Source organism: Litoreibacter sp. GN1-5 (genome assembly GCF_055693805.1).
The window spans coordinates 226842-281666 of record NZ_JBVFUP010000001.1 but is presented as its reverse complement, the minus strand read 5'-3'; the positions used below and the strand labels follow the sequence as shown (position 1 = coordinate 281666).

At 52.6% G+C, this 54825-nt stretch carries 64 protein-coding genes, 1 tRNA gene and 3 pseudogenes (2 of these 68 running past the window's edge); 35 read left to right on the top strand and 33 right to left on the bottom strand.

Annotated elements, in window-relative coordinates; translation table 11 throughout:
- From gor to ACZ1HF_RS01445, 3 genes are all read right to left on the bottom strand, one after another.
- Positions 1 to 340, bottom strand: partial view of a glutathione-disulfide reductase gene (gene gor / locus ACZ1HF_RS01455; RefSeq protein WP_472655836.1) — the 5' portion only. 1016 nt of this gene lie to the left of the window's left edge; 340 of the gene's 1356 nt are visible here — the first part of the coding sequence; its start codon is at positions 338 to 340; its stop codon lies beyond the left edge, outside the window.
- A 21-nt stretch (positions 341 to 361) separates the two neighbouring features.
- Positions 362 to 1150 carry a ribose-5-phosphate isomerase RpiA gene (gene rpiA / locus ACZ1HF_RS01450; protein ID WP_472655835.1) on the bottom strand — a complete coding sequence of 263 codons (789 nt, stop codon included), beginning with the start codon at positions 1148 to 1150 and terminating at the stop codon, positions 362 to 364.
- Positions 1151 to 1228: 78 nt separating this feature from the next.
- Positions 1229 to 1882 (bottom strand): thiamine diphosphokinase, encoded by a 654-nt coding sequence (locus tag ACZ1HF_RS01445; protein ID WP_472655834.1) that lies wholly within the window; start codon positions 1880 to 1882, stop codon positions 1229 to 1231.
- 197 nt (positions 1883 to 2079) lie between these two features.
- On the opposite strand from ACZ1HF_RS01445, the gene ACZ1HF_RS01440 reads away from it, so the two are divergent.
- Together ACZ1HF_RS01440 and ACZ1HF_RS01435 are read left to right on the top strand one after the other, a co-directional pair.
- Positions 2080 to 2316 (top strand): hypothetical protein, encoded by a 237-nt coding sequence (locus tag ACZ1HF_RS01440; protein ID WP_472655833.1) that lies wholly within the window; start codon positions 2080 to 2082, stop codon positions 2314 to 2316.
- Positions 2317 to 2459: 143 nt separating this feature from the next.
- Positions 2460 to 4937 (top strand): hypothetical protein, encoded by a 2478-nt coding sequence (locus tag ACZ1HF_RS01435; RefSeq protein ID WP_472655832.1) that lies wholly within the window; start codon positions 2460 to 2462, stop codon positions 4935 to 4937.
- A 23-nt stretch (positions 4938 to 4960) separates the two neighbouring features.
- Here ACZ1HF_RS01435 and ACZ1HF_RS01430 read toward each other — a convergent pair whose 3' ends face one another.
- Both ACZ1HF_RS01430 and ACZ1HF_RS01425 read right to left on the bottom strand, forming a co-directional pair.
- Positions 4961 to 5188: a DUF2842 domain-containing protein gene (locus tag ACZ1HF_RS01430; protein ID WP_472655831.1), complete on the bottom strand. Its 228-nt coding sequence runs from the start codon at positions 5186 to 5188 to the stop codon at positions 4961 to 4963.
- Positions 5189 to 5199: 11 nt separating this feature from the next.
- On the bottom strand, positions 5200 to 6492 hold the full coding sequence (locus tag ACZ1HF_RS01425) for an adenylosuccinate synthase (protein WP_472655830.1): 1293 nt from the start codon (positions 6490 to 6492) through the stop codon (positions 5200 to 5202).
- A 147-nt stretch (positions 6493 to 6639) separates the two neighbouring features.
- On the opposite strand from ACZ1HF_RS01425, the gene secG reads away from it, so the two are divergent.
- The 13 genes and pseudogenes from secG (at position 6640) to ACZ1HF_RS01360 (ending at position 19248) form a co-directional block, all read left to right on the top strand.
- Complete coding sequence (gene secG / locus ACZ1HF_RS01420; protein WP_472658953.1) at positions 6640 to 7002, top strand: preprotein translocase subunit SecG; 363 nt, start codon at positions 6640 to 6642, stop codon at positions 7000 to 7002.
- Positions 7003 to 7172: 170 nt separating this feature from the next.
- Positions 7173 to 8819 (top strand): CTP synthase, encoded by a 1647-nt coding sequence (locus ACZ1HF_RS01415; RefSeq protein WP_472658952.1) that lies wholly within the window; start codon positions 7173 to 7175, stop codon positions 8817 to 8819.
- Between the two features lie 114 nt (positions 8820 to 8933).
- Positions 8934 to 9605 (top strand): hypothetical protein, encoded by a 672-nt coding sequence (locus ACZ1HF_RS01410; RefSeq protein WP_472655829.1) that lies wholly within the window; start codon positions 8934 to 8936, stop codon positions 9603 to 9605.
- 22 nt (positions 9606 to 9627) lie between these two features.
- The gene (locus ACZ1HF_RS01405) at positions 9628 to 10071 is read left to right on the top strand and encodes a tellurite resistance TerB family protein (protein WP_472655828.1); all 444 of its coding nucleotides are present in this window, start codon (positions 9628 to 9630) and stop codon (positions 10069 to 10071) included.
- A 103-nt stretch (positions 10072 to 10174) separates the two neighbouring features.
- Positions 10175 to 10953: pseudogene (locus ACZ1HF_RS01400) on the top strand (ABC transporter ATP-binding protein).
- Between the two features lie 33 nt (positions 10954 to 10986).
- Positions 10987 to 11718, top strand: a complete 732-nt coding sequence (locus tag ACZ1HF_RS01395; RefSeq protein WP_472655827.1) for a transporter substrate-binding domain-containing protein — start codon at positions 10987 to 10989, stop codon at positions 11716 to 11718.
- 54 nt (positions 11719 to 11772) lie between these two features.
- On the top strand, positions 11773 to 12975 hold the full coding sequence (locus tag ACZ1HF_RS01390) for a leucine-rich repeat domain-containing protein (protein WP_472655826.1): 1203 nt from the start codon (positions 11773 to 11775) through the stop codon (positions 12973 to 12975).
- Positions 12976 to 13842 (top strand): ABC transporter permease, encoded by an 867-nt coding sequence (locus tag ACZ1HF_RS01385; RefSeq protein WP_472655825.1) that lies wholly within the window; start codon positions 12976 to 12978, stop codon positions 13840 to 13842.
- On the top strand, positions 13839 to 14645 hold the full coding sequence (locus ACZ1HF_RS01380; protein WP_472655824.1) for an ABC transporter permease: 807 nt from the start codon (positions 13839 to 13841) through the stop codon (positions 14643 to 14645). The genes ACZ1HF_RS01385 and ACZ1HF_RS01380 overlap by 4 nt, the downstream gene beginning before the upstream one ends.
- Positions 14646 to 14664: 19 nt before the next feature.
- Positions 14665 to 15354 carry a type 1 glutamine amidotransferase gene (locus ACZ1HF_RS01375; protein WP_472655823.1) on the top strand — a complete coding sequence of 230 codons (690 nt, stop codon included), beginning with the start codon at positions 14665 to 14667 and terminating at the stop codon, positions 15352 to 15354.
- Between the two features lies 1 nt (position 15355).
- Positions 15356 to 16714: a glutamine synthetase family protein gene (locus ACZ1HF_RS01370; RefSeq protein ID WP_472655822.1), complete on the top strand. Its 1359-nt coding sequence runs from the start codon at positions 15356 to 15358 to the stop codon at positions 16712 to 16714.
- Entirely contained in the window at positions 16711 to 18006 is a 1296-nt protein-coding gene (locus tag ACZ1HF_RS01365) for an NAD(P)/FAD-dependent oxidoreductase (RefSeq protein ID WP_472655821.1), read from the top strand. The genes ACZ1HF_RS01370 and ACZ1HF_RS01365 overlap by 4 nt, the downstream gene beginning before the upstream one ends.
- A 60-nt stretch (positions 18007 to 18066) precedes the next feature.
- Positions 18067 to 19248, top strand: a complete 1182-nt coding sequence (locus ACZ1HF_RS01360) for a DegT/DnrJ/EryC1/StrS family aminotransferase (RefSeq protein ID WP_472655820.1) — start codon at positions 18067 to 18069, stop codon at positions 19246 to 19248.
- A 7-nt stretch (positions 19249 to 19255) separates the two neighbouring features.
- Here ACZ1HF_RS01360 and ACZ1HF_RS01355 read toward each other — a convergent pair whose 3' ends face one another.
- The 7 genes from ACZ1HF_RS01355 to ACZ1HF_RS01325 all read right to left on the bottom strand — a co-directional run bounded on the left by ACZ1HF_RS01355 (position 19256) and on the right by ACZ1HF_RS01325 (position 24803).
- Entirely contained in the window at positions 19256 to 20224 is a 969-nt protein-coding gene (locus ACZ1HF_RS01355; RefSeq protein ID WP_472655819.1) for a LysR family transcriptional regulator, read from the bottom strand.
- 119 nt (positions 20225 to 20343) lie between these two features.
- Entirely contained in the window at positions 20344 to 21075 is a 732-nt protein-coding gene (locus ACZ1HF_RS01350) for an alpha/beta fold hydrolase (RefSeq protein ID WP_472655818.1), read from the bottom strand.
- An 81-nt stretch (positions 21076 to 21156) separates the two neighbouring features.
- Complete coding sequence (locus ACZ1HF_RS01345; protein ID WP_472655817.1) at positions 21157 to 21915, bottom strand: SDR family NAD(P)-dependent oxidoreductase; 759 nt, start codon at positions 21913 to 21915, stop codon at positions 21157 to 21159.
- On the bottom strand, positions 21912 to 22559 hold the full coding sequence (locus ACZ1HF_RS01340) for a hypothetical protein (protein WP_472658951.1): 648 nt from the start codon (positions 22557 to 22559) through the stop codon (positions 21912 to 21914). Before ACZ1HF_RS01340 ends, ACZ1HF_RS01345 begins: the two co-directional genes overlap by 4 nt.
- 77 nt (positions 22560 to 22636) lie before the next feature.
- Complete coding sequence (locus ACZ1HF_RS01335; RefSeq protein ID WP_472655816.1) at positions 22637 to 23068, bottom strand: VOC family protein; 432 nt, start codon at positions 23066 to 23068, stop codon at positions 22637 to 22639.
- A 2-nt stretch (positions 23069 to 23070) separates the two neighbouring features.
- Positions 23071 to 24054 (bottom strand): alpha/beta hydrolase, encoded by a 984-nt coding sequence (locus ACZ1HF_RS01330; protein ID WP_472655815.1) that lies wholly within the window; start codon positions 24052 to 24054, stop codon positions 23071 to 23073.
- Positions 24051 to 24803 carry an alpha/beta hydrolase gene (locus tag ACZ1HF_RS01325; protein WP_472655814.1) on the bottom strand — a complete coding sequence of 251 codons (753 nt, stop codon included), beginning with the start codon at positions 24801 to 24803 and terminating at the stop codon, positions 24051 to 24053. The genes ACZ1HF_RS01330 and ACZ1HF_RS01325 overlap by 4 nt, the downstream gene beginning before the upstream one ends.
- Positions 24804 to 24911: 108 nt before the next feature.
- On the opposite strand from ACZ1HF_RS01325, the gene ACZ1HF_RS01320 reads away from it, so the two are divergent.
- Complete coding sequence (locus ACZ1HF_RS01320; protein WP_472655813.1) at positions 24912 to 25658, top strand: ArsR/SmtB family transcription factor; 747 nt, start codon at positions 24912 to 24914, stop codon at positions 25656 to 25658.
- 3 nt (positions 25659 to 25661) lie between these two features.
- On the opposite strand, the gene ACZ1HF_RS01315 is transcribed toward ACZ1HF_RS01320, so the two are convergent.
- The 3 genes from ACZ1HF_RS01315 to ACZ1HF_RS01305 form a co-directional block, all read right to left on the bottom strand.
- A complete protein-coding gene (locus ACZ1HF_RS01315; RefSeq protein ID WP_472655812.1) occupies positions 25662 to 25916 on the bottom strand; it encodes a hypothetical protein in 255 nt (84 codons plus the stop codon).
- A 138-nt stretch (positions 25917 to 26054) separates the two neighbouring features.
- The gene (locus tag ACZ1HF_RS01310; RefSeq protein WP_472655811.1) at positions 26055 to 26498 is read right to left on the bottom strand and encodes a DUF4139 domain-containing protein; all 444 of its coding nucleotides are present in this window, start codon (positions 26496 to 26498) and stop codon (positions 26055 to 26057) included.
- Positions 26499 to 26518: 20 nt separating this feature from the next.
- Positions 26519 to 26896, bottom strand: coding sequence for a DUF4140 domain-containing protein (locus ACZ1HF_RS01305; RefSeq protein ID WP_472655810.1), 378 nt, complete (start codon positions 26894 to 26896; stop codon positions 26519 to 26521).
- Between the two features lie 202 nt (positions 26897 to 27098).
- On the opposite strand from ACZ1HF_RS01305, the gene thrS reads away from it, so the two are divergent.
- The gene (thrS, locus tag ACZ1HF_RS01300; RefSeq protein ID WP_472655809.1) at positions 27099 to 29045 is read left to right on the top strand and encodes a threonine--tRNA ligase; all 1947 of its coding nucleotides are present in this window, start codon (positions 27099 to 27101) and stop codon (positions 29043 to 29045) included.
- Here the strand turns inward: thrS and ACZ1HF_RS01295 are convergent.
- Entirely contained in the window at positions 29037 to 29357 is a 321-nt protein-coding gene (locus ACZ1HF_RS01295) for an arsenate reductase family protein (RefSeq protein WP_472655808.1), read from the bottom strand. The genes thrS and ACZ1HF_RS01295 overlap by 9 nt on opposite strands.
- A gap of 260 nt (positions 29358 to 29617) precedes the next feature.
- Here ACZ1HF_RS01295 and ACZ1HF_RS01290 point away from each other — a divergent pair, with 260 nt between their 5' ends.
- The gene (locus ACZ1HF_RS01290; protein WP_021099906.1) at positions 29618 to 29827 is read left to right on the top strand and encodes a cold-shock protein; all 210 of its coding nucleotides are present in this window, start codon (positions 29618 to 29620) and stop codon (positions 29825 to 29827) included.
- Between the two features lie 99 nt (positions 29828 to 29926).
- Here ACZ1HF_RS01290 and ACZ1HF_RS01285 read toward each other — a convergent pair whose 3' ends face one another.
- Complete coding sequence (locus tag ACZ1HF_RS01285) at positions 29927 to 30331, bottom strand: c-type cytochrome (protein ID WP_472655807.1); 405 nt, start codon at positions 30329 to 30331, stop codon at positions 29927 to 29929.
- Between the two features lie 9 nt (positions 30332 to 30340).
- Positions 30341 to 30736 carry a cytochrome c4 gene (locus ACZ1HF_RS01280; protein WP_472655806.1) on the bottom strand — a complete coding sequence of 132 codons (396 nt, stop codon included), beginning with the start codon at positions 30734 to 30736 and terminating at the stop codon, positions 30341 to 30343.
- A gap of 335 nt (positions 30737 to 31071) precedes the next feature.
- On the opposite strand from ACZ1HF_RS01280, the gene ACZ1HF_RS01275 reads away from it, so the two are divergent.
- From ACZ1HF_RS01275 to ACZ1HF_RS01265, 3 genes are all read left to right on the top strand, one after another.
- Positions 31072 to 31632 (top strand): hypothetical protein, encoded by a 561-nt coding sequence (locus ACZ1HF_RS01275; protein ID WP_472655805.1) that lies wholly within the window; start codon positions 31072 to 31074, stop codon positions 31630 to 31632.
- A 70-nt stretch (positions 31633 to 31702) separates the two neighbouring features.
- Complete coding sequence (locus ACZ1HF_RS01270) at positions 31703 to 32449, top strand: SDR family NAD(P)-dependent oxidoreductase (RefSeq protein ID WP_472658950.1); 747 nt, start codon at positions 31703 to 31705, stop codon at positions 32447 to 32449.
- Positions 32450 to 32462: 13 nt separating this feature from the next.
- Positions 32463 to 32909 (top strand): DMT family transporter, encoded by a 447-nt coding sequence (locus ACZ1HF_RS01265; RefSeq protein ID WP_472655804.1) that lies wholly within the window; start codon positions 32463 to 32465, stop codon positions 32907 to 32909.
- On the opposite strand, the gene ACZ1HF_RS01260 is transcribed toward ACZ1HF_RS01265, so the two are convergent.
- The 9 genes and pseudogenes from ACZ1HF_RS01260 to ACZ1HF_RS01220 form a co-directional block, all read right to left on the bottom strand.
- Positions 32903 to 34009, bottom strand: a complete 1107-nt coding sequence (locus ACZ1HF_RS01260) for a M56 family metallopeptidase (protein WP_472655803.1) — start codon at positions 34007 to 34009, stop codon at positions 32903 to 32905. The genes ACZ1HF_RS01265 and ACZ1HF_RS01260 overlap by 7 nt on opposite strands.
- On the bottom strand, positions 33993 to 34391 hold the full coding sequence (locus tag ACZ1HF_RS01255; protein WP_472658949.1) for a BlaI/MecI/CopY family transcriptional regulator: 399 nt from the start codon (positions 34389 to 34391) through the stop codon (positions 33993 to 33995). Before ACZ1HF_RS01255 ends, ACZ1HF_RS01260 begins: the two co-directional genes overlap by 17 nt.
- Before the next feature lie 19 nt (positions 34392 to 34410).
- Positions 34411 to 34677, bottom strand: coding sequence for a DUF2160 domain-containing protein (locus ACZ1HF_RS01250; RefSeq protein ID WP_472658948.1), 267 nt, complete (start codon positions 34675 to 34677; stop codon positions 34411 to 34413).
- Between the two features lie 137 nt (positions 34678 to 34814).
- Entirely contained in the window at positions 34815 to 35612 is a 798-nt protein-coding gene (locus ACZ1HF_RS01245) for a carbohydrate ABC transporter permease (protein ID WP_472655802.1), read from the bottom strand.
- Positions 35609 to 36472: a carbohydrate ABC transporter permease gene (locus ACZ1HF_RS01240; RefSeq protein WP_472655801.1), complete on the bottom strand. Its 864-nt coding sequence runs from the start codon at positions 36470 to 36472 to the stop codon at positions 35609 to 35611. Before ACZ1HF_RS01240 ends, ACZ1HF_RS01245 begins: the two co-directional genes overlap by 4 nt.
- Positions 36469 to 37542: an ABC transporter ATP-binding protein gene (locus tag ACZ1HF_RS01235; RefSeq protein WP_472655800.1), complete on the bottom strand. Its 1074-nt coding sequence runs from the start codon at positions 37540 to 37542 to the stop codon at positions 36469 to 36471. The genes ACZ1HF_RS01240 and ACZ1HF_RS01235 overlap by 4 nt, the downstream gene beginning before the upstream one ends.
- Positions 37543 to 38603: pseudogene (locus tag ACZ1HF_RS01230) on the bottom strand (ABC transporter ATP-binding protein). It lies immediately after the preceding gene.
- 108 nt (positions 38604 to 38711) lie between these two features.
- Positions 38712 to 40448, bottom strand: a complete 1737-nt coding sequence (locus ACZ1HF_RS01225) for an ABC transporter substrate-binding protein (protein WP_472655799.1) — start codon at positions 40446 to 40448, stop codon at positions 38712 to 38714.
- A gap of 279 nt (positions 40449 to 40727) precedes the next feature.
- Positions 40728 to 41159: an Lrp/AsnC family transcriptional regulator gene (locus ACZ1HF_RS01220; protein ID WP_472655798.1), complete on the bottom strand. Its 432-nt coding sequence runs from the start codon at positions 41157 to 41159 to the stop codon at positions 40728 to 40730.
- Positions 41160 to 41294: 135 nt separating this feature from the next.
- Between ACZ1HF_RS01220 and rocF the strand changes: the two genes are divergently transcribed.
- The 6 genes from rocF (at position 41295) to choV (ending at position 47232) form a co-directional block, all read left to right on the top strand.
- The gene (gene rocF / locus ACZ1HF_RS01215) at positions 41295 to 42227 is read left to right on the top strand and encodes an arginase (RefSeq protein WP_472655797.1); all 933 of its coding nucleotides are present in this window, start codon (positions 41295 to 41297) and stop codon (positions 42225 to 42227) included.
- On the top strand, positions 42227 to 43165 hold the full coding sequence (ctlX, locus tag ACZ1HF_RS01210; RefSeq protein ID WP_472655796.1) for a citrulline utilization hydrolase CtlX: 939 nt from the start codon (positions 42227 to 42229) through the stop codon (positions 43163 to 43165). The genes rocF and ctlX overlap by 1 nt, the downstream gene beginning before the upstream one ends.
- On the top strand, positions 43162 to 44214 hold the full coding sequence (locus tag ACZ1HF_RS01205; RefSeq protein ID WP_472655795.1) for an ornithine cyclodeaminase: 1053 nt from the start codon (positions 43162 to 43164) through the stop codon (positions 44212 to 44214). Before ctlX ends, ACZ1HF_RS01205 begins: the two co-directional genes overlap by 4 nt.
- Positions 44215 to 44326: 112 nt before the next feature.
- Positions 44327 to 45244, top strand: coding sequence for a choline ABC transporter substrate-binding protein (gene choX / locus ACZ1HF_RS01200; RefSeq protein ID WP_472655794.1), 918 nt, complete (start codon positions 44327 to 44329; stop codon positions 45242 to 45244).
- Between the two features lie 105 nt (positions 45245 to 45349).
- Entirely contained in the window at positions 45350 to 46183 is an 834-nt protein-coding gene (choW, locus tag ACZ1HF_RS01195; protein WP_472655793.1) for a choline ABC transporter permease subunit, read from the top strand.
- Positions 46180 to 47232, top strand: coding sequence for a choline ABC transporter ATP-binding protein (gene choV / locus ACZ1HF_RS01190; protein ID WP_472655792.1), 1053 nt, complete (start codon positions 46180 to 46182; stop codon positions 47230 to 47232). Before choW ends, choV begins: the two co-directional genes overlap by 4 nt.
- Positions 47233 to 47251: 19 nt before the next feature.
- Here the strand turns inward: choV and ACZ1HF_RS01185 are convergent, their stop codons facing one another.
- From ACZ1HF_RS01185 to ACZ1HF_RS01170, 4 genes are all read right to left on the bottom strand, one after another.
- Positions 47252 to 47896, bottom strand: a complete 645-nt coding sequence (locus tag ACZ1HF_RS01185; RefSeq protein WP_472655791.1) for a hypothetical protein — start codon at positions 47894 to 47896, stop codon at positions 47252 to 47254.
- 2 nt (positions 47897 to 47898) lie between these two features.
- The gene (locus tag ACZ1HF_RS01180) at positions 47899 to 48429 is read right to left on the bottom strand and encodes a TadE/TadG family type IV pilus assembly protein (RefSeq protein ID WP_472655790.1); all 531 of its coding nucleotides are present in this window, start codon (positions 48427 to 48429) and stop codon (positions 47899 to 47901) included.
- Between the two features lie 15 nt (positions 48430 to 48444).
- Entirely contained in the window at positions 48445 to 50136 is a 1692-nt protein-coding gene (locus tag ACZ1HF_RS01175; RefSeq protein ID WP_472655789.1) for a pilus assembly protein TadG-related protein, read from the bottom strand.
- Positions 50137 to 50465: 329 nt separating this feature from the next.
- A tRNA-Thr gene (locus ACZ1HF_RS01170) sits at positions 50466 to 50541 on the bottom strand.
- Positions 50542 to 50729: 188 nt separating this feature from the next.
- Between ACZ1HF_RS01170 and ACZ1HF_RS01165 the strand changes: the two genes are divergently transcribed.
- From ACZ1HF_RS01165 to ACZ1HF_RS01155, 3 genes are read left to right on the top strand one after another with little or no spacing between them, the layout of a single operon-like run.
- A complete protein-coding gene (locus ACZ1HF_RS01165; protein ID WP_472655788.1) occupies positions 50730 to 51458 on the top strand; it encodes a hypothetical protein in 729 nt (242 codons plus the stop codon).
- Positions 51446 to 51604: a hypothetical protein gene (locus ACZ1HF_RS01160; RefSeq protein WP_472655787.1), complete on the top strand. Its 159-nt coding sequence runs from the start codon at positions 51446 to 51448 to the stop codon at positions 51602 to 51604. Before ACZ1HF_RS01165 ends, ACZ1HF_RS01160 begins: the two co-directional genes overlap by 13 nt.
- Before the next feature lie 11 nt (positions 51605 to 51615).
- A complete protein-coding gene (locus ACZ1HF_RS01155; protein ID WP_472655786.1) occupies positions 51616 to 52089 on the top strand; it encodes a transglycosylase SLT domain-containing protein in 474 nt (157 codons plus the stop codon).
- A 6-nt stretch (positions 52090 to 52095) separates the two neighbouring features.
- On the opposite strand, the gene ACZ1HF_RS01150 is transcribed toward ACZ1HF_RS01155, so the two are convergent.
- Positions 52096 to 52353, bottom strand: coding sequence for a DUF2312 domain-containing protein (locus tag ACZ1HF_RS01150; RefSeq protein WP_472655785.1), 258 nt, complete (start codon positions 52351 to 52353; stop codon positions 52096 to 52098).
- A 131-nt stretch (positions 52354 to 52484) separates the two neighbouring features.
- Between ACZ1HF_RS01150 and ACZ1HF_RS01145 the strand changes: the two genes are divergently transcribed.
- Complete coding sequence (locus ACZ1HF_RS01145; protein WP_472655784.1) at positions 52485 to 52700, top strand: hypothetical protein; 216 nt, start codon at positions 52485 to 52487, stop codon at positions 52698 to 52700.
- Positions 52701 to 52708: 8 nt separating this feature from the next.
- Here ACZ1HF_RS01145 and ACZ1HF_RS01140 read toward each other — a convergent pair whose 3' ends face one another.
- Complete coding sequence (locus ACZ1HF_RS01140) at positions 52709 to 52906, bottom strand: hypothetical protein (RefSeq protein ID WP_472655783.1); 198 nt, start codon at positions 52904 to 52906, stop codon at positions 52709 to 52711.
- Positions 52907 to 53142: 236 nt separating this feature from the next.
- Here ACZ1HF_RS01140 and ACZ1HF_RS01135 point away from each other — a divergent pair, with 236 nt between their 5' ends.
- The 4 genes and pseudogenes from ACZ1HF_RS01135 to ACZ1HF_RS01120 form a co-directional block, all read left to right on the top strand.
- Positions 53143 to 53448: a ScnB-like protein gene (locus ACZ1HF_RS01135; RefSeq protein ID WP_472658947.1), complete on the top strand. Its 306-nt coding sequence runs from the start codon at positions 53143 to 53145 to the stop codon at positions 53446 to 53448.
- Positions 53441 to 53714, top strand: a pseudogene (locus ACZ1HF_RS01130) (SH3-like domain-containing protein). The gene ACZ1HF_RS01135 and the pseudogene ACZ1HF_RS01130 overlap by 8 nt, the downstream one beginning before the upstream one ends.
- Before the next feature lies 1 nt (position 53715).
- On the top strand, positions 53716 to 54363 hold the full coding sequence (gene nthA, locus ACZ1HF_RS01125) for a nitrile hydratase subunit alpha (RefSeq protein ID WP_472655782.1): 648 nt from the start codon (positions 53716 to 53718) through the stop codon (positions 54361 to 54363).
- Positions 54360 to 54825 carry the 5' portion of a DMT family transporter gene (locus ACZ1HF_RS01120; protein WP_472655781.1) on the top strand. The gene runs 398 nt beyond the window's last position, so the window shows 466 of its 864 coding nt (coding positions 1-466); it begins with the start codon at positions 54360 to 54362; its stop codon lies off the right edge, out of view. Before nthA ends, ACZ1HF_RS01120 begins: the two co-directional genes overlap by 4 nt.

The window sequence follows — 54825 nt, the reverse complement described above, 5'->3', positions numbered from 1 at the left end:
CCCGAGCATCATGGATGGTGACGTCAGAATTGCTCAGAAGACTGCGGTAGATACCTTCCAGCCGATCCAATTCACCGTGAAGGCGATTGCGGAATTTGTGCCAGTCAAAGCCCCCTGCTGAAACCTCCCAGCCATAATCAGATGCATCGTGAAAAATCTCACGGTAGCTGGACGCGTAGACCATCAGCTTCTTTGGCACGCAGCCGCGGATTACACAGGTGCCGCCCATCCGAAACTCTTCCGCCAGAGCAACCTTTGCCCCGGTTGCGGCCGCAACTCGAGCTGCGCGGACACCACCGGACCCGCCACCAATGACGAATAGGTCAACATCAAAGCTCATGGGGAAATCCTTATCTGCCAGTCAATCGGCAATATCGACAAACAGGTTGTCAGTTTCGTTCAGATCAACACGTTCATGATTAACCGTGCCATTATTGATATCCCGTACTTCAACAGAACCGTCCGCATTACCAATCACAACCACGTCACAGATGTCCAGAAACAGACCGTTTTCTACGACACCCGGGATTTGGTTCAAAACAAAACTCAACTGCCTTGGCTGGCCAATCTGACGGAGATGCAAGTCAAGGATCAGATTGCCTTCATCCGTGCGGAAAGGTTCATCATCGGCCATCCGTAAAGATGTTTTGCGCCCCAGCACATCCATATTGATCAGGCTTTCCTCGACCAACGCCCGTGTCGTCTGCCAGCCAAAGGGGATCACTTCTATGGGCAGTGGAAACGCGCCCAGCTTTTCTACCTTCTTGGACTGATCGGCAATTACTACCATCTGATCCGAGGCAGTCGCCACGATCTTTTCCTGTAAAAGCGCCCCGCCACCCCCTTTGATCAGGTTCAGGTCGCCATCATATTCGTCGGTCCCGTCGATTGTTAGATCCAGCCAGCGCGCTTCGTCCAAGGTTACGATGGGTACGCCCACTTCCTGGGCCAGCTGCGCCGTGCGGGTCGAGGTCGCAACACCTGTAATCTTCAAGCCACCATCGCGCACCATTTCGCCAAGGCATTTGACCATCCAGGCCGCGGTTGAGCCAGTGCCAAGACCAACGCGCATCCCATCCTCAACATATTCAACCGCGCGTTTCGCGGCGACATATTTGGCCTTGTCAATCGGGGAAAGGTTGTCAGTCATACGGCACACTCCTCAAGAACACCAAATCTATATAAGCGGTTTCATGCACAGGAGCGAGAGACAAAAAACACAAGATTTTCAAGGTTTCACCAACGCATCCAGCGCGACCTCAAGATATATGCGTGGCAACAGGATCAGAGTCGTGCGCCCCGGCAGATATAGCTCTATCGGCCCTGTCACTGCATTTGATGTACCAACACGGGTGATTGGCGATAAGTCCAGCCCGTCAATCGGATAAAGAAGCCCGGTGCTTTGACCTTTCACCGGGGCCATCGGATATAGCGAAAACCGCGTCCCAACCGGAAGGGTAATGGAAAACCTTTCCGGCGCGAGAAAGCAGATGTCCTGGTCCCCAATCAATAGGCATGTCTGCTCGGGGTGGCGGATCAAAGCGGTGCAGGCAGCCAGTTCATGATCCAGTCGCCCGCCCGTAAAGCCCACAGCCAGAATAGCCGGAGCTTCGATGTTCCGCAGGCATTTTTCGAAATCGGTGCTATCTTGCTCACTGATCTCATGAAATTGTGATGGGGGAACTTTCTGCCGAGTGCTAGCGGAAATGGAGTCCATGTCGCCAATAACCGCTGACGGCATATGGCCTGCTTGCAAAGCAATATTAGCCCCGCTATCGGCTGCGACAAGAATCGGCGCAAGCTCAAGCGCTTGTTCTAGATGGCAAAAATGTGACGCCCCGCCACCCAAAAGTGTCAAAAATGTGCCCGACTGTACAATCATGCGCTATTTTGATGAATTACTGCATCACCTAGAAACAAAGCGGACCTCTCCTATATGCAAATAGAACTCATATATCGATTTTTGTTTGGGATTTGAGATTTTTTGAGGTTTCCTTTGGGTCTATGGTACGGACATGCTAAATTCTACCTTTGAGTTCGATAGAAAGCGAGTACGCCGTGTTTGGTGAGAGTAAAGTATTGACAGTCTCTTTTGGGACGTTTTCATGTAGCCTTGAGGGGTTTGAAGACCCGTTCGAGACGATGAAAGTAATAACCGAGTATTTTCGCGAACTTTCGGCACAACAAGACGACACGCCCGACATCGCGCGGCTTACAGAAATTGCACAATCTACAGCAGATGCAAATGTCACCGCAGAGAAGCTTGATGATGGCGTGATTTTGCGACAGGAAGCTCCCCGCTCGCGCCAGAAATAGATCAAACTGATGATGATAATGCTGTTTCAGATACGGATAATGAAAAATCCATTGCCGAGAAGCTTGAAAGCATCCGTGCCGTTGCCGCGAAAGCGACAATCCCAATCGAAGATGACTACAACGAAGACCAGCATGCAGAGAATTTGGATGAATCCGATGCTGCCATGGTGATCGACTTCGACCAAAATGCTGCAGAGGAAGCGCCCGCAACACCTGAAGTGACTGACGATATCGTCTTCACGCAGGAATACATTGCGCTTGAGCCAACTGAAACCACCGCAGAAAAAGATAATCAAACGCCCATTGAAACGCGACAGCAGGTATCTACGACATCCGAAACCTCTGGCCGCACGGAAAGTGCCGAAGATCTTTCGGATAATGACGACCCCATAGCTGAGCTTTCCGAACCCGAAGAAGCGCCCCAATCCGAGCCTGAAATCGTTGACCAGGTCGATGAAGAAGAGGCAGCTGATCAGACTTCTGAGGACGAGACCGGTGATCAGGCAACTGAGGAAGGCCCTGCTGATCAGGCTGCTGAGCAAGATAGTGTCGAGGAAGTCAGTGAAGCATCTGGTCTAACCAAGGCAGCCGAAACAGATGAAGCGGACGACGACGTTCTTCCAGACGAGGCACTTATTGCGGACGAAGCCGAAGATGTGATTGCCGACGAAGTATCCGAACCTGAAGCCGACACGCCAGATGACGAGGTCATGGCAGACGATACAGACGAAACCATTGCTGCCGAAACGCAAGAAGGTACCTCCGAGGTGCTCGAAGACGACGCAGAAGATATCGATCTTGACGAGATAGCTCATGTGGATGGGCCCGAAGAATATATCGACGAATATTTCGCGAAGAATGATGACGCTGAAAGTTCAGATATCGAAGAGATTGAAGATGAAAAGGTTGAAGATATAGGCGACTCATCTGCGTCCGAAGATGAGGATATGTGGGACGATGATGACGATGATTCAGAGGAAGAGCCCTCTGAAGATAGTTTATCAGAAGGGGCCACTGAAGACTTTGAAGCTGCCAGTGAGGGTGACGTTGACGAAGTTTCCGACTTAGATGAGGAGGAAATCCTTGAGGAACAGGCCCCTGAAACTGTTGATGTCGAGCCTGCCGATGTAGCGGATGGCGCATCAAATGAGGATGATGCAGCGCCGTTTGAGCCTGTTGCTGCGGAACTTATCGAAGAACCCGAAACGGTAACATCCGTCACGACAGATCAGGAAAAGAAGGCTTTTGTCGCGCGTATAGCAAAACGCTCACCACTGCGTTCCGAGGATGATGAAGATAGTATCAAGCCCAAGGTCAATGACCCAGCAATCAACTCATCCATCGCACAGTTGCGTGCTGCCCTGAAAGGCGGGCAGTCCACTGCCGAACAGCCTGCTCCGGCTCCGGCTCCGGCTCCGGCTCCGGCTCCGGCTCCGGCTCCGGCTCCGGCTCCGGAGATATTGCAACAACCCTCTGAGCCTGCACAACCCGAAACACCTCCGGTAAGGAGTGAAACTGTGGAGACAGAGGCAGCGCAAGAACCATCAGTTGCCTCACCAGCACCAGATGCTCCGCTGAAGCTGACAACACCTGTAGAAACGCCGTCATCCGACAAGGTGCCAGCGCAGGATATCACACCAGAGCAGCCCGAGAGCGCAGACAAACCAGAACCGCTGATCCTGACACGAGATATGGAAGACGGAGGGTATGATGACATCTTCGCCGAAGATGGCATCAAAGACGCGCCAGAGGATTTTGATACTGGTGAAGAGCCTCCCCATCAGGAAGAAGAGCTTATTGATGACGAAAAGCAGCCTGACTCGCAAGACGACCATAAGGATGAGAATGAGGCCGACCGCGTTGCGCGCAAACGTGCCCGCAGGGAAGCATTGACCGAAGACCAAGATGCGCTTGATCGGTTGATGAGCGCCACAAGCTATCTGCTGAAAGAAGACCAAAGTGCTGTAAGGCGCGCCTCAATTGCGCATATGAAAGCTGCGGTCGCTGCAACAAAAGCGGACTCCTCGATAACTGATAACGCGATTGCCGAAGAAGAACGCGAATTGGATCAATATCGCCAGGATCTGGCACGCGTGGTGGATTCTGGCCCCACCGCGCCAACAGATGGCGAAGGTTCTCCTTTGGTTCTGTCCGGCGCACAGCCCTCTGATGATGATCCGGATGATGTGGTGATCAGTCACGTCAGCGAAGCTTTGAAAAAAGAGACGGGGCTTGGCGCAGAGGTCCGAGCCTATATTGAACACCCGGATTTGGAAGGTGAAGAAGAAGATAAAGACAACAGTGCTAATATCTTTGCCGACGCAGAACGCATTAGTTTCACGCAATATGCGACCGACGCCGATGCTTTGGAAATGCCCGACGTTATCGAGGCCGCCGCAGCCTACATGACCTATATTGAGGGTATCGCACATTTCACGCGTCCCACCCTTCTGCGCAAAGCAGCCTCGCTATCTACCGCCAAAGAAGGCTTTTCACGCGAAGCAGGATTGCGCAGCTTTGGTTCGCTCTTGCGCGAAGGTAAATTGCACAAGCACAAGGACGGCAAATACATGATTGCCAAAGGATCAAAATACGAGCCGGCGGCACGATACGCTGGATAAAGCGAGGCCAGCGCACCGATAATTTATGACTGATCCGGCCTTTCCGGATTTGCTTGGCCGATGCCTTTGAAAACAAATTTGAACGGCAAAGCCCAGAGCACGCCAAGGCCAACATAGATCAGAAGTTCTATCAGGATGCTTGGTCGCTCAAGCAGACCAACCAATGTGACGGCGGCTACGATATATACCGGCAGTCCAACCAGTAAGATCAGCAGTGACCAGCGTCTTCTTGCCTTATAGCTCAGTGCCATTTTTCAAGCTCTCAATCTGCAAACGGGTCCGTCACCAAAATAGTATCTTCGCGTTCCGGTGATGTAGATAATAGTGCGACCGGACACTCGATCAATTCCTCGACCCGGCGGACATATTTGATGGCTTCCGCTGGCAGATCAGCCCAGCTGCGGGCACCTTCTGTGCTGTCGGACCAGCCCGGCATGGTTTCGTAGATCGGGGTGCAGCGGGCCTGATGATTAGCTGCGGTCGGCAGGTAATCGATCCGCTCTCCGTCCAGCATGTAACCCACACATATCTTCAGTTCTTCAAACCCATCCAGCACGTCCAGTTTGGTAAGCGCGATCCCTGACACACCTGATGTTGCGCAGGTTTGGCGCACCAGAACCGCATCAAACCAGCCGCAGCGCCGTTTTCTACCTGTGACCGTGCCGAATTCATGGCCCCGTTCGCCCAGACGTTGACCATCGGCATCGTCCAGTTCGGCCGGGAACGGGCCTTCCCCCACGCGAGTTGTGTAAGCCTTGACGATGCCCAGCACAAAATCGATAGCACCCGGCCCCAGCCCTGTGCCGGTGGCCGCTTGCCCCGCAATCACATTGGATGAGGTCACAAAGGGGTAGGTTCCAAAATCGATATCCAGCAGCGCACCCTGCGCGCCTTCAAAAAGGATGCGTTTTCCGGCCTTGCGTTTCTCTGACAGCACTTTCCAGACCGGTGCGGCATATTTTAAAACGCTCGGCGCAATCTCTGCTAATTGCGCAATCAGCGTAGTGCGATCCACCTCGGCCAGCCCCATGCCCCGACGTAGCGTGTTGTGGTGTTGCAGCATCCGGTCAACGCGTGTCTCTAACGTCTCGGCATCTGCCAGATCAGCTACCCGAATGGCGCGCCGCCCCACCTTGTCTTCATAAGCAGGCCCAATGCCGCGCCCTGTTGTGCCGATTTTTGCTACGGAATTCTGGTTTTCACGCGCGCGGTCCAGCTCTCCGTGTACCGGCAAAATCAGCGGGGTATTCTCGGCGATCATCAGGTTGTCAGGCGTGATCTCCACACCCTGCCCCTGTAGCTTGGCGATTTCTTCACGCAAATGCCAAGGGTCCAGCACAACGCCATTGCCAATGACCGACAACTTACCGCCCCGCACGATCCCCGAGGGCAAAAGCGACAGTTTGTAAACCTTGCCATCAATAACCAGCGTATGCCCTGCGTTATGACCACCCTGGAATCGGGCAATGACATCGGACCGCTCAGACAGCCAATCCACGATTTTGCCTTTTCCTTCGTCCCCCCATTGGGCACCGACGACGACGACATTGGCCATACTGTTTTTCCTTCGCTGGAGTGAAACCCGCGCCGGTATAACGACCGACTGCCTTGGGGAAAGCCTCAATCCTGCCAAAACGCCTTGCGCGAGACGCAACTGGGCCTTACATACCCCCAAACATGCAAATAAATGGCATCAGATCTTATGGAAAACATCATTCTCATTATCCACCTTATCCTGTCGTTGGGATTAATCGGCGTTGTGCTGATTCAACGCTCTGAAGGCGGTGGTTTGGGAATCGGTGGTGGCGGCGGTGGATCCATGTCCGGCAGACCGGGGATCAGTCCGCTGGGCAAAGTGACATGGCTGCTTGGGATTGCCTTCGTGATCACCTCGATCTCACTCACGGTGATTTCTGCGCAAAATTCAAGTGGTGGGTCCGTACTGGATTCAGACAACCTACTGCCGCCCGCAGCTGAAGAAAGTCCGACACCGCCCCCTGCGGACGACCTGCTACCGCCAAGCTCTGGCGATGCGCCTTTGACACCGCCCAACGCAGACCAATAATTTTATACCTACTATGTGTTGCCTTCAGAAAGATTGAGGCACACATAATATTGCGTGACCGGTTGCGGGATCACTTCGAATCCTTTATGTCTTAAATCCCGTGAACTAGGCGCTCTGAAGGGCCTTTTGCACCACAAAGACGGCTCAAAAAATCACGGGACACCAGCAACATATGGCACGATCTCGTATTCATCACTGGTGGGGTTGTATCCTCGCTCGGCAAGGGACTGGCCTCGGCCGCATTGGGGGCTTTGTTGCAGGCACGCGGCTATTCAGTGCGGTTGCGCAAGCTTGACCCTTACCTGAATGTTGATCCCGGTACGATGAGCCCTTTTGAGCATGGCGAGGTCTTTGTCACTGATGACGGGGCCGAGACCGATCTTGATCTCGGTCATTACGAGCGTTTCACAGGGGTCGCTGCGCGAAACACAGATTCTGTCAGCTCTGGCCGCATCTATTCCACAGTGTTGGAAAAAGAGCGGCGCGGCGATTATTTAGGAAAAACAATTCAGGTGATCCCCCATGTCACCAACGAAATCAAAGATTTCATTTCAATTGGCGAGGATGAGGTCGATTTCATGCTATGCGAAATTGGCGGTACTGTCGGCGATATCGAAGGATTGCCATTTTTCGAGGCGATCCGACAATTTTCGCAGGACAAGCCCCGCGGGCAATGCATTTTCATGCATCTGACCTTGTTGCCCTATATTGCGGCGTCCGGTGAATTGAAGACAAAACCAACCCAGCACAGCGTCAAGGAACTCCGCTCGATCGGGTTGGCCCCCGATGTTCTGGTTTGCCGGTCCGAGGGTCCGATCCCCGAGAAAGAACGCGAGAAACTGGCGCTCTTCTGCAATGTGCGCCCTGACAGTGTTATTGCGGCGCAAGATCTGAAATCGATCTACGAAGCGCCACTTACCTATCATAGCGAGGGTCTGGATCAGGCCGTCCTTGATGCGTTCGGCATTGCCCCGGCCCCACGCCCCAATCTGGAACGGTGGGAGGATGTTTATGATCGGATCGAGCATCCCGAAGGTGAAGTAAATGTCGCCATTGTTGGTAAATATACTCAGTTGGAGGACGCCTATAAGTCTATTGCCGAAGCGCTGACGCATGGCGGCATGGCCAATCGGGTGAAAGTCAAGATCGAATGGGTCGATGCAGAGCTCTTTGACCGCGAAGATGCCGCACCCCATCTTGAAGGCTTTCACGCGATTGTCGTCCCCGGCGGGTTTGGCGAACGAGGCACCGAAGGCAAAATCAAAGCAGCGCAATTCGCGCGCGAACACAATATCCCTTATCTGGGGATTTGCCTTGGAATGCAGATGGCCGTCATCGAAGCCGCGCGCAATCTGGCTGGTTTGAAAGACGCCGGGTCAGAAGAATTTGATCACGAGGCCGGCAAGAAACGCTTCACACCTATTGTATACCATCTCAAGGAATGGGTGCAGGGTAACAACACGATCAAACGAACAAGCGATGATGACAAAGGTGGAACAATGCGTCTGGGGGCCTATACGGCGGCCCTGACCGAAGGGTCCAAGGTGGCAGGCATCTATGGCACGCCTACAATCGAAGAGCGTCACCGCCACCGTTATGAAGTCGACATCAAATACCGTGAGAAGCTTGAAGACTGCGGGTTGCTCTTCTCGGGCATGTCGCCCGATGGCCGCTTACCTGAGATCGTCGAGATCAAGGACCACCCATGGTTCATTGGGGTGCAATTCCATCCCGAACTAAAATCCAAACCCTTCGCCCCACACCCGCTATTTGCTGATTTCGTGCGTGCCGCAAAAGAGAATTCACGTCTGGTTTAACGTAAAAGTTGCGAAAATCCTAGATATGTGGCCTCATATCCGTATCGAATCCGGATTTACGACCATATGTTCAAGGTCTTGCAAATTGTTTTTCTTTTTTGTGTTACGGCTCCCATGGCCGCAGCGCAAAATGTGCAGCAAGTGCCCTACCCGTCCCTTCAGGATAAACTGACTGGCATCATCGATTTTGAAAGCCTGCCCAGAACACAGTCGCCCGGTATGAACCTTGAGGGCATTCAGACCTTCGACGGTGCCTCTTTTGCCGAAAGTTTCCATGGCCAATCGTTGGACGTTGAAGATGGGTTTGATCGGCTGTCCGGTCTGCCGACAGCACCGCTTAGCTTGCGTGCAGGCGCGCCGGGGCACAACCTTGCGGTTGCTTTCTTCTACTTTCTGACCAATCAGATGATCGGCCACGCACCCCCTGGTTTTCCAGCACGCGAAGCCAATGGGGAAGGTGCAATTTCGATTCTGTTTGATATTGACCAAGCCGCTTTGGGCTTTCAAGTCGCCGCCGATCCTGAGACCGAGACGCTGCCGCGTGGCAAAATGCGCGTGACATTTTTCGACCGCGGTGGTGCGCAGATCGATCAGTTGGAACTTACACTCGATTGGGGACGCGCTGGATATGGCTTTAAACGCACTGACGGTATCGCTGATATTGCCGGGCTAACCATCACAAACAGCGATCCCGAAGGCATTGCCATTGACGATGTGATTTTTGATCAGTCGCAGACTATCGGAACCCTTCACAACAGCTTGACCGGCGCACCTTGGCCTATCTGAAACTGCGGTCTATATACATCGCATGTTTGGCGAATTTCTAAAACGTCTGGTTGCAGACAAACCGGCAAAGCTACCCGACGCAGATGCGCGGCTGGCCTTGGCTGCCCTTCTTGTGCGTATTGCAAAATCCGATGGTGATTATGCTGTGGTGGAAAAGGATCAGATCGAAAACATCCTGTCGCGCCGCTATAACCTGCTGAATGTGGAAGCCGAGGACCTGCGCGTTGCTGCTGAGCAGCTTGAAAAAGAAGCCCCTGACACGGTTCGCTTCACGCGCGCCATCAAGGAAGCTGTCGATCTGGAAGATCGCACCGCCATTATCGAAAGCCTGTGGGAGCTGGCCTTGGCCGATGGTGAGCGGGATAAGGAAGAAGACGGGCTTCTCAGGCTCGTAGCGCCTCTTTTGGGTATAAACGATGTTGACAGCGCATTGGCGCGTCAAAGAGTTGAAGCGCGGCTCAGCTAACAGTTTTCTGCGTCTGATCCTACGTCAACACCGCAATACCCATTGCAAACCTCATGCTTTTCAGGGCAACTACGTCACCGGGGATAATAATAAGCTGCCATACGTGACCAAACCTGAACCACCTGTCATTGAAATTCGCAACCTTCACAAAGCCTATGGCCAGCTGGAGGTCCTCAAAGGCATCGATATAAACGCCAAGGCGGGTAATGTGGTGTCGCTGATCGGCTCATCCGGGTCTGGCAAATCGACCCTGCTGCGTTGCGCCAATCTGCTGGAAGACAGCCAGCAAGGCGAAATCCTGTTTTGCGGCGAAGCTGTGCATTGGAAAGGCAGCGGCATGTCACGCAGGCCCGCTGATCCCAAACAAGTCACGCGCATTCGTACAAACCTGTCGATGGTGTTTCAGCAATTCAACCTTTGGGCGCATATGTCCATCCTTCAAAATGTCATGGAGGCCCCGGTGACTGTTCTGGGACAAGACCGGGCCGAGGTCGAAACCCGCGCACGCGCCATACTGGACAAGGTCGGCATTGGCGATAAATGCGATGTGTATCCGGCGCAATTGTCTGGCGGCCAACAACAGCGCGCTGCCATCGCCCGGGCGCTGGCCATGCAACCCAAAGCGCTGCTGTTTGATGAGCCTACCTCTGCTCTTGATCCGGAACTTGAGCAGGAAGTCGTCAAGGTGATCAGGGATCTGGCAAATGAAGGCCGCACCATGATCATCGTGACCCATGACATGCGACTGGCTGCTGATGTCAGCGATCATGTCGTATTTCTTCACCAGGGCCTGATCGAAGAAGAAGGCCCCCTGATACGGTCTTTGGCTCGCCCAAAACCGAACGGCTACAACAGTTTCTACGCGCGACTGTGCCAGCCTGATAAAAAACTGCGCACCAACTTGGAGAGACCAACATGAAAAAACTTATCCTGACCACCACCGCCCTTGCCCTATCTGTGGGCATTGCACTGGCTGACGGCCATGGCGATACGATCCGCATGGGAACCGAGGGCGCCTACCCTCCCTATAACTTTATCAATGATGCTGGCGAAGTTGACGGGTTTGAACGGGAATTGGGTGATGAGCTGTGCAAACGCGCCGAATTGACCTGCGAATGGGTCACAAACGAATGGGACAGCATTATCCCGAACCTTGTGTCTGGCAACTACGACACGATTATGGCTGGCATGTCGATCACAGATGAGCGGGACGAGGTCATCGATTTCACCGATCCGTATACACAGCCCGATCCTTCCGTCTTTGTCGCAGCGTCAGCTGATGTAGACCTTTCTTCTGCAATCATTGCCGCACAAACGGGCACTATTCAGGCCAGCCATGCCGCCTCCATGGAAGGGGCGACTGTGGTGGAATTCGCAACACCGGAAGAAACCGTTGCTGCCGTGAAAGGTGGGGAAGCGGACGCTGTGTTGGCCGACAAAGCCTTCCTGCAACCCATTGCTGACGAAGATGGTGATCTTGAAATCGTCGGTGAAGATGTTCTGATTGGCGGCGGTATCGGCCTTGGCGTGCGCGAAAGCGATGGAGAGCTGAAAGAGAAATTCAATGCAGCCATCCAGTCCATGAAAGCGGACGGCACTTTGAACGAGCTGATCAAGAAGCATCTGCCCGACTCGGCCATTTTCTAAACCCCAAATGGTCGCGGCGGGGCGTTTTGCCCCGGCGCTACTTTGAGTGACCTCATGATCCGCAAATTGATTGCCCCATTGCTTGTCGCCTTATGCTGTAGCGCGCCGCTGCTTGCCAGCGACTGCATAGAAATCGGGCGCAAATGCATTGAGGCAGACACGACCAAGCTAAGCTTGCAGCTCAGCGATGATGTCCCCGACCTCTCGATCCTTGAGAAGTTCCCGAACTTGACAGACCTACGGCTAAGCCCGGGGCTGCGCTTCAAAGGCGAAGTGGCACTGGATGCTTTGCGCAGCTTCCCTGCGCTGGAGCAATTGACGCTTGACCGGCTCATAGTTCAAGATTTGACCCCTCTAGCGGAGCTTTCCCAACTGAAGCAATTGCGCGTAACGGGCCTGAAAAACCCCGTAGACATGGCACCCATTTCGCAACTAACCGGGCTTACGAGCCTGTCACTGCGTGGCAATCGCTGGCTTAAGGACTTGCGCTTTGTCGCCCCGCTGGTGCAGCTAGAATTCATCGACCTGCACACGGTCGGGGCCACGGACCTGTCGCCCTTATCCGCCATGACCAAGCTGCGTCGGGTTGACCTGTATAATACCGATGTGGCAGACCTGTCGCCCCTTAGCAACGCGCAGGGCATGGAATTTATTGAGATCTCCTACACCAAGGTCGCTTCGCTCGCACCTTTGGCGCGAATGCCCGCATTGAAGACGATTTACATGCAGGACGTTTGGACAGTCTCGCTCACCGGATTGGAGAACGCCCAAGAGCTTGAGGCGCTATTTGCCGAAGGGGCGCGTCTAACGGACATCTCCGCGCTGGCAAGCAAGACTGCACTCAAAGAGCTTGAAATTCAGAACACTTCCGTCAGCGATTTGCAGCCTTTGGCGGATGCCTCGGGCCTGCGCAAGCTGACCTTCAACAATACCCGCGTCACGGATGTATCGCCACTGGCAGGGCTGCGAACCTTGCGCACCCTGCGCTTCAAGCAGACAGAGGTCACAGACATCTCGCCCTTGGCCGAACTGTCTAACCTGAATGACCTGACCCTGCCGCAGCAGCCTCTGGACCTGTCCATCTTGATCAATTTCAAGGACCTGGCTTCCCTGCGCGCGCCCGACCTGCCCGAGGTTGATATGCGCCCGATCCTGGAGCTCGATAAGCTGTTTATGCTGATCCCGGGTAACGCCAAGGCCCCTCTGCGCAAGGACGATATCAGCGACTTTATTGCGGCCCGAAGGGACGGAGGCTAAGTGTTCACCTATTGCGCCGACCCATCTGCCCTTGCAGGCCTGAAATGGCTGAGCTGCTACCTGACTACCGGGAAGCATATGGCGTTCTACTGGTCATTTGGCACCGTTCTGACCTTGCTGGCGATCACAGCACCGACGGCACTGCTGTTTGGCTTTGGCGGGGCGACGGCCGCGCGGTCCCGCATCCTGCCGCTGCGTTGGTTCGGGAAAAGCTACATTGCTATTGTGCGCGCTGTGCCGGATATCGTTTTCTTCCTGTTCTTCGTCATCGCACTGGATCAGACGTTTGAATACTTACGTCACCGTGCCTTTTGCCCTGATTGGGTACTTCCTGTCCGTCAGGGCAATGACTTCGTTGTCTGCGCCGCAGCCAAACTGCCCCAAAACAACGCCCCGCAATGGGTGCATGAGATGTATGGCTTCTTCACAGCCGTTCTGACATTCGCCATCGTCTTCGGCGCGTTCGCCGCTAATGTTCTGTTTGGGGCCATGCGATCTGTGCCAAAGGCACAGCTTGAAACAGCGCAGGCTTACGGCATGACCCCTCGCCAGAGCTTCTGGCGCATTCTGGTGCCACAGATGTGGGTCTATGCGTTGCCTGGCCTTAGCAACCTTTGGATGGTTCTTATCAAGGCCACGCCGCTGCTGTTCCTGCTGGGGGTCGAAGATATCGTGTACTGGGCGCGCGAACTTGGCGGCACCAAGAACCCACGCTTCACAGATTACCCGCATGGCGACTGGAGGATTTGGTATTTTCTGGTCCTTCTGGTCTTTTATCTCGCCTTTACAAAAGTCTCGGAATTCGTGCTGGAACGTATCATGAAGCGCCTTACCCATGGGCAGGCAACTTTGGGCGGGACGTCATGAGCTGCGTTCAGACAATTCAGGATTATGGGCTGCGTGCCATCGGCATTGGGGAACGCCTGCTGCCTCGTGAAAACTTTACTTTATGCGAGCAATTCACCCTGATCGGCTCTGGTATGTTATGGAATATCTATTTCGGCGTTTTAGCAATGATCGCGGGCTTTTTTCTTGCAAACGCAATCGCCGTTTGTAAGGCGGCCCAAAACCCATGGGTCAGAATACCCGCCGAATGGTTCATTCTGATCTTCCGAGGCTCACCACTGTTTATCCAGTTCTTCTTCGCCTATTTCCTGTTTCTCAGCCTCAAAAGTTCAACGCCTGCTTTGGGATGGTTGACCTCTGCCTGGGCCGGTGCGCTGATCGTGCTGTTTCTCAACACCGCAGCTTACGCTGCCGAAATTTTCTACGGCGCGCTTCGTTCGGTCCCTAAAGGCGAAGTCGAGGCCGCCGATGCATACGGCATGACAGGTTGGAAACGCTTCCGCCGCATCATTTGGCCCACTTCCCTGCGTCTTGCCTGGCCTGCCTACACCAATGAAGCGATCTTCACATTCCACGCCACCACACTGGTTTTCTTCTCGGGCTTTCCTGCATGGCAACAACGCGGGGACGCGCTCTATTATGCCAGCTATTTCGCAGACAAAACATTCAACCCATTCATTCCCTATCCGATCGTCGCTTTCTACTTCGTACTGCTGACCCTTGTGGTCATCACGCTGTTCGGCATGGTAAATACCTATCTAAACCGGCACCTCCCACAAGAGCAGCGGCCAAAACTGAAATTACGACCGCAAATTATCCGATGAAAACAATCACGAGCCTCTTATGAAAATCGGCATCCTTGCTTGCGGCCACACCGCGCCGGAACTTCAGCCTACGCATGGTGACTTTTCCGATATGTTCCAAATGCTTCTGGACAGGAATGGCTTCATCTTCGCAACCTATGATGTTGAGAACATGCAGTTCCCCGATATGGTCTCGGACTGCGATGGATGGCTTCTGACAGGGTCCAAACACGGGGCCTATGAAGATCACGCATTTATCCCACCGCTGGAAGATTTTATCCGTGATGTCTACGCCGCCCATATCCCAATGGTTGGCATTTGCTTTGGCCATCAGATTATCGCGCAGGCCCTTGGCGGGCAGGTAGAAAAATTTGAAGGCGGTTGGGCGATTGGTCTGAATGACTACCAGTTTGACCAGCTTGGGGACGTTAAGCTGAACGCCTGGCATCAGGATCAAGTGATCCACAAACCCGAAGGTGCAGAACCTATTGCCTCCAACAGTTTTTGCGAGAATGCAGCGCTGATCTATGACACCCGTGCCCTTACGATCCAAGCGCACCCGGAATTTGACGGTGCGCTGATCGCGGACTATGTCAAAATGCGCAAGGGGGACGCGGACTACCCCGACGACATTATGGATCGGGCAGCTACGCTAACTGGCGCGCAAACCAGCAATGACATACTTGCCCGGAAGATTGCTGATTTCTTCACTCAACCACGCGGGGCCTAGAATGGTTAACTGGCTTGATGAACTGCCCGAGGCCGCAAAGATCTACCTACAGGATCGCCGTCTGGATGAGGTCGAATGCATCGTTCCCGACCTGCCCGGCATTGCCCGTGGCAAGGCGGTGCCTGCTTCGAAATTTGCGCGTCAGGCGCATTTTCACCTGCCAAACTCTATCTATTTCCAGACCATTACAGGCGATTGGGGCGAGGCGGCAGGTGATAGCGGATTTACAGAACCCGATATGATCCTGAAGCCTGACATGAGCACCGCCACCGCTGCCCCATGGACCGGCGACTGGACGCTTCAGGTGATCCACGACGCGTTTGACCAACAGGGGGAGCCTATCCCCATGGCGCCCCGGAATGTCCTGAAACGCGTGGTAGAGCTTTATCGCAAGGAAGGCTGGGATCCGATCGTTGCCCCTGAGATGGAATTCTATCTTGTCGCCCGCAATCTGAACCCAGCGGAAGAAATTAAACCCATGATGGGTCGGTCCGGTCGCCCCGCCGCAGCCCGTCAGTCTTATTCCATGTCTGCGGTGGATGAATTCGGCCCGGTGATCGACGACATCTATGATTTCGCCGAAGCGCAGGGGTTTGAGATTGACGGCATCACTCAGGAAGGCGGTGCAGGTCAGCTTGAAATCAATCTTCGCCATGGCAACCCGGTGAAACTGGCTGACGAAATTTTCTATTTCAAACGTCTGATCCGTGAAGCCGCCCTGCGCTACGACTGTTTCGCCACCTTCATGGCAAAGCCGATTGAAGGTGAGCCGGGTTCTGCCATGCATATCCATCATTCTGTGACCGATATGAAAACCGGCAAAAATATCTTCTCGGGACCGCGTGGTGCCGAAACAGACTATTTCAAGCACTTCATCGGCGGGCTGCAACGCCATCTACCATCGGTCATCGCATTGTTGGCCCCTTACGTGAACAGCTACCGGCGCTATGTAAAAGATCACGCAGCGCCGATTAATCTGGAATGGGGCCACGACAACCGCACGACCGGTATTCGTGTTCCAATCTCGGACGCAAGCTCTCGCCGTGTTGAAAACAGATTGGCCGGTATGGATTGCAATCCCTATCTTGGCATTGCAGCATCGCTCGCCTGCGGCTATCTGGGCCTGAAAGAAGGCCAAAGCCCCACCAAAATGTACACGGGCGAAGCCTATGATGCCGAAGAAGATATTCCACGCGACCTTTTCTCGGCTCTAGGATTACTGAACGAATCCAAAACTATAGGAAATATTCTTCATCCTGAATTCGCGCGTGTCTATTCTATCGTTAAATCGGCGGAATATGAGGAATTCCTGCATGTCATCAGCCCGTGGGAGCGTGAGCACCTATTGTTGAATGTATGAACCTACTTTTCGCCAATGACAAACGTGGCGCCTACCCAGACAGCTGGTATGCAGCCACTGCCACGCCCCTTGACGCTTTCCCAAATCTGAAAGTGCAGCTCAGCACTGATCTTTGCATTATTGGCGGTGGGTATACCGGGCTGTCCGCTGCTTTACATGCAGCACAAGCAGGGCTTGATGTTGTTCTACTCGATGCGCACCGCGTTGGTTTTGGTGCTTCCGGGCGCAATGGCGGACAATTGGGAACGGGTTTCAACAAGAGCCAGCAAGAGCTTGAAAAGCTTGTAGGAAAACCTGATGCCCATAAATTATGGGACATGGCCGAGGCCGCCAAATCCTTAACCCGGCAACTTTGCAATGATCACGCCCCTGACGCTGCCTATCGCCCCGGCGTAGCCCATGCCGACTGGCACGCAGACGACGTTGCACGCACCCATGCCGATGCGAATTATCTGGCAGAGCATTACGGCTATGAGAAAATCGAGCATTTGGATCGCGATTCCATCCGCGCCCATATCGGCGCGGATACCTATCAGGGCGGCGTGCTGGATCATGATGCAGGCCATCTGCACCCGCTGCGCTATGCCTTCGGGCTGGCCCGTGCGGCAAGCACCGCTGGTGTCCGCATCTTTGAACGCAGCCATGTTCATAACATCATTCAAGGCTCTGCCCCGGTGGTACAAACAGATCAAGGCCGCGTTAAAGCCAAAGGCGTTATCATTGCCACGAACGGTTATAGCACAGGTCTGACACGCGCGACTGCGGCAAAAGTAATGCCCATCAACAACTTCATGATTGCGACCGCCCCTGTTGATGACACCATACTGCCCACAAACATCGCCGTGGCCGACAGTAAATTCGTGATCAACTACTTTCGCCTTTCCGAGGATAGACGCCTGATCTTCGGCGGAGGGGAGAGTTACGGCTACCGCTTCCCCAAAGATATTGCAGCGCTGGTACGTAAACCTATGGCGCAGGTTTTTCCACAGCTCAAAGACATACAGATAGATTATGCTTGGGGTGGCACGCTTGCTATCACCATGTCCCGCCTGCCCCATATAGCACGCCCCGCGCCCAATATTCTGTCGGCTGCGGGTTATTCCGGCCATGGCCTCGCACTGGCGGGGTTCACGGGCAAACTGATGGCCGACGCCATCGCCGGAGAACTAGGCGGCCTGAACCTGCTGGAAAAGCTGCCAACCCCCAGTTTTCCTGGTGGCGGGGCGTTCCGTTCACCTCTGCTGGCATTGGCGATGACATGGTATGCCACACGCGACCGTCTGGGGCTCTAGCTTTTTCATCAAAAATGTATTACAGATTTTCTATAACAAACATTCAGGAAAGCTGAAAAGATGCGCGACTTCCCCACGCAGGCCCCCAATGTTTATGACGCCGAGCCGATACCAGATGCTGCACGCGCTGCCATTGAAGATCTGATCAGTTCAGGTGATTTGTTTCGTTACACAGCCGCGCAGGACGCGCCTGTCGCACTGCTGGAACAGGAGTTTGCAAAGCTTCTGGGCGCGAAATACGCATTGGCCCTGTCGTCCTGCTCTGCCGCATTGTTCCTGTCACTCAAGGCACTGGATCTGCCCCGCGACGCCCGCGTGCTGATCCCTGCCTTCACCTTCGCCGCAGTCCCATCGGCCGTTGTGCATGCGGATTGTCAGCCTGTGCTGGTAGAGGTCGGGGATAATTACCGCATCGACATGGACGACTTTGCTGCCAAAATCGAAGATGCCGATGCTGTCCTGATCAGCCATATGCGCGGCCATACCTCTGATATGGATGCAATCATGACATTGGCAGCACAGCACAACCTGCCAGTGATCGAAGACGCGGCCCATTCCCTTGGCACTCGGTGGAACGGGCAAAATATTGGCACGCTGGGCAAGATTGGCTGCTTTTCTTTCCAATCCTACAAGATGATCAATGCAGGCGAAGGCGGCATCATGATTACGGATGACCCTGACCTGATTGCCCGCGCCGTGATCATGTCCGGTGCGTATGAGCATAACTGGAACAAACACGCCATCATCAGCGACTACGCCGCAAAATGGCAAAATAAGCTGCCGCTGTATAATTTGCGCATGCAAAATCTCAGCGCTGCTGTAATCCGCCCACAATTGCCCGAGCTTGCCCGGCGTGTGAGAGATGGCCGTAGCAACCATGACTATGTGGCCGAACAGTTGAATGTCAGCGGGTATTTCGACGTCCCTGCACCGCTTAGCCCTGAACTGCGTGCGCCAGATTCAATACAGTTCAATCTGAAAGATTTTTCAGAGCCTCAGACACGCACCTTCATGGCGGCCAGTAAGGCGCAGGGTGTAAGTGTTCAGGTGTTCGGCCTGAGCACCGACAATGCCCGCGCCTTCTGGAACTGGCAGTTCATAGGCCAGACACCAGACCTGCCGCAAACCCGTGCTATGCTGTCCAAGGCCTGCGATACCCGCCTGCCGGCCCGGTTGAAGCAACCCGATCTGGACTATATAGCCCATACGCTAATCGCTGCGGCCAGAGCTGCAAAAGCCTAAGCGCCAATTAGCCCAGCACCTGCATCTGCCCTTCCAAAAACGGCATCCGGTGCTGGCAGAACTCTACCAACTCGCTCTTGATCAATGCGCGGAGCGTCGTCGCCATCTGCGCAGGCATATCCTGCGCCATATCACGTCTGGCAATAAGCGAAATCCGCCGAGACAGCGGCGCAAAGGGCAGAGCAAAGGTCTCAACCCGATCAATAAACCGCTTGGCACGCATCGCCCCCAGAGGCGTCAGGATCGTCCACCCCTCACCTTTGGCAACCATCGCCATGATGGCGTGATAGTTGTCCAACTCAAACCGATGTGACACCACCACGTTAGAACGCGCCAGATGCGACGCGATCTGGCGTCCCATCACGTGGCGCGAGGTATACTGTATCAACGGCGCTTGCCGCAAAACTTGCAACATATCGTCCTTGTCACGCACCATGCGTTTGGGCGTCACCACGATGAACGGATCGACCAGCAGCGGATGTACCTCGTAGTCTGGTTGCAAATCCTCCGGCTCTGCCGCAATCGCCACGTCCAACGCTCGCGCCTCAAGCTGATCCAGCATTCGATGACTTGCCCCGGTTTCCAATAGAAACTGCGCTTTGGGCATCGTTTCGGCCAGTTGCATCAGCAAAGCTGGTGTAACATCCGCGTCGAAATCTTCCACCACGCCCAACCGCAGGCGCACTCTGGCGGCCATATCATTTACCGTCAGCTCAGCAGTCGCCTGCGCCGCTTCGTTCAGGATCGTCTGCGCCCGACGCAAGAATAACTCACCCGCAGGGGTCAGGGGCATGGGCCGTTCGGCCCGGTTCAACAGCGGTGTGCCTAACGCCGTCTCCAGATTACTGAGCTGTTGGCTGACCGCGGACGGGCTGGCCCCCAACCGCCGTGCCGCAGCTGTAATCGATGGCTCTTCCGCCGCTGCAACGAAAACCTCGATCTGCCAAAGCGTGATCTTGCCAGGTGTCTCGACCATGTGTCCCCCAGAACGCAACATTTATTGCCGCGTTTCAAACCTGAATACAGTGTAAGCGTAACCGTAAACAGAGGCTAGATAGAGTTAGAAGAGTAAACCTACAAAAGCAACATCCGCCCCTACCGCTCCAACCAGGCCTGCATAGCGGTTGTTGTAGCTTCGGGCTGTTCCAGTGTCGGCAGGTGGCCCGCGTTCTCAATCACCACAAGCTCGGCATTATCACCAATGATATCTGTCATAAATTCATGGCGTTTCAGTGGGCAAAGCGCATCGTGCTCTCCGCACAAAACGAGTACAGGCACTTTGATTTGACGCAATGTCGCCTGCTGATCCGGCCTGCGCTGTAATGCGCGGGATTGGCGTAGGAAAACACCTTCCCCCTGATCAAGCGCCATCTCCATTACCAGATCAAGGATTACCTCGTTCCCGTCAGCCGGGGCCAGATAATTCGGTTTCATCTCTTCACGCATGACCTCGGGTAGCAACCCGGCCATAACCCGCGCAATCTGCGGCTCCCGGCTTGCTGCAACCTTTGGGGTCTCTTTCTGAGCATTCGTATCCATCAGCGCCAAACGCGTGACACGGTCCGGTGCCTGACGCATCACTTCCATGGCGATGATACCGCCCATGGACAGGCCCGCCAGCGCAAAGCGTTCCGGAGCTGTCGCCAACACTTCCCGCGCAAGGGCCTCGACATTATCGTGCGCATTGATCGGCGCAAGATGCACCGCACGCGTCCGTCCGAATACTTTGATTTGCGGCCCAAAAAGCCGTGCGTCACACATCATGCCAGGCAACAGAACCAAGGGCTCTTTCGCCTTGGACAACAGGAAAAGCGGCTCCGTTGTCATAGATTTGCCTTTGCCATAGCTGTCTACCTGTCCTGACTTGTCTCGTTCAGTTTGATCACGAAAGCAAAGGCAGGAAAAGACTTAACCCGCCGTCCACCCCCCATCGATCATGATCGAGCTCCCTGTCACCATCGCACTGGCATCAGAGGCAAGATAGACTGCGGCACCCATGATATCTTCAACCAAACCAACGCGAGGCAGCTTGATCTTGCTGTCAATCCAAGCGCGTTTTTCCGGGTCATTGAACGTCGCCTCAGTCAAAGGTGTTCGTATAAATGTCGGGCAGATCGAGTTAACCCGTATGTTGTCCGGGCCGAACTCAATCGCCATTGCCTTGTTCATTCCCTCAATCGCATGTTTCGTCGCACAGTAAACAGCGCGATCCTGCCCGCCAACATACCCCATTTGAGAACTGATCTGAATGATCGATCCGCCACGCCCCTGCATCGAAATGGCCGCCTGCTGCGCCAGAAAATACGCAGCCTTCACGTTGATTTCCATAACCGCGTCAAAATCTTCCGGGGCAGTCTCCACGGCCTTGGAATGGCGCGCGAGCCCCGCAGAATTGCACAAAACATCAAGCGAACCACAGCTTGCGATCGCAGCCTTGACACTGTCCAGATCGGTCACATCCAGCGGCAATGCCTCGGCACTCAATTCTGCGCTTGTCATCTCATCCACAGCTGCGTGCAGCGCATCCACCCCACGCGCGGCCACCACCACATGCGCCCCCGCTTCGGCCAACGCAACAGCACATCCAAGCCCAATCCCGCGCGACCCGCCAGTGACCAGGGCGCGTTTGCCGTCCAGACGAAACGAAGGGGTTTGGGGCAATGTCATTCTGTTTCTCCTGTCCACAGGTCTGGAATAGCCGGATATGCGATGCCGCGAAAAGGTGGAAAATCAGCATAGCGCTTTTGCCTCTCTGCCAGACCCTCACCCGGTTCTGCCCCGGCAGCCAGTAATTTACCCCGCGGTGCTATGTAACTTGAGATTGTGCGCAAAGGTATGGGCCGCCAGCTCAGATTAAAGGCTGCAAGCTTTGGGAAGTACCATTGCTCGGAATAGGGCAAATGATCGTGAACCCACCATGCCAGATCACGCCAGTCACGCCCCCGTTCGTATTGATCGGCAAACCATGGAATGACAATCGACGCGCCAGAAATTCTAGCGTCACCCCTGCCCCTGTCCCATATGTGGCACTCGCCCGGATAGTCATTCCGCGCGCAATTCAGACGGTTTTCGTTTCCGAACCGGTTCAAATCAGGGGACCGATACCCGGACCGCACGGCGATCCGCCCGAAGGTTTCCTCCAGCGGATCGAGTAAGTGTACACAAAATGCCCGCCCAACCTCGATGACCAGATCAGGATCTTCCGGCAGGTTTTGTTGCTGATGAAAATTACCTATCTCGGAATAAAGAAAATCACGCATGTAGAAATGCTTCGACAATCGCACGCGGCCCAATGTCTCAAGGCTCCACATCGAAGCCGGTTTACGCATAGGTTTTCCAAATGGCTAAAATACCTCCGCCGGAGGCGTAGAATTTTCGTAGAAAATTCTCATCCATAGCCATTCCAGCGAAACGCACCATCTTCGCGTAAAGGCGAAAACGGGTTGAACGCCACTTCCCATACATGCCCGTCCGGATCAGCGAAATAGCCATGATACCCGCCCCAGAACACATCCTGCGCTGGTTTCACAACGCGGCCACCCGCGGCTTCGACCTGTGCCAGAAAAGGCACCACATCCTCTTTGCTGCGCACGTTATAACCAAGTGTCAGGCCCGAAAATCCGCCAATTTGACTTTCCTCCATACCTAGCTCTTCAGCTAATGCGGCTCTGGGGTATAAACCAAGCGTCTGGCCAATAAGATCAAATGCAATCACACCATCTTGGCTTTCGACTTGCTGCCAGCCAAGCGCTTTGTAAAAGCTGGCTGAAACTTCCATATCGGCCACCCCCAGCGTGATAAGGCTTACCCTCTGATCCATCTCTATAATCCTTTTATCCAGTCCAGCAGTAGTTCCACTGTCGGTTGCGTTTGACTTGGGCTGAGGATATCGCCTGCGATCACATGGTGATAGGGGTCATCACCCGGCCCTATTTCGGGATTGACCACACGCACTTCCCACCCCCAACGCTCGGCCACGTCTTGTGTGGCTTCCGCCGCGACCACTTGATCTTTTTGTGAAAAGACAAACAACGCCGGGACATTTACCGTCTCGTAATCCAGCCCATACGCATATTTGACCAAGGCATCCACGGGCACAGCTGCCACTGTTGGATACCGCGTCGTCCAGTATTTGCCATGCGCGCTGTTAACCGGCTCAAAACTTCGATCCGGCCCTATTGCGAAGGGCGCCCAATACCGCACCAATGGCCAGCCTAGAAGCCGAGCCGCCGGATTTGCCACACGAAAATTCGGTGAAACAAAAGCAATCCCTTTCACACCCTTGATCATGTCTGGGTCCGTTGCTGCAATGGCGGCCAAAGTTCCCCCGGTCGAGGTTGCGAGTATGATCACCTCCCGCCCCAGCCGACGCCCTATTGCAAGCGCCTCTGCTGTGTCTTCTAGCCAGTCTCCCGCAGACGGCTCGGCCATGGCCTCAGCACCGCGCCCGTGACCTTGCAGCCTTGTGTAGAAAAGATTTGCCCCCAGCGCCTCTGACACAAGGTCTGGCACCGGGCGAATTTCTTCGGATGTGGCAGAGTATCCATGCAGATAAACCAGCGCCAAATCGGTTTGTTGTCCTGGCTCGTCAGCCCAGATAATACGCTTTTCAACTCCGGGCGTTATATCATCAAATCGTGCTTCAGCCTCAGCAAGGTATACATCAATATTATCCCCCAATGCATTCTCATCAAATGATATTTCCACATCAACCGGCTCACGTGGCGCGAATATCCATATGGCACACAATGATAAGACAAAGGCAAGAAGGAACCGGCCCAACCATTTTCCGAAAACCTGTATCACGCGACCTCTCCAAGCCTCTGCAATACGTTATTCACCGCATCCTCAATCAACTGCAATGCGTCAGGGTCCGAGAACCGGTGATCCCCACCTTTCAGCAACACCAGCCGCATATCCGGCCCTTCCGCGTGATCAAGCAAGCGCAACGCAACGGACATATCCACATCTGTATCGGCTGTCCCTTGCAGGAAGCGTGCCGGGAAAGGCAAGCTCAGCGGATCACGAAAGACCAGATGATTACGGCCATCTTCGATCAGGCGACGCGTGATAATATAGGGCTCGCCATAATCCGATGGCAGCGCCACTTGGCCTGCTTCAAGTTCGGCTTTTTGCGCGTCTGAGAACGCGCCCCACATACTATCCTCGGTGAAATCTGGTGCGGCAGCAATTGTCACAAGCCCTGCAATACATTCTGGTATCCGCTTGGCCATCAACAGCGATATCCACCCGCCCATGGATGAGCCGATCAGCAGTTGCGGGCCCTCGGTCAAGGCTAAAATCGTTTCAAAGGCATCCTCGGCCCAATCGCCAATTGCCCCATCTGTAAATGCACCGGATGACTGCCCATGACCGGAATAATCAAACCGTAAAAATGCCCGACTCTGCGCACGCGCCCAAGCCTCAAGATGCAGGGCTTTGGTGCCTTCCATATCTGATTTAAAACCACCCAGAAAAACGATGCCGGGCCCCTGCCCTTTGGTCTGATGGTAGGCAATCCGGCGTCCCTGCGGCGTGGTCAAGAATTCTGGCATCTGCGGCTCCTTTCCTATGCAAGCTACCCATGTCTTGACGAAGGGCAAGGTCAGAAAAATAAGTGACTACCTTGTCACGTGACTATTTAATTACCTATAAGTGATTCTATGGACATGATCTTCAAAGCCCTCGGCGATCCGGCAAGGCGGGATATTCTGGACAGGCTTCGGGCCAAAGACGCCCAGACCCTGAGCGAGTTGGAAGAGCACTATGAGATGACACGTTTTGGCGTGATGAAACATCTCGGCGTGCTGGAAGAGGCAAAGCTGATCACGACCAAGAAAGTTGGGCGTTTCAAGTACCATTACCTGAACGCCTTGCCCCTACAGGAGACGATTGACCGCTGGATAGAGCCACTGCTGGCCAAACCTGCGGCCCGTGGCCTTCTGGATTTAAAAGCACAGTTAGAAGGAGCTGCCAATATGACTGACAAACCCGATTTCCGCATGGAAACCTACATCCACTGCACGCAGGATGCGCTATGGAACGCACTGACCGATCCGGACTTGGAGGCGCAATATCACTTCGCCTCAGACAAGGTTACGCGCGATGGCAACATAGTGACTTACCATACACCGGATGGAGGCGTGATGTTGATATGTACGGAAACCGAGCTTGTGCCCAAGACCCGCATCTCATCAACATTTGAACCAAAATGGGATGGGCCTGATATGAAAACCTCCCGTTTTGATTACCTGATCGAGCCACAAGGGACTTTCTGCAAGCTCGCACTTGAGCATTATGATATCCCCGCCGGACAGGAAGGTGTCGCTGATGGCTGGCAGCGGATGCTGGCCGGTCTTAAGACATTTCTGGAAACGGGCAAGGAAGCAAAATTTAGGTATGGCAGTTAGGCCTTAACCGCTCACATAGGCACCAATTTTGGGCCGGTAGAAATTCTTCTGATTATGTAGTCGGCCCAAAAGATCATGGGTATCGCGTAAGGCGGCGTCCAGAGTTTCCAAACTCACTTCGTCCAAATCATCGTCCCGGATGCCATTTGCCAGACGCATACGCTGATCTGACAATCGGGTCTGTTCATCCCGTAGCACTGTTTCGATCAAATCAATATCGTTGATGGTAAGTTGAAAGGTCCGGTTATAGCTCGGCATGAATACATCCCTGTTTGCCTCAGAGTTCTTGCGGGTTGGCTTCACCTGAATAGTCCTACCCGCATTATCGACATTACCACTTCCAGACTTCTCTGCAAAGCAATGCGCGGGACCAGTCACCCTAGCCCCGTGAAGGCACTACTGTAGAATCAAGTTCTTATCGCCGGGCCATTGAATTTCGAACCCGAACTTCACCTTCTGCTCTGTCCCGGCTTTGAGATCAAAGGTCCATGCCGTTACGCCGCGCTTGCCTTCAAAGTCCGTCTCGGAAGGGCGCGGTGTCGCTGTTGTTTTGATCTGCAAATCCTCATGCTCCGAGAATGGCGCACGATCATAAAGCGTCAGAACAATATCATAAGGCAGCACGCTTTTGGCATTGATTTCAAAATTCTCAACCCGTGTATTGGTCGTGCCAATCAGGCCGAAATCGCCATCCTCTTTACCAAGAACCCGGTGGGTGATCTCAATCCCGTCTACTACCCCAAAGGGCAAAGTTGCCTCAGCACCGGCAGCCGTAAACGGCATCCAGGTTTCGCCGATGAATGTCCCGTCCCGGAAAGCTGATACACGACCAGGCAGCATGGGGCCGCCAAATCCGTTAGTCATGGACGCATAAAGGACAGATCGATCATCTTGTCCTGCAGCACATCAAGTTCCGCCTTCACGCGTTTATATGCCGGGCTTTCGCTGGGATCGACAGGTGGCAAACGGCTGACCCGGTGATTGACAGAGATAATCCGGAATGCACTGTCCCTTTCCCCGGTAACGCGCAAGCTGGATGCATCAAAATCCAGAGGTAAATCATCAACAATAATCGTATGACCACCTTGCTCGGCATCAAATTCCACCATGCGGGCCACAGTGGCACCGGACGGGTAAACCGTGGCGCCGCTTATCAGGCTGTCCACATTGATTTCAGCGGCCCATAACGGACCTGTCGCAAAAAATATCACGGCTGTTGATGCAAGAATGGTTTTCATGATGTCCTCGTTTCCCTATCTGCTTTTTATTATGACGCATGTGATACAGCCGTCCTTGGCGCAAGCAGTAAAAAAGTTAGTGGCTGGCCTCATTTTCCAGCAATTATGCCTCTTGACGCTACAGTTTTCGCCCGCCATTACGCTGTGAAATAACCCGCAACCGGGCGTTCCGTGGGCGCCAAACTGACGAGGAGCCTTTGTGATGGCCTCAATCTCTCTTACTTTTCCCGATGGCAATGCGCGCGAGTTTGACGCAGGCGTAACAGCAGCCGAGGTTGCCGCCTCTATCTCGACATCTCTGCGCAAAAAGGCCATTTCCGCCACAGTCGATGGCGCGCATTATGATCTTCAATGGCCCATCGAAGCGAACGCATCCATTGCCATCAACACTATGCAGGACGAAGCCCCTGCGCTGGAACTGATCCGCCACGATCTGGCTCATATCATGGCGCGTGCTGTGCAAGAAATCTGGCCGGATGTGAAAGTCACAATTGGTCCGGTGATCGAGAATGGTTGGTACTATGATTTCGACCGGGCCGAGCCGTTTACGCCTGAAGACTTGGGTGCGATTGAGAAAAAGATGAAAGAAATCATAAACCTGCGCGAAAACGTTCGCACAGAAGTTTGGGATCGCGCCCGTGCAGTCAAACATTATGAAGACAACGGTGAGCCTTATAAGGTCGAACTGATCGACGCCATTCCTGGCGACGAACCTTTGCGCATGTATTGGCATGGCGACTGGCAGGATCTGTGTCGTGGTCCTCACCTGCAGCACACAGGTCAAGTCCCCGCCGATGCGTTCAAACTGATGTCAGTTGCAGGAGCCTATTGGCGCGGTGATAGCAACCGCGCCATGTTGCAACGTATCTATGGCGTGGCATTCCAAAACCGTGAGAAACTGCGCGACTACCTGCATTTTCTTGAAGAGGCCGAGAAACGAGATCACCGAAAACTTGGCCGCGAAATGGACCTATTTCATATGCAGGAAGAGGCCCCCGGTCAGGTCTTTTGGCACCCGAATGGTTGGACCATTTATACTGTGCTCCAAGACTATATGCGCCGCAAACAACGCGCAGGCGGTTATGTCGAGATTAATACACCGCAGGTTGTGGATCGTAAGCTTTGGGAAGCCTCGGGGCATTGGGATAAATATCAGGAACATATGTTCATCGTTGAGGTGGACGAAGAACATGCGCGCGAAAAATCTATTAATGCGCTGAAACCGATGAACTGCCCGTGCCATGTGCAAGTTTACAATCAAGGGCTGAAATCATATCGCGACCTTCCCTTGCGCATGGCCGAGTTCGGCAGTTGTAACCGCTATGAGCCATCCGGCGCGCTGCATGGCATCATGCGGGTGCGTGGATTTACACAAGACGACGCCCATATTTTCTGCACCGAAGATCAGATCGAGGCCGAATGCGCCCGCTTCATCGACTTCCTAGCCAGTGTCTACGGCGATTTGGGCTTTGACGAATTTGAAATCAAATTCGCCACCCGCCCTGAAAAACGTGTTGGATCCGAAGAAAGCTGGGATCATGTTGAAAATGCTTTGGAAAATGCGATCAAAGCGACGGGCAATGACTATACGCCCGATCCCGGCGAGGGCGCGTTTTATGGTCCTAAACTGGACTTTTTCCTGACCGACTCTCTGGGACGGCAATGGCAATGCGGGACATTTCAAGTGGACCCAAACCTGCCCGAACGGTTGGACGCTACTTATATCGGTGAGGACGGTGCAAGACACCGCCCCTATATGCTGCACCGCGCAACGCTTGGCTCTTTCGAGCGGTTTATCGGCATTTTGATCGAAACCCATGCGGGCAGGCTGCCCTTCTGGCTTGCGCCACGGCAGGTCGTCGTGGCCTCGATTGTCTCTGAGGCTGACAGCTATGTGCTTGAAACAGTTGAAAAGCTGGTAGCAGCAGGCATCCGAGCCGAAGCAGATATTCGTAACGAAAAGATCAATTACAAGGTCCGGGAACATTCAGTTGGAAAAGTCCCAGTGATCCTTGCGGTTGGCAAAAAAGAGGTAGAGGACGGAACCGTTACATTGCGCCGCCTTGGCGAGAAACGGACCTCGGTTGAACCACTTGATGCGCTGATCCCGATCCTAAAGGCAGACGCGACACCCCCTGATTTAAAGTAAGGCATCCTGCACGTCCTTGCCCCATCCCAGATAAAGCGCATCGGCCTCAATGACCGGGCGCTTCATAAGGATTGGGTGCGCTGCCAACTGATCTGCAGGGGGTGTGGCCCGCTCGGCCTCGCTCATGCCGCGCCACGTGGTTGAACGTGTATTGATCAATGCATCACCAAAGGCGCTTAAAAAGCGGGCAATATCATCTTTAGAAAGCGGAGCTGCGCGAATATCAACAAATTCGACCTCTTTTCTATTTGAGGTCAATGTTTTCAAAGCCTTACGACAAGTATCGCAAGTCTTAATACCGTATAGCTTCATATCCAGCATCCATTCTTTCAAAAGTTATGTGATTTAAAACCAAACATATTCTTTGAACAAAGCGGTTACGAGCAAAAAAATGCTGCAAATATGGAAACAGAACTACGTCATTGATATTTTAACAAAAGGCTATATGTGTCAAAACTGTGATACAGACTTTACGTGCCCGCTTCTTCTACCAAGCAGCCGGACGACAAAAAGACACTGCTGCACCACCCCGCCACAATACCGTGGGCGGATACTATGAAGGAGATACGGGAATGGCCACAGGCACCGTAAAATGGTTTAATACAACCAAAGGCTTCGGCTTTATAGCACCTGATGATGGCGGCAAAGATGTGTTCGTGCATATTTCAGCTGTTGAACGTGCAGGTCTGACAGGTCTGCGTGATGATCAGAAGATTCAATATGAAATGATTGAAGGTCGTGATGGTCGGGCCTCAGCGGGCGATCTGGTTGCTTTAGACTAAACTTAAAACTCAGAACTTTCGAAACGGCCCTCATCTTATGGGCCGTTTTTCGTTTGAGTACATCCTAATAATTGCGTCATAGCGCAAATTCTCAGCCCGTTACTCTTGTATCTCTTGCAGGTATTGCGCCAGCGCTACCAACTTGGCAGGCGTTGGGGTCTGAATACCATCACCTGTATCATAAGGCACAGTTGGTCCTGTCAGAAAATCACCAAATTCCGGCATCTGTTCACGCGGCAACGCCCGTCGGTGATATCCATCGATGATGCTGATCACTTCGGCCATTGGAAAAACGCCGTCACGTCTGGCCGCAATCCGGGTCAGATCGGCAGGTGGGGTATCCAGCTCTGCGGCCAAGGGGCCATCCCCTCGCCCACTGGTGCCGTGACAAGCCACACAATTGTCGTTGTAAAGAGAAAAGCCAGTATGCGATTTCGGCTCAACGGTACAAGCCAGCAAGGTCAGGCCAGCGAAAGCGACAAGCGATATATAAAGGTGTTTCATCCGGCCCCGTTATTCCTGAATAGTTTCCAGCCATGTGATCAGGTCAACAATTGGCTGACTGGTCATAATCATCACCCCATCTTCACCCTTGATGGTAACACCCTTACCTTCAAAATACTCTCCGAACAACGGCATCGGGCTACCATGAGCAAGCAATGGATCACGCCCATCGATTTTGGCGATAACATCGCTACGGGGAAAGGTGCCGTCAGCCTCACTTGCAAGGACTGTCAGGTCTGTCGGTAAGATAGTGAGGATAGGCGCCATTGGCCCATTACCCCGCCCTTCGATACCATGGCAAGACGCACAATAGGTCTGAAATGTCTTGTCACCTTCCTCTGCATCCTGCGCCATGGCAACAGCGGGCACTAATGCGACCATCATGCATATTAAAGTTCGGATCATGCTCACCACTCCTGTTATTCTTTTAACTAATGACAACTTAATGACGCATGGGACCCGTCGCATTGATCCGTGTCATTTTCTGATCAAGGTTTTTCCAATATGTGTGGCAATTAACTACGCATGGAGTTTCCATTTAACCGCCTGACTTCATGGTGAGATCCTATGATCTTTGCTTGATCATCCCGTCGTTCCGGTCCAGTTTTCTTTTTATGCGGTACGCGCTTTTTCTTTTTTTAATTTTTCTTGCTGCGTGTGGGCGGCCTCTCACCTCGACAGAGCGTGCTTACCTGCAAAGCATACATGGCCCGTCGCTTGATACATCAAAGGTGCGATTGGTGAAGATTGCGCCGCTAAGGTCATTCAGCTTACGCATCCCAAAGCGGCCCCGCGTGACGTGCCAGGACCGCATATTTCCTGAACCGACTGAGGATATCGTTACGGGCGCACCTGCGGCTACGGTGGTCTTCAACCATATTTTCGTCAATCGTGATTTCTGGCGCAACAACTACAAGCCCGGCTATCCTGATCAGATGTATTTATACGAGGCTATGTTTCTAGCCCACGAAATGACCCATATCTGGCAATGGCAAAACCGCAAGATCACCGGCTATCACCCTTTCAAAGCTGTGGCAGAGCATCAGGCAAGCGATGATCCATACCTGTTTGATCTGGACAATAAGACTGCTGAGTTCGGCGACTTTGGCTTCGAACAACAAGGTGCGATCGTCGAAGAATTCATCTGCTGTCGCGCTTTGAACCCCGAAGGTACGCGGACCAAGCGCCTGCATGATATGTTGGGCAAAGCCTTCAACAATGGCGCTCTGATGCGCAGCCTGCCCCAAACGCGTGTTATTAAACCGTGGGATGGCGCTGATCTGGATGGCATTTGCGAATAGGTTTCAACATCGGAAGCGCTTGCAATAGGTCTACAAACCTCTCACCCTATTCAAAAATATGGAGGGGATGATGAACGCCTACGATCTGAAGGGCAAGACTGCGGTTGTCACAGGTGGCGCGCAGGGTATTGGATTTGCGGTCGTACAACAGATGTTGGCCTCGGGCGCACGTGTCGCATCGTGGGACATGCAAGAGGAACGCAATCAGACAGCTATGGCAAATCTGCAGGGCGAAACACTTGCCTGCCTTTGCGACATATCCAACATGGGATTGGTACAGGACGCTTTGGCCCAAACAGAAGCAGCACTCGGCCCTGTTGACATTCTGGTGAATTCCGCCGGAATAGCCGGACCGAATGCGCCTGTGCAGGATTACGACGATGCGGCCTGGGGGCAAATCATTACAATCAACCTAACTGGCACATACCATGTGAACAAAGCTGTCTTGCCCGGAATGCAGAAACGTAATTTTGGCCGGATCGTCAACATCGCCTCAATCGCCGGGAAGGAAGGCAACCCGAATGCCTGCGCTTATTCTGCGTCAAAGGCCGGGGTGATAGGGTTTACAAAATCCGCTGGCAAAGAAAATGCGGACAAAAATATCGCCATCAACTGTGTCACCCCAGCCGCGGCTCGCACGCCTATCTTTGATCAGATGAGCGAGGAACATATCGACTACATGCTCTCCAAAATACCACGTGCGCGTTTTCTGGAGGTTGAAGAAGCGGCACATATGATCACATGGCTTGTCAGCGCTGAGAACTCTTTCACAACCGCTGCGGTGTTTGATCTGTCAGGTGGGCGGGCGACATACTAAGGGGGAACTAAACATGCCCACATCATCCTATGCGTTCATCATGTTATTGGCGGGCATCGGCGTGCCCGTACTGGCCACACTGAATGCAGCTTTAGGGCGTAGCATAGGCGCGCCAGCAGCGGCCTCAGTGGTACTGTTCGCAGTTGCCTTACTCAGTGCAGCAGCAGTTACTCTGATCACCGGACCCAGTGCCATTGCAAAGATTGTAGACGCCCCGAAATATCTATTGCTTGGGGGTATTCTGATCGCTTTTTATGTCTTGTCCATCACCTGGATTGCACCACATTTTGGGGTCGGCAATGCTGTTTTCTTTGTGTTGCTTGGGCAATTAATTTCAGCGGCCCTGATTGATCATTTTGGATTATTCGGAGCCGCACAGACTTCGCTTACCTTAACCCGGGCTCTGGGCATTGCGATGATGGCAGGCGGCGTGTTTCTGACACAGATTGCGGTTCAGTAAGCTGTCGCAAATGTATTGCGGGCTTCAAGACGCTCAAGATTGACAATTGCTGACAACATTAACTGATCCTGGCTCCAGTCACTTGGCTTCTGGATTGCGACCGAGATGAGCGCAACAGCCACAATCAACGGGGTCATGACGGACAAGAACATTGCCTTGGATGGGTGCCTATTCTGACTTTCAAACAAGGAGCGAAACCTTTGACCAAGGAAATTGGCGGAACCGCCGGACAGCAATCGCTGATCAATCTGCACAAAGGCCACTTGCGGCATGGCAACGCTCAGGCGATTGTCCCTGCGCAGGCTGGCTTCGCAAACGCGCAGCAGACATTGACCGTATTCGTAGGCGCCAAATCTACCCCTTGTCAGAACGCTTTGATCACAAGCCAGTTCCCGCAATCGCTCAATCTGGCGTTTCCATAGATGATATGCCGGGTTCCAGAAAAAGAGTGGTTTGAGCAATTCCAACGCGAGTTCCCATTCCACATCTTTTTGGCGCAAATGCTGAAATTCATGGGCAAGGGCAATACGTAGATCCTGCCCATTCACCAGCATATATGAGGGAATAATAATATATCGTCTGGTCAGACTACGTGTAGAAAACGGCACACTTATACTATCTGACAGACGCATTTGCACTGAACCGAATTGCCGCCAGACATAACTGTCACAGATTATTCTGCGCAATTTGATCATATTCATAACAATGGCAGCTGAGAAGAAGGCAACGCCACACAAAACAACCGCACCAGTCTGGTTGAGGCTAATCAGACTTCTGGTAAAATCGTGGCGCAGGTGCATGACCTGTTCAAACTGGGATGGTTTCATATGAAAACTGCCATTTAGATAGTGTGACAGCAGCACATCCGATAAGTTCATCTGACGGCCAATTGCAAAGAAATCACCCATCAGCACAAAAACCGGCGCGAAAACAACAGCCAACAGTAACCCGTTCAGAAGACGTAACTGAGTGGGATACGCATACCGCATACCAATGCGATCCATGCCCGTGCGAACCAAAAGCCACATAAGAAATGTGACCGCCAGCAGAATATTGGCGTTGATGTAGATATCGAGGATTGTGTTAATCTGTTGTGTCATCCTTCAACCTCCGGTCCAATAAGGCCCGAATTTCCCCCAAAGCATCCTCGGTTAAATCGCAATCGTCCACAAGCCGCGCCACCAGCGAAGCGGGCGTATTATCAAACAATTTTTCAGACAGGTCTTTAAGCGACCTTGATTGATAAGCATCTTTCGCGAGAAGTGGTTTGTAGACGAATGTTTTGCCTTTCTTGCTACTGGTGACGAATTCCTTCTGTTCCAGAATGCGTAAGATTGTTGCGGCAGAGGTATAGGCAAGGTTACGTTCCGGAGCGAGGTTGGCCAGCACATCGCGCACACTGCCTTCACCCAGTTCCCAAAGCTGGGACATGAATTCCAGCTCAACCTCGGTCAGAAACTCGCTTTTTTTCTTATGCCGTATCGGGTCTGCCATGTTTTGCTCAGACCTTCCAGAAACAGAATACGCCCCATGCAATTGCCAGCCCAAGCGGGATCCATAACGGCGTCCCGAAAAGCCCAAGCCATGCAAGGAAAATGTAAACTGACCCAAGAAGCGAGATGAACAGACGATCGCCCCGCGTTGTGGTCAAGCCAAGAACGCCTTGACGTTCATCCCCACCGGGGCGCTTGATCTCAAGAACAGTCAACACGCCCATAGCGCTGAAGATACCAATGAACACCACCAGTGTTGCCGGGGTCCATGCCATCCAGAAGCTTGGCCAAAGGGGGGATGTCCAGGAAAAGCTTTTCTCGGCTTTTTCCCCAACGCTGCCCCATCCGTTTGTGGCCTGTGCAAAGGCTGGATTTACGACAAGTGCTGCAATGAAGGTCAGAAGAAACCGCATCACACTCTCCCCAAGGCAAAGCCTTTGGCAATATAGTTGCGCACAAAATAAATAACGATTGCGCCCGGAATGATGGTCAAGGTTCCGGCAGCCGCCAGCAGACCAAGCTCATAACCCGCACTGGATGCCGTTTTGGTCATCGTTGCCGCAATTGGCTTGGCATAAACAGCCGTCAGCGTCTTTGCCAACAAAAGCTCAACCCAGGAGAACATGAAGCAGAAGAAAGCGGCGACGCCGACACCGGCTTTGATAGAGGGCAGGAAAATCGTCATGAAAAAGCGCGGGAAAGAATAGCCATCGACATAGGCGGTCTCGTCCAGCTCCTTTGGGACGCCGCCCATGAAGCCTTCCAAAATCCAGACAGCCAGCGGGATGTTGAACAGGCAATGCGCCAGCGCAACAGCAAGATGCGTGTCGAAAATACCTACGGCTTGATATAGTTGAAAGAACGGCAAAGCGAAGACCGCTGCTGGTGCCATCCGGTTGGTCAGCAACCAGAAAAACAACTGCTTATCCCCGAGAAAGCGATAACGGGAAAACGCATAGGCCGCAGGCAAGGCAACCGTTACCGAGATGACCGTATTCAGCGACACATAGATGATCGAATTTATGTACCCCCAGTACCAGCTTGGATCGGTGAAAATCACCCGATAATTCGCCAATGTCCAAGTCTGTGGGAAAAGCGAGAACCCGGATAGAATTTCGCCGGTTGTCTTGAAGCTCATCGCGACAAGCCAGTAGATCGGTAACATCAAAAACAGGATGTAAAGGATTGGTATGAGTGATCTTTTTCTCATTTTGAGTCATCCTTTGTCATCAAGGTATAGAATAGCCACGAGACCAGCAATGTGATTGCGAAATAGATCAGGCTCATCGCTGCGGCGGGACCAAGGTCGAACTGTCCGAGGGCGATTTTCACCAGATCAATTGATAGCAATGTAGTCGAATTGCCCGGCCCACCCCCTGTCAGAACGAATGGTTCGGTATAGATGTTGAAGCTGTCCATAAAGCGCAACAGGATTGCGATGGTCAGCACCGTTTTCATCTTGGGCAATTGGATGTAGCGAAAGACTTTCCACGGTGATGCCCCGTCTATCTTCGCCGCTTGGTAATAGGCATCCGGGATTGATACGAGACCTGCGTAAGACAAAAGCACCACAAGCGACGTCCAGTGCCAGACATCCATGGTGATAATCGTGACCCATGCCGCGACAGGGCTTTGGGTCATGTCATATTCAATACCCAGCGTTGTGTTCAGAAAATACCCTAAAAGGCCGATATCCGGCAGGGTGAAGATGTTCCACATCGCGCCGACGACATTCCACGGGATCAGCATCGGCAGCGCCATTGTCACCAGACAGACGGGCACCCAAAACCCCTGACGGGGCATGGATAAGGCAATTATGATGCCCAACGGAATTTCGATAGCAAGGATCAGACCAGTGAACAGAAATTGCCGCCCCAGCGCCGCATGGAAACGGTCCGAGCGCAGAATTTGTTCAAACCATCCCAGACCTTCCCAGAAAAACAGATTGTCACCAAATGTTTCTTGGACTGAATAATTGACGACCGTCATCATTGGGACGAGCGCGTTAAACGCCACAAGAAGCAGAACCGGAAGGACAAAGAACCATGCCTTTTGGTTTTCGGTTTTCATGATCTTGCCTCCGTGGCGATCCAACCATCGCGATAAAGCCGTGTCTGATCCGCACGAAACGCAAGGTGAACGGCATCCCCGTGCCCCGGCACGTCGCCTTCAATAATCGCCTTGACGCTATTGTCGCCAACCATCGCCTCAACGACATTATGGCGACCAACATCAGACACTTTGCGCACCACGGCAGGCAGCCCGGTTGCGCCAAGGGCTACAAATTCAGGCCGGATACCAATCTGCGTAGCACCAGAACCTTGCCGGATCGCACCTTCCAGCGCCACCTGCTGCCCTTCAAAAAACGCGCCGCCATCGCGTATCTCGCATGGCAAGACGTTCATACCGGGGGAGCCTATGAAGTGGCCAACAAATGTGTGCGCGGGGCGCTCAAACAGCTCAACCGGTGTGCCGATCTGCACCACCTCGCCTTCCTGCATGACAACCACCTGATCTGCGAAGGTTAGCGCTTCGGTCTGGTCGTGGGTCACATAGATCATCGTGGCGCGCACCTTCTGGTGCAACTCTTTCAGCTTGCTGCGCAGCTTCCATTTCAGATGTGGGTCGATCACCGTAAGTGGCTCATCAAACATCACGACATTGACATCATCACGCACAAGACCGCGCCCCATCGAGATTTTCTGTTTGTTGTCAGGGCTCAGACCAGCAGCACGTGTCCGCAACATATCTTCGACCTCAAGCATAGATGCTATTTCTGTGACGCGGGCATCGACCTTTTCCTCGGACACCCCACGATTGCGCAAGGGGAAGGCAAGGTTATCGTAGACCGTCATCGTGTCGTAGATCACAGGGAACTGGAACACCTGCGCAATGTTGCGCTGGTCGGGGGGCAAATGGGTGACGTCTTTGTCATCAAACAGAATTTGACCATCTGACGGGACCAGAAGCCCCGAAATAATGTTCAGGAGAGTTGATTTTCCGCAACCAGACGGGCCGAGAAGCGCGTATGCCCCGCCATCATTCCATTCGAGGTCAATCTCTTTCAGCGCATAGTCGTCGCGGCTTTTTGGATTGGGGTAATAACTGTGCCGCAGGTCTTTGAGGGTGATTTTCGCCATTTAAGCCACCAACTGCCCATCGGGCGCAAAATAAAAGCATTTGGACGGATCCATATAAAATCTGTGATCCTCGCCGACTTCATAAGGGTGAACACCATGCGCCAATGACACCCATGCATCATTGCCCATTTGGAAATGCGCACTTGACTCAGAGCCGGACAATTCTGTCACCAGCACGGTTCCCGTGATGGGTATGCCGCCATGATCTTCAACAGGGCTGATATGGTGCGGGCGCACAGCAACCGTGTAGGTTCCATCAGTCAACCCCGCAGCATCCCCTTGCAAAACCCACGTGACCCCGGTGGGCAAACGCGCCTCAGTCCCGGCTTTGGTAATCTCGGCAAAATTGATTGGGGGGTCCGAAAAGACCCGCGCTGCTGTCAGATTGCCGGGCTTGCGATAAATCTGCGCGGTCGGGCCAAACTGCGACACATGCCCATCGTCCATCAGCGCAGTATACCCCCCAAAAGCAAAGCTTCTTCCGGCTCGGACGTGGCGTAAACCACAACCGCGCCGCGTCCAGCGAAGAGTTCCGGCAGCTGTTCGCGCAGTTCTTCGCGCAATTTGTAATCAAGGTTCGCCAGCGGTTCGTCTAGAAACACCGCGCGGCTTTCTTTGGCAATTGCACGCGCCAAGGCACAGCGTTGTTGTTGGCCGCCAGAAAGCTCCTGCGGGCGACGTTTCAGCATGGGGCGGAGTTGCAGGATATCTGCGGCCTCTTCCACACGGCCTTGAATTTCGGATTTTGCCATGCCTGCGACCCGCAAAGGGGAGGCAATGTTGTCATAAACGCTCATATGCGGGTAGTTCACAAAGAACTGGTGCACCAAGCTTATATTACGCTTCTGCGTTGACAGTTTGGTTACATCGACGTCGTCCATGAATATCTGGCCGCTTGCCGCCGGATCGAGGCCCGCCATCAGCTTGATAAGCGACGTCTTACCTACCCCTGTCTGACCAAGAAGGACGTTGAAATGTCCAGCCTCAAGCGTCAGCGATGTTGGCTTGATATGCTTTATCTGGCCCACCTGCTTGGTGATGTTTTTCAGCTCTATCGTCATGGAAAACCCTGTCCCGAATATTCCCTGTGTCCGCAGGGTTGGCGGTCGGAACCAATGATCCCGACCAAAGTCGGCCCGATATAACACCGGACCAACAGGGAGGTTACATTACTGAGCCGCCCAGCGCGCAACCAGCTCGTCATAGTTGACGGTTTCGCCTTGCGGTTTCTCGTTGTCCAACTTCGGCTTTGCACCGCCATTGGCAAACCAGAACTCAGCGTCTTTCTCTTCGTTCAGACGCGGGCCACAGCCGCCATAGACATTCGCAGCTTCATCAGCTGCCTGCATCCGACCCATGGTGATATCCATTTCCTGAGCCAGACGGTCCATCGCTTCTTGTGGTGTAAAGGCACCCGAGTTCACGTCACCGATCTGCTGCCACCAAATCTGAGCCAGCTTTGGATAGTCAGGCACGTTGATGCCGGTTGGCGACCATGCCACACGATCAGGCGAGCGGTAGAACTCGACCAAACCGCCCAATTTAGGCGCACGTTCGGTGAAGCTTTCGTGATTCACCGAGCTGTCTCGAATGAAGGTCAGCCCAACATGGGATTTCTTCACGTCAACAGTCTTGGAGGTCACAAACTGCGCATAGAGCCATGCAGCCTGCGCCCGATCAGCCGGGGTTGACTTCAGGAAGGTCCACGACCCCACGTCCTGGTAGCCAACTTTCTGGCCTTCTTCCCAATAGGGACCGTGCGGGCTTGGGGCCATGCGCCAAAGCGGGTTGCCCTCGTCATCAACCGTATTGTTCCCTTCTGATTTCGGCTTCACCATATCGGCGGTAAAGGCCGTGTACCAAAAGATCTGTTGGGCCACATTGCCTTGCGCCAAAGCAGGCAGGGATTGGTAGAAGTCATAGCTCGCCGCACCGGGGGGAGCATAGTTGCGCAGCCATTCGTCCCATTTGCGGATTGCGTAGACGGCCGCTGGACCGTTGGCAGCACCGCCGCGAGATACAGAAGCACCCGATGGATTACAGGATCCCTCCTCCATGCGGATACCCCATTCGTCAATCGGAATACCGTTTGGCTCCCCTTTTGATCCAGTGCCCGCCATTGACAGCCATGCATCGGTCATCCGCCAACCCAGGTCGGGCGCGCGCTTGCCGTAATCCATGTGGCCATAGATCGTTACGCCGTCGATCTCTTTGACATCATTGGAGAAAAACTCCGCGATATCTTCATAAGCCGACCAATTGACGGGCACACCAAGATCATAGCCGTATTTTTCCTTGAAGGCGGCTTGGTTTGCCTCATCATCAAACCAGTCTTTGCGGAACCAATAGAGGTTCGCAAACTGCTGATCGGGCAGCTGATAAAGATTTCCATCCGGGCCAGTCGTGAACTGAATTCCCATAAAGTCTTCCAGATCAAGTGTAGGTGACGTCGTCGCAGACCAGTCGCCCCCCATCTGTTCCGTAAGGTTATAGGCCAGTTGCAACCGCGAATGCGTTCCGATCAGGTCGCTGTCATTCACATAGCCATCATAGAGATTGCGTTTGGTCTGCATCTGCGTTTGTACAGCCTGCACCACCTCGCCTTCCCCGAGAATTTGGTGGTTCACCTTGATACCGGTGATTTCCTCAAATGCTTTTGTCAGAACTTCCGATTCATAGGAATGTGTCGGAATACCCTCGGACAGAACATTAATCTCCATGCCGGAAAACGGCTCAGCTGCACTGATAAACCAGTCCATTTCGGCCATCTGTTCTTCTTTGCTAAGCGATGATGGCTGGAATTCGTCATCAATCCATTTCTTGGCCGCCTCTGCATCGGCAAACGCCGCTGACGACCCCGCTATCACGGCAGATGCCGCGACTGCGGAGAGCAGATACTTACGCATCTTGTTTCCTCCCTAAGTTTTATATGTACTGGCAAAAACCAGCCTATATATGTTGGGATCAGATGTTTTGCTTTGTCAAACTAAATCTTTAGTAGTTAAATGCATCCCTTCTTACCATTTGATTTTAAATGAATTTTACTTCATGTGTCTTTTAAGATCATCCTACGCGCAGACAGATTCAGCGGGCTTTCAAATCGGACCGGCGCTAAAAGCCACCATTTTTCAGGCACAGAGTCGCTAGAACAATAGTCGTAAGAAACTAAAAACTGTTTCGCAAAATCAGGCTATAACCTTGTTAAGTAAAAGACAGGTCTCGCTATTTGTCACACCGGAAATTTCCCTGACCTCCCGTAGGACGCGGTCGAATTCAGGCAGGCTGGTTGTTTCGATTTGTGCCACAAGATCCCAAGAACCATTTGTGGTGTGTAACTGCACAATCTCGGGCATCTGGCGCAGTTTGCGCGTGACAGCACGGGCAAGGTTGCCCTGTAGCTCAACCATCATGACAGCACGAATGATGTCGGACTCACGGCGTTCATCAAGAGCTATCGTGAAGCGTTGGATCACACCTGTGCTGACCAATCGATTCAAGCGCGCCTGACAGGTCGCGCGTGATACGCCAAGCTGGGCAGCCAGCGTTGTAATCGAAGCGCGTGCATCAAGTTTCAACGTCGCAATCAGGCGACGGTCAATGGTATCAAGAGTATTCATTTGTATAGGTAGTTTATCATTTTGGCAGATTACACCATCAAAAAGTATAGCCTATTCGCAATTTTTGACAATTTTTCGACTTCCTACAAAACCTCATACACGTTTCATTGTCTTTACCTGACAACGGAGATCTCTATGCCCTCTTTCACCTGTTCGATACTTGGCGCTCCGATCCAATCCGGTGCCAGTCAACCCGGTTGCCTGATGGGGCCTGACAGTTTCCGAACAGCCGGACTGACTCAAACCCTGCGTGAACTGGGTCATGCGGTCGAGGATTTAGGCAGTGTTATCCCAGACGTGGTCACTGTTCCGACGCATCCCAACACAAATATCCATGATCTAGACTTTACTATTGGTTGGGCAACAGCGCTGGAAAGAGCAGCTTACAAAGCTGCGCAGACATATGACATACCGATTTTTCTGGGGGGTGATCACAGTATTGCCATCGGGTCTGTACCTGGCATCACCCGACACAGCAATGATCTTGGGCAGGACCAGTTCGTGCTGTGGCTCGACGCGCATCCAGACATACACACGTTGGAAACAACAACAAGCGGCAATCTACACGGCACGCCTGTTGCATATTTCACCGGGATGTCAGGGTTTGATGGCTACTACCCGCCCCTGCACTGTAAAGTGAGCCCGGAAAACATCTGCATGATCGGCATCCGATCAGTTGATCCTGCGGAAAACGCAGCACTCGCCGCGCACCCTATCATTGTGCATGACATGCGCTCCATCGACGAGACGGGCATTGCAACGCCATTAGGCAGCTTTCTGGACCGCATAAAACAGGCGAATGGCAGGCTGCATGTCAGTCTGGACGTAGATTTTCTCGACCCAGGCATTGCGCCCGCCGTTGGCACGACCGTCCCCGGTGGCGCAACCTTCCGCGAGGCGCATCTGGTTATGGAGATGCTCTGCGACAGCGGACTGGTGACGTCACTGGACATGGTCGAGCTGAACCCATTTTTGGACGAACGCGGTCGCACTGCTAGCCTGATGGTCGATCTCTGCGCCAGCCTTTTGGGCCGCAAAGTGCTTGATCGCCCAACCCGGAGGTTCTGATGCAATCCATCCAAGCCCCATCGACTGTGGTCATGATCCGCCCGCACCGGTTTCAATCCAACCCCGAAACCCGCGAGGACAATGCATTTCAGTCCGAGACGAACCGGACATCTGAACAGGTCGCTGCCAGCGCCCTTGCCGAGTTTGACGCGGCGGTAGATGCCTTACGCGAAGCAGGCATCACAGTTCATGTGTTTGATGATGAAGGCGAAGACACGCCGGATTCAGTTTTTCCCAACAACTGGTTTTCCACACATGCCGGCGGCCATGTGGCCGTCTACCCGATGTTTGCACCGAACCGGCAGCGCGAACGCCGCTGGGACGTGGTCGACATGCTGAAACAGAATTATCGCGTACAGGATGTGATCGATTATTCCGGTCTCGAACAGGACGGGCTGGCATTGGAAGGCACAGGTGCGATGGTGTTAGACCATATAGGCCGGGTCGCTTATACGATCCAATCCAACCGCGCCGACCCGGTCATTCTGGAAAGGTTCTGCACCAACTTCAATTTCGAGCCGATGGTCTTCAAGGCCGCAGACGCGAATGGTACAGCGATCTACCATACGAACGTCCTTATGACTGTTGCCACGAATTATGCGCTGATCTGCCTTGACATGATCATCGACCCCAGCCGCAGGCAGGCCGTGGTTGACCGGTTGGAGGAAACTGGTCGCGACGTCATCGCGCTGACCCCCGCCCAAATCGCGGAATTTGCCGGAAATGCCATGGAGCTCAGCGATCATGATGGTCGGTTTCTGGCTCTATCCGCCCGCGCACACGCCAGTCTGACCCCGGATCAATGCGCCCACATCGAGGCTTCAACCCCGATGCTACCCCTTTCCATCCCTACAATTGAGACCGCCGGTGGCTCAGTTCGCTGCATGTTGGCGGGCATCCACCTAGCGCGCCGCCCCGAACAAGGAACACCTCTATGAGCACATCTCAACCGTCCCATTTGGCAATGGTACCATTTGTCAGTGTTGAAAACATGATGAAGATCGTGAACACAATCAGTCTACCCAAGGTGATCGCCGACATCGCGGATTACATTGAGGCCGATTTCCTGCGTTGGGAAGAGTTCGACAAGACACCTCGCGTTGCGGCTCACTCCGAGGAAGGCGTGATCGAGCTGATGCCCACAAGCGACGGAGAGACCTACGGATTCAAATATGTAAACGGCCACCCTGCCAATATGGCTCGCGGGTTTCAAACTGTGACGGCATTTGGTGTATTGGCGACAGTCGAAAATGGCTATCCGGTGCTGTTATCAGAAATGACCGTGCTGACAGCATTGCGCACCGCAGCAACCTCGGCCGTAGCGGCCAAGCACCTTGCGCCCAAAAGTTCGAAAGTAATGGCGATGATCGGCAATGGGGCGCAATGCGAATTTCAGGCGATCGCCTTTCAGAACGTCGTCGCAATCGATACGGTCCGCCTATATGACACCGATCCGACTGCCACCGCGAAAGCCGCCCGAAATCTGGCAGATAGCGGCTTGACGGTAATACAATGCACCTCTGCCGAAGATGCTGTGACCGGCGCACATATCATCACCACCTGCACAGCCGACAAACAATATGCGACGATCCTGACCGATAACATGGTCGGGAGTGGCCAGCACATCAATGCTATCGGCGGCGACTGCCACGGCAAGACAGAGCTGCACCGCGATATTCTGTTGCGATCGGATATTTTCGTGGAATACCCGCCACAAACCCGTATCGAAGGTGAGATACAACAGCTTGACCCGGACCATCCTGTGATTGAGCTGTGGAAAGTCATTGCAGGCAAAGCAGACGGTCGCAAATCCAACGATCAAATCACCCTGTTTGATAGCGTAGGTTTTGCAACCGAAGACTTCTCAGCCCTGAGATATATCCGCGATCAACTGAAAGTTACCGGGCATTATGATAACCTCGATATGCTTGCCGATCCCGATGACCCGCGCGATTTATATGGTATGTTGTGTCGCGCACAAAGCTGAATGGTCGATTACAGACCTTTAATCTCTGCAATGTGCATCGTAATCTTTCGCGATATTACGAGAATCAACAGAAATTCTCGCTGCTTTGGGAACCAACACTCGGGAGAGATACATGACCCTACGCCCTACCCTATCAGTTTTTGCATTGATGGCCTTTGCCGGACAGGCAGCTGCCAATTGCGACGACGTGATATTTTCAGATGTCGGCTGGACCGATATCACCACCACAACATCCGCCACCAAACATGTGCTTGAAGCATTGGGATATGGAGTGGATATCAAGGTTCTGTCCGTGCCTGTGACTTTCTCGGCGATGGAAAGCGACGATGTCGATGTATTCCTTGGCAACTGGATCCCCGCGCAAAGCGGTGCGATTGGCCCTTATCTTGAGTCAGGCGAAATTGAACAGCTCGCTGTCAATCTGGAAGGCACCAAATATACTTTGGCAGTGCCAGCTTACACTTATGAGGCCGGCCTGAAAACTTATGCGGATATTGCAAAATTTCGCGACGAGCTTGATGCGAAGATCTATGGAATTGAGCCCGGCAATGAAGGTAACGCCTACCTCGTCAAGCTGACCGAGGAAAACACCCACGGCCTGGAAGGCTTTGAGGTCGTTGAAAGCTCTGAACAAGGCATGCTTGCGCAGGTTTCGCGCGCGGTCGACGATGGGGAGCCGGTTGTCTTTCTTGGATGGGAACCGCACCCGATGAACGCGAATTTCGAATTGAAATACCTCACAGGCGGAGAAGATTTCTTCGGCGGCGAAGGTGTTGTCTACACGACAACACGCAAAGGCTTTGCCGAGGAATGCCCGAACGTGGGCAAACTGCTGACAAATCTCAAGTTCACCTTGCCCATGGAAAATGAAATCATGGGCAAGATTCTTGATGAGGGCGAAGAAGCCGACGATGCCACAATGGCTTGGCTAAAAGCCAATCCCGGTGTTCTGGACGGTTGGCTGGATGGTGTGACCACCAAGGATGGCGGTGACGCCATGGAAGCCGTCAAAGCCAAACTGGGCCTTTGATCCTCCCCTTAAACCCCAGCCACTGCGCTGGGGTTTTTCATTTTTGATATAATAACGGTTCCGAAGCTTCTTCGGGACACGTGATCTATACCCGAAGGACATCCGATGGATTGGCTCACCGACACCAAAATTCCCGTAGGTAAAACTGCAAAGGCTATATTCGAAGGGCTCAAATCGGTGGCAAAGCCATTTTTTGACGGGCTGTCCGATGTGATGGAGGCAATGATTGATGCGCTTCTCTGGATATTCCAGACCCCGCATCCGATAGTTGTCGTGGCAGCCTTTGTCGGCTTCACGTGGTTTATGCAACGCAAATGGAAGACCTGCCTATTTGTTCTGTTGGGATTCCTGTTCATCCTGAACCAAGGCTATTGGGAGGAAACAACCGAGAGCATGACACTTGTGATATCCGCATGCGTCGTTTGTATGGCCATTGGGGTGCCTATTGGGATCGCCACGGCGCACCGGCCGCGCCTCTTTCAGGCCATGCGGCCGGTACTGGACCTGATGCAGACCTTGCCGACCTTTGTGTACCTTATCCCTGCCATTGTCTTCTTTGGCATCGGCATGGTGCCCGGACTCATCGCCACGGTCATCTTTGTGCTGCCTGCACCGATCCGGCTGACCCATCTGGGGGTTTCCTCCACCCCCACCGCTCTGCTTGAGGCCGCAGAAGCTTTTGGCGCCACGCCACAGCAGAAATTATGGAAAGTAGAGCTACCCTATGCGCTCCCCCAGATCATGGCGGGCCTGAACCAGACGATCATGCTATCCCTCTCGATGGTGGTGGTCGCAGCGCTGGTTGGTGCCGACGGATTGGGCGTCCCTGTGGTGCGCGCTTTGAATCAGGTCAACACGGCCCTTGGATTTGAAAGCGGCTTCATCATCGTGGTCGTTGCCATAATGCTGGACCGTATGTTGAGGGTAGAACGCTCATGAGTATTGCTGTTGAATTTGACAATGTGTCTATCGTTTTCGGAAAGACACCAGACAAAGCGCTCTCTTTGATGGATGAAGGCCAGAGCCGTGCAGAAATCCAGACAAAGACTGGGCAGGTTTTAGGGGTGCATGACTGTTCCCTTTCTGTGTCCGAGGGTGAAATCCTTGTCTTAATGGGGTTATCTGGTTCCGGCAAATCTACGCTCTTGCGGGCCGTAAACGGGCTGAATCCAGTTGTCCGTGGCGCAGTACATGTTCATGATGTCGAGACCAAATCCATGGTGGATATAACCCATACGGACGCAAATACCCTGCGCCGGATGCGGTTGAATTCCATCGCGATGGTCTTTCAGCAATTCGGTCTGTTACCCTGGCGCACAGTACGTGAAAATGTAGGCTTGGGGCTCGAACTTGCAGGCGTGCCGACCGCAGAGCGCAAAAAATTCGTAGATCAGCAGCTGGAACTTGTCAGCCTGTCTGATTGGGCGGAGCGCAAAGTGGGGGAACTGTCAGGCGGCATGCAGCAACGTGTCGGGCTTGCCCGCGCATTTGTGACGGATGCACCAATCCTGTTGATGGATGAGCCGTTTTCAGCCCTTGACCCGCTGATCCGTGCGCATCTTCAGGACGAGCTGCTGGAGCTTCAACAAAAGCTAAAACGTACTATCATTTTCGTGAGCCATGATCTGGATGAGGCGTTCAAAATCGGCAACCGCATCGCAATCATGGAAGGCGGTCGGATCGTACAATGCGGCACACCACAGGATATCTTCACATCACCGTCAAACGACTATGTGGCAGAGTTTGTTGACCACATGAACCCTCTGGGCGTTTTATGTGCCGTTGACATGATGGAGCCAGCCACCTCGGGCACCAAAAACCCAGTAGATTTTAACACTCCGATCAAGGCGGTGATGGAGCGGGTCTGCGATGACTCTGACCCTGTTCCAGTCTCTCGGGATGGTGAAATTATTGGCCAGATCACCAGAAAAAGTGTTCTGAGGAAGCTGCGAAAACCACGAAGCCGAGACGGTCATTCGAAAGTTTGATTGCCGTCAGTATGATATATCAGATGTTGTCTGCATTCCCCTCGTTATCGATGTCACCGATGATATCGTCCGGTTCAGGTTCATCTGTCTTTTTCAAAGTGGAATCGAATCGAGGCCGCGTGATCATAACATTCCGCCAAACGGTTGGTTCGTCATTCCAGCGAATTGCTCTAAAAATCGGTCGGTATGTCACAAACGTTTCTGTCACGACGACGGATTCTTCTGTTCCCATAAGCGGCAACCAATCGCTGTTAAAGTCCAGATCCGCTTGTTCAAGCTTTCGCAGCGTGCTGTCTTTTGAAGGATATGACCATTCAAGTTTATAATCCTTCGCCAGCGGGTCATCACCAGCACTTGATATTAAGGAGACCCGCATTGTCGGGCGCGTGGGGGATGTGATCATATAGTCGAGCAGATTATTAAGGCCATCCATATACGGCTCATTGATTTCGCCTTCGCGCGATATGATATCACTGATCGTATATGTGGTTTTCATAGCCAAAGTGTTATGCCGCACCGCATCAAACCAGGCGTAGGATGCAGCATAGATTGCAGCGAGTGCTGGGATAACAAGGCATGCTTCTACAGCGCCAGTACCTCTTTCATTATGAAAGAACAGTTTAATGCTTAGCGTAAAGCGGTCGAAATAATTCAGTACAGACATGATTAATCGGGCTCCTGTGCGAAAGCTGACATGGCGACCAGATGCATGGCCCCTGTTTCATCTACATCCAACATTGCTCCAAGACCAAATGCTGGGAAAATCGGTTCAACGACATAACAAGCGCGAACGAACATAACATCATTCGTCCGACCACGTGTGAAGGTGATTACCGGATCTGCGTCGCTTGCACGGTCTATACAAGTTGCATTTCTTGATGGCGCGCGCCAATCTTTAGGATCAATGACGATCATATCGATCTGCAACGTATTGTAACAGTCGCGCAGTACATACGCCCGCTCACAAATACTATTACGAACATCATTGTGCGTAATGACGACATCTTCACTCGTCTCAAGGCGCACGGCACGCATAGTTACATCAAGGCCATGCTCCAACATTGTTAGACGCGTTGTCGCCATTCCCAATTCAAAAGTGGACACAAACAGCAAAAGGAATGTTGGCAGAATTATTGTAAATTCGACCGTTGCATTTCCATCCTGGCACGTAAATGCGCGAAGAAGTCTCTTTAACATATTCTTCTCCGCCATTTAGCTTGAAAGTTTAAGGCGTTGGATTGTACCTGCAATCTCTTTGAATGCTTTGGATATCTCTACACCTTCAACACGGTAAAACTTACTTGGTGTTGTTGCACATTTTTCCATGACTTTGGCTGATGCATTTGTCACCTCAAAGCCGATTGTAAAGATAACTATATCTTCTGACTTTGCTGCATCACATGCCAAATCCAAGCGTCTATTTTTCTGGCTTTGATTAACCTTATTTACGACTTTATCGCGCCAGTCATAATAAACATTAGAGAAAAATGCGCTATTGTAGTATCTTATATGCTGAAAATAAACGGCATTATAATTTGTTCCAGCCATTGACCAAACCTGATTCCAAGTCAGCCGAACAGGTCCGTTATAACCGGTAGTAGGTGTATATTTTGGGCGACTGCTCCACTGAGGCGCAGAATTACTTCTATCGCGTACATACACATCGACAATCCGGTATACTGTTCGATTACGCCCTAGGTTACGATCATAATAAGTATGTTTCACAGAGACAAATCTTGAGCCAGGATCCCAGTACACATTTGAAAGTTGCGTCGTATAATTAGAGTCTAAAGTATACTGATCCGTGTTAACACCATCAGTCATCACAACCATGATTTTAAGTGTTTCATCTTCATCGGTAAATGCTGCTGGTCTGTTAGAAAATGCACCATCAATTGCTTCGTCGCCACTTAGCTTTGACAAGATATTTTTAGAGTCTGGATCAAGGAAAGCTGTGCCCCATTTCACACCGATATCGATAGAGGTATTGCCACCCGGAACAAGGTCATTGATCTTTTTGGTGATGTCAGCAACGTTCTGAGACATCAGCATAATTTTAGATGCCTCTGAGGATGGGCACATAAATAAACGGGGTTCCTTATTGTCAATAGGTGTATTTAGATGATTAACTGTTCTATAAAATGGGTCAAAATGACCTGTTTGTGTATAGGTCTCTCTAAATGGGTTACGTGAATATATAGCCGTATCCCGGAAATCATTTTCGGAGAAATCCAGGCAATGTGAGTTATTATGCCGTCCGTCAACTCTGATTTGATCCAATACAGCCTTACCTGCATTTACCTGCATATTATAAGGAATGATATTTATTGAGAACAAATCTTTATTATCATCTGTCAAAACTGTCTCGATAAACTCAATAGCAGCATCCTGCATTTTGGCCATCTTACCGTTATTTCCCATTGAACCTGACACATCAAGAACAAGGCTAATTTCAACCTTTTGAATACGTTCTTCTGCACTACCTGCGGAAAATACCCGCATTGATTCAATGCCAAGCATATTCACAAAGAAGCTATTCACATCTTTGTGCGCACGCGCTGAAACACGTCTAAAATTGATGCCTTCCTCGGGTGGGTCAACTTCAAGTGTATATCCGGCCAAACCAGATTTTTGAAAGTAATCGCTAACGACATCTTGCGGCTCAAGCGGCTGAGTGAGTGCCGCGCTCGCAAGCAATGCACGGTCGGTTGTGTATTGAATAAGCGCGCGCTCACGTTCCACGCGCATAAAATCAACGGCCATTCCACCAGCGGCGAGCATCATGACAAACATGAACAAGCCAAAGATCAGAATTGATCCGTCTTCACTTTTCTTAAAATCAAAGACGCTCAACCGCTTCATAATACGAGAGCTTATAGTCTTACCTTTGATCGCACGCATCATTCATCCCCTTGAATACATGACTCAAGCCATCTTCGCCTAAGCTGTTAGGATTAATAATTAATTATTTCTTTGGTCATATTTTGGCATGAAATGAGGCATTTTTATTAAAATCAAACTACCGGGAATTGAATTAAGGCAAGTGAGCTTCGCGACCAAAACATAAAATATCCCCAAGCCTACGACTTATTGTTAACCGTTAGGAAACCATAAGCGGGTTTAATCTGTGGTTGAGAGGAAGACCTTGCATAACAGAACCACGCAATGATTGGTCAATTAAGGCAGAAATGTTTCGAAACCTGTCAGCAGCAAGGACAATGCATGTTGGATGATGGTGCCCCCACACGGACTCGAACCGCGGACCTACTGATTACAAATCAGTTGCTCTACCAGCTGAGCTATAGGGGCACTGGGTTCTCATAGACTGCAAAACGAGATCGCGCAAGATGTAAGCGAGAGGATTTGAAATTGACGTCACAGTATGTTTTCCACCACAAAAACGATCTGATTGCGCGACGCATTCGAAAGGCATTTGCCTGCATCAGACGGCATCTATAAACAAAGACAACGAGGCTCAGAGAGGCACACTTAACATCATGCAGGTTGTCCTACATCTTGGCGCGCATTGCACGGATGATGACCGTATCCTGAAATGCCTGATTCAGAACCGGGATGTGCTGGCAGATCAGCAGATTATCGTGCCTGATGCGGGACGATATCGCAGCCTTATTGTAGAGACACAGAAAATCCTCAAAGATAATCCGGCGACATCTGAAATTCAGGATGTTTTGCTAGACGCCATGATGGATGAAGACGAAGCCGAACGGATTATCCTCAGCTACGACGGGTTTCTGGGGGTTCCTGGAAATATCTTCCGGCAAGACCAGATTTATCCTCATATTGTAGGGCATATCACGCGCCTCTATAATCTATTTCCCGACTGCGAAGTGGAGTTCCATATAGGTCTTCGTGACCCGGCGACATTGATCCCGGCTGCCTTCGGGCGGGCGCGTAGCAGAAGTTTTGTTGACTTTGTCTCAGATGTAGACCCAAGGACTTTGCGCTGGTCCGACACGATCAGACGGATGCAGCATGCGGTTCCGAACTCGAAAATTACCGCATGGTGCAATGAGGAAACGCCTCTGATCTGGCCCGAAATCCTCAGAACCGTTTCCGGGCATGACGCGCAAACCAATCTGATAGGAACCATTGATTTGCCTGCAAGCCTTATGCAGGAGGGCGGTGGTGAAAGAATGGCGGCATATCTGGAGCGCAACCCCCAACCTCAGAATATGAACGGCGCAAGGTTATCATGGCCTTTCTAGACAAATGCGTGCGTGAGGACGCTATTGAAGAAGAGATTGACCAACCCGGCTGGACTGAGGACTATATGGAAGAGCTATCCGACCTTTATGATAGCGACCTCGATGCCCTGCACACTATCCCCAATGTTACTTTCATCACCCCATAGGATCCGTGAAGATGCCCTCAATTTCCCGTAGAATTGCCCTTGGCCTGATCGTGGCCGCTGCTGCCGGTTGTGGCCGCAGCCGTGATCCGGAACCGGTTGCGATTGATATTCCTCTCTACCCGAACGAAACGCCAGAATTGCGCAGTTTGATTAACAAATACGCGCAGGTTTACGATGTGCCGGTTGCGTTGGTACACCGTGTCGTCAAACGAGAGAGCACCCATAACCCTGCCGCCCGAAATGGTCCATATTATGGGTTGATGCAGATTCTACCTGAAACCGCCCGAACCATGGGACATCGTGGGCCAGCTACAGAGCTATTGGATGCAGAAACCAATCTGAAATATGCAGTGAAATACTTACGGGGTGCATGGCTTTTATCAGATGGAAGTTTTGACACAGCCGTTAAGTGGTACTCACGAGGCTACTATTATGAGGCGAAACGACGGGGGTTGCTGGTCGAGACCGGCTTGCGCAGCGGCTAGCCCTGCTCACATACCCAACGCTTCTTTATAGAGTTCCAGCACCGCTTCTTCCTCGGATATTTCTTGCGGGTCGCGCCTGCGCATTGCAACAACTTTACGCATCACCTTGGTGTCGTAGCCACGCGCTTTCGCTTCAGCCATGACCTCTTTTTGCTGATCGGCAATATCTTTCTTTTCCTGCTCAAGACGCTCAAACCTTTCAACGAACTGTCGTAGCTCATCTGCGGTCACACGGTAGGTATCAGGAGAAGACGTATCAGACATCGGTATAAACCTTTTTTGCGGGTCAGAGCCGTTTCGATACAAAGCAGCACGCATGGGCGCAAGGGCAGATTACCTTGTCACGGTCAATCAGACGCGATACGGCAGGCCGCACAACGACCGGAGCAGCTGGAATGCAGTATCTTATACCTATTGGCACCGTGATAACCCTGCTTGGATTAGGTGGTCTGATCTGGTGCGTCGTCCGGATTGCACGCGCCCGAAAAACAGGCCAGCCCGAGGAAGAATTACGCAAAATCTTGCAATCAACGGTCGCCCTGAACCTTGGCGCGTTGTTTCTATCAGCCATCGGGCTGGCGGTGGTTATAGTTGGGATAATACTGACCTGAACAGGGCGTTAAACAGGCATATTATCGAACAGGTCTTCCAACTCTTCTTCATCTTGGGCAGACGTCTCTGCTGGGGACCAGACAACAGGCCGATCAGCAACTCTCATTTGCCGAAGCTCAGCCGTCACTTCATCACGACGTGTCGGATCGGCCAACAGCTTTTCAACGATTTGGTCAATAGCATCTGCATCAGACCTATAGGTCATTGCATACCCCCCGGTAAATTTTCCAATATTGAGACTTTACCATAAATTGGGCGCTATTCTTTGATTTCGATCATGATTGTCAGGAAAAACTTAACAATGAGCAAGAAATTGCCTGTTTTTTAAGCAATCGCAAACAAACAGTCTAACTTATCCACAGTCGCTTGTTACTTGCGTCCCAGCAATCCCCATCCTAGCGTGGCTTCATGAGCAAATCACCTGATCACCGCTGGCATGATATGGGCGGGGCCAAGGCGGGCCCAGTTCCAATGGACGGCCACGACTTCGCCATTTGGGAAAAGCGTGTGGACGCTCTGATGATCCTTGGATCGCAGCGCGGCCACTTTACTGTCGATGGCTTGCGCCGCGCCTTGGAAGACATGGGCGAAGAGGCGTTCGAAACGATGACATACTACGAACGCTGGATTGCCGCGATCAACCAGAACCTGATCGAAGCTGGCGTATACACGCTGGAGGAGCTCGGTACAAAAATGGCTGAGGTCGAAAACCGCGGCGCGACCTATGGTGCAGCACAGAATGTTTGATCCCGGCACACCAGTAACCGTGCGCCGTATGACCCCGCCGGGCCATATCCGCACACCTTATTATATGCGCGGGAAACGCGGCGTGATTGAACGCCGCCTTGGACCTTTCAAAAACCCCGAGCAACTTGCCTATGCCTTGCCCGCGCCAGAGCGCTACACTTTACCGCGTGCGCTTTACGATGGCTGAACTCTGGGGGGATAGCGCAGAAGACCCGAATGATACGGTAGATGCTGAAATCTACGCCCACTGGATCGAGGAAGCTTGAAATGCCCCATGATCATCATGACCACGATCACCACCTATCGCCATCAGGCCACCCATACCGGCAGGACAATGATGCACCTCTGAGCTATTGGCAGGTGATGGAGATCGCGGTGCGTGAACTGATGATCGAAAAAGGGGAAGTCACGGCAACCCAGATTTCGGCCCAGATTGATGCGATGGATGCGCGCAATCCTACAAACGGTGCGCAGGTCGTTGCGCGCGCTTGGACAGATCCGGAATTCAAGACGCGTCTCTTAAACAATGCCTCGGATGCGACCCGCGAGATGGGTTTTGATATCGGTCCAATGCATCTTGTCGCTGTTGAGAACACCGCAAACGTACATAACCTGATCGTCTGCACACTTTGTTCTTGTTACCCACGCAACCTGCTGGGCCTACCGCCGGATTGGTATAAAACCCGTGAATACCGGTCCCGCGCAGTGCGCGAACCCCGCAAGGTTATGGCTGAATTCGGTGTGACACTGCCCAATACGGTCAAAGTGCGCGTCCATGATAGCACAGCCGATATGCGCTACATTGTTTTGCCAGCCCGCCCGAAGGGTACTGAGGCTATGACCGTTGAGCAGCTTGCTGAACTTGTTACACGCGACAGTATGATCGGAACGGGCCTGCCGAAGCACCCTGCATGATCCAATCCTCTGTTGCGCGTGGCATCACGCTGATGCTCTCCGCAGTCTTGATGTTTACATTAATGGACGTGATGGCAAAAGCGCTCAGCACACGGGTCGACACCGTTCAAACCCTTTGGGCGCGTTACACAGTGCAAATGGCGATTGTAACCCTGATCATCCTTCCCCGTGCGCGTAGTGTTATGGCGACAAAGCACCCCTACCTGCAACTGTTTCGCGCCATTGCTTTGCTCAGCACGACGGCATTCTTTTTCTTTGGCTTCAAGAAAATGTCTTTGGTTGAAACAACAGCAATCATGCAAATATCCCCAATATTCATTATGGTCGGCGCCGCTGTTTTTTTGGGTGAGCGTTTTGGGAAACGCCGCGCTCTGGCCGCTGGGGTTGCCTTGATCGGGGCGATGATCGTTCTGCGCCCTGGCACTGATGCCTTTACCCCTTGGGCGCTTCTGACAGTGGGTG

Excerpts from the sequence above, each read along its gene's own strand:
- rpiA (WP_472655835.1), bottom strand. The coding sequence starts at position 1,150 with ATGACTGACAACCTTTCCCCGATTGACAAGGCCAAATATGTCGCCGCG.
- ACZ1HF_RS01445 (WP_472655834.1), bottom strand. The coding sequence starts at position 1,882 with ATGATTGTACAGTCGGGCACATTTTTGACACTTTTGGGTGGCGGGGCG.
- ACZ1HF_RS01430 (WP_472655831.1), bottom strand. The coding sequence starts at position 5,188 with ATGGCACTGAGCTATAAGGCAAGAAGACGCTGGTCACTGCTGATCTTA.
- ACZ1HF_RS01425 (WP_472655830.1), bottom strand. The coding sequence starts at position 6,492 with ATGGCCAATGTCGTCGTCGTCGGTGCCCAATGGGGGGACGAAGGAAAA.
- secG (WP_472658953.1), top strand. The coding sequence starts at position 6,640 with ATGGAAAACATCATTCTCATTATCCACCTTATCCTGTCGTTGGGATTA.
- ACZ1HF_RS01410 (WP_472655829.1), top strand. The coding sequence starts at position 8,934 with ATGGCCGCAGCGCAAAATGTGCAGCAAGTGCCCTACCCGTCCCTTCAG.
- ACZ1HF_RS01405 (WP_472655828.1), top strand. The coding sequence starts at position 9,628 with ATGTTTGGCGAATTTCTAAAACGTCTGGTTGCAGACAAACCGGCAAAG.
- ACZ1HF_RS01395 (WP_472655827.1), top strand. The coding sequence starts at position 10,987 with ATGAAAAAACTTATCCTGACCACCACCGCCCTTGCCCTATCTGTGGGC.
- ACZ1HF_RS01390 (WP_472655826.1), top strand. The coding sequence starts at position 11,773 with ATGATCCGCAAATTGATTGCCCCATTGCTTGTCGCCTTATGCTGTAGC.
- ACZ1HF_RS01380 (WP_472655824.1), top strand. The coding sequence starts at position 13,839 with ATGAGCTGCGTTCAGACAATTCAGGATTATGGGCTGCGTGCCATCGGC.
- ACZ1HF_RS01375 (WP_472655823.1), top strand. The coding sequence starts at position 14,665 with ATGAAAATCGGCATCCTTGCTTGCGGCCACACCGCGCCGGAACTTCAG.
- ACZ1HF_RS01370 (WP_472655822.1), top strand. The coding sequence starts at position 15,356 with ATGGTTAACTGGCTTGATGAACTGCCCGAGGCCGCAAAGATCTACCTA.
- ACZ1HF_RS01365 (WP_472655821.1), top strand. The coding sequence starts at position 16,711 with ATGAACCTACTTTTCGCCAATGACAAACGTGGCGCCTACCCAGACAGC.
- ACZ1HF_RS01360 (WP_472655820.1), top strand. The coding sequence starts at position 18,067 with ATGCGCGACTTCCCCACGCAGGCCCCCAATGTTTATGACGCCGAGCCG.
- ACZ1HF_RS01355 (WP_472655819.1), bottom strand. The coding sequence starts at position 20,224 with ATGGTCGAGACACCTGGCAAGATCACGCTTTGGCAGATCGAGGTTTTC.
- ACZ1HF_RS01350 (WP_472655818.1), bottom strand. The coding sequence starts at position 21,075 with ATGACAACGGAGCCGCTTTTCCTGTTGTCCAAGGCGAAAGAGCCCTTG.
- ACZ1HF_RS01345 (WP_472655817.1), bottom strand. The coding sequence starts at position 21,915 with ATGACATTGCCCCAAACCCCTTCGTTTCGTCTGGACGGCAAACGCGCC.
- ACZ1HF_RS01340 (WP_472658951.1), bottom strand. The coding sequence starts at position 22,559 with ATGTGGAGCCTTGAGACATTGGGCCGCGTGCGATTGTCGAAGCATTTC.
- ACZ1HF_RS01335 (WP_472655816.1), bottom strand. The coding sequence starts at position 23,068 with ATGGATCAGAGGGTAAGCCTTATCACGCTGGGGGTGGCCGATATGGAA.
- ACZ1HF_RS01325 (WP_472655814.1), bottom strand. The coding sequence starts at position 24,803 with ATGCCAGAATTCTTGACCACGCCGCAGGGACGCCGGATTGCCTACCAT.
- ACZ1HF_RS01320 (WP_472655813.1), top strand. The coding sequence starts at position 24,912 with ATGGACATGATCTTCAAAGCCCTCGGCGATCCGGCAAGGCGGGATATT.
- ACZ1HF_RS01315 (WP_472655812.1), bottom strand. The coding sequence starts at position 25,916 with ATGCCGAGCTATAACCGGACCTTTCAACTTACCATCAACGATATTGAT.
- ACZ1HF_RS01310 (WP_472655811.1), bottom strand. The coding sequence starts at position 26,498 with ATGCTGCCTGGTCGTGTATCAGCTTTCCGGGACGGGACATTCATCGGC.
- ACZ1HF_RS01305 (WP_472655810.1), bottom strand. The coding sequence starts at position 26,896 with ATGAAAACCATTCTTGCATCAACAGCCGTGATATTTTTTGCGACAGGT.
- thrS (WP_472655809.1), top strand. The coding sequence starts at position 27,099 with ATGGCCTCAATCTCTCTTACTTTTCCCGATGGCAATGCGCGCGAGTTT.
- ACZ1HF_RS01295 (WP_472655808.1), bottom strand. The coding sequence starts at position 29,357 with ATGAAGCTATACGGTATTAAGACTTGCGATACTTGTCGTAAGGCTTTG.
- ACZ1HF_RS01290 (WP_021099906.1), top strand. The coding sequence starts at position 29,618 with ATGGCCACAGGCACCGTAAAATGGTTTAATACAACCAAAGGCTTCGGC.
- ACZ1HF_RS01285 (WP_472655807.1), bottom strand. The coding sequence starts at position 30,331 with ATGAAACACCTTTATATATCGCTTGTCGCTTTCGCTGGCCTGACCTTG.
- ACZ1HF_RS01280 (WP_472655806.1), bottom strand. The coding sequence starts at position 30,736 with ATGATCCGAACTTTAATATGCATGATGGTCGCATTAGTGCCCGCTGTT.
- ACZ1HF_RS01270 (WP_472658950.1), top strand. The coding sequence starts at position 31,703 with ATGAACGCCTACGATCTGAAGGGCAAGACTGCGGTTGTCACAGGTGGC.
- ACZ1HF_RS01265 (WP_472655804.1), top strand. The coding sequence starts at position 32,463 with ATGCCCACATCATCCTATGCGTTCATCATGTTATTGGCGGGCATCGGC.
- ACZ1HF_RS01260 (WP_472655803.1), bottom strand. The coding sequence starts at position 34,009 with ATGACACAACAGATTAACACAATCCTCGATATCTACATCAACGCCAAT.
- ACZ1HF_RS01250 (WP_472658948.1), bottom strand. The coding sequence starts at position 34,677 with ATGGCATGGACCCCGGCAACACTGGTGGTGTTCATTGGTATCTTCAGC.
- ACZ1HF_RS01245 (WP_472655802.1), bottom strand. The coding sequence starts at position 35,612 with ATGAGAAAAAGATCACTCATACCAATCCTTTACATCCTGTTTTTGATG.
- ACZ1HF_RS01240 (WP_472655801.1), bottom strand. The coding sequence starts at position 36,472 with ATGAAAACCGAAAACCAAAAGGCATGGTTCTTTGTCCTTCCGGTTCTG.
- ACZ1HF_RS01235 (WP_472655800.1), bottom strand. The coding sequence starts at position 37,542 with ATGGCGAAAATCACCCTCAAAGACCTGCGGCACAGTTATTACCCCAAT.
- ACZ1HF_RS01225 (WP_472655799.1), bottom strand. The coding sequence starts at position 40,448 with ATGCGTAAGTATCTGCTCTCCGCAGTCGCGGCATCTGCCGTGATAGCG.
- ACZ1HF_RS01220 (WP_472655798.1), bottom strand. The coding sequence starts at position 41,159 with ATGAATACTCTTGATACCATTGACCGTCGCCTGATTGCGACGTTGAAA.
- rocF (WP_472655797.1), top strand. The coding sequence starts at position 41,295 with ATGCCCTCTTTCACCTGTTCGATACTTGGCGCTCCGATCCAATCCGGT.
- ctlX (WP_472655796.1), top strand. The coding sequence starts at position 42,227 with ATGCAATCCATCCAAGCCCCATCGACTGTGGTCATGATCCGCCCGCAC.
- ACZ1HF_RS01205 (WP_472655795.1), top strand. The coding sequence starts at position 43,162 with ATGAGCACATCTCAACCGTCCCATTTGGCAATGGTACCATTTGTCAGT.
- choX (WP_472655794.1), top strand. The coding sequence starts at position 44,327 with ATGACCCTACGCCCTACCCTATCAGTTTTTGCATTGATGGCCTTTGCC.
- choW (WP_472655793.1), top strand. The coding sequence starts at position 45,350 with ATGGATTGGCTCACCGACACCAAAATTCCCGTAGGTAAAACTGCAAAG.
- choV (WP_472655792.1), top strand. The coding sequence starts at position 46,180 with ATGAGTATTGCTGTTGAATTTGACAATGTGTCTATCGTTTTCGGAAAG.
- ACZ1HF_RS01185 (WP_472655791.1), bottom strand. The coding sequence starts at position 47,896 with ATGTCTGTACTGAATTATTTCGACCGCTTTACGCTAAGCATTAAACTG.
- ACZ1HF_RS01180 (WP_472655790.1), bottom strand. The coding sequence starts at position 48,429 with ATGTTAAAGAGACTTCTTCGCGCATTTACGTGCCAGGATGGAAATGCA.
- ACZ1HF_RS01175 (WP_472655789.1), bottom strand. The coding sequence starts at position 50,136 with ATGATGCGTGCGATCAAAGGTAAGACTATAAGCTCTCGTATTATGAAG.
- ACZ1HF_RS01165 (WP_472655788.1), top strand. The coding sequence starts at position 50,730 with ATGCAGGTTGTCCTACATCTTGGCGCGCATTGCACGGATGATGACCGT.
- ACZ1HF_RS01160 (WP_472655787.1), top strand. The coding sequence starts at position 51,446 with ATGGCCTTTCTAGACAAATGCGTGCGTGAGGACGCTATTGAAGAAGAG.
- ACZ1HF_RS01155 (WP_472655786.1), top strand. The coding sequence starts at position 51,616 with ATGCCCTCAATTTCCCGTAGAATTGCCCTTGGCCTGATCGTGGCCGCT.
- ACZ1HF_RS01150 (WP_472655785.1), bottom strand. The coding sequence starts at position 52,353 with ATGTCTGATACGTCTTCTCCTGATACCTACCGTGTGACCGCAGATGAG.
- ACZ1HF_RS01145 (WP_472655784.1), top strand. The coding sequence starts at position 52,485 with ATGCAGTATCTTATACCTATTGGCACCGTGATAACCCTGCTTGGATTA.
- ACZ1HF_RS01140 (WP_472655783.1), bottom strand. The coding sequence starts at position 52,906 with ATGACCTATAGGTCTGATGCAGATGCTATTGACCAAATCGTTGAAAAG.
- ACZ1HF_RS01135 (WP_472658947.1), top strand. The coding sequence starts at position 53,143 with ATGGGCGGGGCCAAGGCGGGCCCAGTTCCAATGGACGGCCACGACTTC.
- nthA (WP_472655782.1), top strand. The coding sequence starts at position 53,716 with ATGCCCCATGATCATCATGACCACGATCACCACCTATCGCCATCAGGC.